Annotated in this window: 53 protein-coding genes and 1 riboswitch (1 of these 54 cut by a window edge); of the genes, 20 read left to right on the top strand and 33 right to left on the bottom strand. The window is 72.1% G+C overall.

The features are described from left to right. Together mraZ and BIU91_RS10580 are read right to left on the bottom strand one after the other, a co-directional pair. Positions 1-254: the 5' portion of a division/cell wall cluster transcriptional repressor MraZ gene (gene mraZ, locus BIU91_RS10585; protein ID WP_017886616.1), read on the bottom strand. Its footprint begins 178 nt before the window's first position; only the first 254 of its 432 coding nucleotides appear in the window; it begins with the start codon at positions 252-254; its stop codon lies off the left edge, out of view. Positions 255-1,676: 1,422 nt separating this feature from the next. Further along, on the bottom strand, positions 1,677-2,072 hold the full coding sequence (locus BIU91_RS10580) for a DUF3040 domain-containing protein (RefSeq protein WP_071405411.1): 396 nt from the start codon (positions 2,070-2,072) through the stop codon (positions 1,677-1,679). A gap of 117 nt (positions 2,073-2,189) precedes the next feature. Between BIU91_RS10580 and BIU91_RS10575 the strand changes: the two genes are divergently transcribed. Next, entirely contained in the window at positions 2,190-3,287 is a 1,098-nt protein-coding gene (locus BIU91_RS10575) for a polyprenyl synthetase family protein (RefSeq protein WP_239001502.1), read from the top strand. A gap of 70 nt (positions 3,288-3,357) precedes the next feature. On the opposite strand, the gene BIU91_RS10570 is transcribed toward BIU91_RS10575, so the two are convergent. Then, positions 3,358-3,714 carry an Rv2175c family DNA-binding protein gene (locus BIU91_RS10570; protein ID WP_171907813.1) on the bottom strand — a complete coding sequence of 119 codons (357 nt, stop codon included), beginning with the start codon at positions 3,712-3,714 and terminating at the stop codon, positions 3,358-3,360. Positions 3,715-3,886: 172 nt separating this feature from the next. On the opposite strand from BIU91_RS10570, the gene BIU91_RS10565 reads away from it, so the two are divergent. Next, positions 3,887-5,158: a LysM peptidoglycan-binding domain-containing protein gene (locus BIU91_RS10565; protein ID WP_253183733.1), complete on the top strand. Its 1,272-nt coding sequence runs from the start codon at positions 3,887-3,889 to the stop codon at positions 5,156-5,158. Between the two features lie 82 nt (positions 5,159-5,240). Continuing rightward, entirely contained in the window at positions 5,241-7,316 is a 2,076-nt protein-coding gene (pknB, locus tag BIU91_RS18170; RefSeq protein ID WP_084741085.1) for a Stk1 family PASTA domain-containing Ser/Thr kinase, read from the top strand. A gap of 155 nt (positions 7,317-7,471) precedes the next feature. On the opposite strand, the gene BIU91_RS10555 is transcribed toward pknB, so the two are convergent. The 3 genes from BIU91_RS10555 to BIU91_RS10545 all read right to left on the bottom strand — a co-directional run bounded on the left by BIU91_RS10555 (position 7,472) and on the right by BIU91_RS10545 (position 10,740). After that, positions 7,472-8,857 carry a class II 3-deoxy-7-phosphoheptulonate synthase gene (locus tag BIU91_RS10555; RefSeq protein WP_071405409.1) on the bottom strand — a complete coding sequence of 462 codons (1,386 nt, stop codon included), beginning with the start codon at positions 8,855-8,857 and terminating at the stop codon, positions 7,472-7,474. Positions 8,858-8,962: 105 nt separating this feature from the next. Continuing rightward, positions 8,963-9,688 (bottom strand): lysophospholipid acyltransferase family protein, encoded by a 726-nt coding sequence (locus BIU91_RS10550; RefSeq protein ID WP_071405408.1) that lies wholly within the window; start codon positions 9,686-9,688, stop codon positions 8,963-8,965. A gap of 98 nt (positions 9,689-9,786) precedes the next feature. Next, entirely contained in the window at positions 9,787-10,740 is a 954-nt protein-coding gene (locus BIU91_RS10545) for an ROK family glucokinase (RefSeq protein WP_017886608.1), read from the bottom strand. Between the two features lie 121 nt (positions 10,741-10,861). Between BIU91_RS10545 and BIU91_RS10540 the strand changes: the two genes are divergently transcribed. Then, entirely contained in the window at positions 10,862-12,799 is a 1,938-nt protein-coding gene (locus BIU91_RS10540) for a long-chain fatty acid--CoA ligase (RefSeq protein ID WP_071405407.1), read from the top strand. A 782-nt stretch (positions 12,800-13,581) separates the two neighbouring features. Here BIU91_RS10540 and BIU91_RS19465 read toward each other — a convergent pair. The 3 genes from BIU91_RS19465 to BIU91_RS10530 form a co-directional block, all read right to left on the bottom strand. After that, entirely contained in the window at positions 13,582-13,713 is a 132-nt protein-coding gene (locus BIU91_RS19465) for a hypothetical protein (RefSeq protein ID WP_258366694.1), read from the bottom strand. Positions 13,714-13,855: 142 nt separating this feature from the next. After that, positions 13,856-14,359 carry a peptide deformylase gene (locus tag BIU91_RS10535; protein ID WP_071405406.1) on the bottom strand — a complete coding sequence of 168 codons (504 nt, stop codon included), beginning with the start codon at positions 14,357-14,359 and terminating at the stop codon, positions 13,856-13,858. Position 14,360: 1 nt separating this feature from the next. Continuing rightward, positions 14,361-17,771: a pyruvate carboxylase gene (locus tag BIU91_RS10530; RefSeq protein WP_071405405.1), complete on the bottom strand. Its 3,411-nt coding sequence runs from the start codon at positions 17,769-17,771 to the stop codon at positions 14,361-14,363. Between the two features lie 60 nt (positions 17,772-17,831). Between BIU91_RS10530 and BIU91_RS10525 the strand changes: the two genes are divergently transcribed. Further along, positions 17,832-18,644, top strand: a complete 813-nt coding sequence (locus BIU91_RS10525) for a ParA family protein (RefSeq protein WP_027465232.1) — start codon at positions 17,832-17,834, stop codon at positions 18,642-18,644. A 672-nt stretch (positions 18,645-19,316) separates the two neighbouring features. Here BIU91_RS10525 and BIU91_RS10520 read toward each other — a convergent pair. The 5 genes from BIU91_RS10520 to BIU91_RS10500 form a co-directional block, all read right to left on the bottom strand. Then, complete coding sequence (locus tag BIU91_RS10520; protein ID WP_027465231.1) at positions 19,317-19,877, bottom strand: MerR family transcriptional regulator; 561 nt, start codon at positions 19,875-19,877, stop codon at positions 19,317-19,319. Positions 19,878-20,061: 184 nt separating this feature from the next. Beyond that, complete coding sequence (locus BIU91_RS10515) at positions 20,062-20,766, bottom strand: MerR family transcriptional regulator (RefSeq protein WP_027465230.1); 705 nt, start codon at positions 20,764-20,766, stop codon at positions 20,062-20,064. Further along, complete coding sequence (locus tag BIU91_RS10510; protein ID WP_051596676.1) at positions 20,766-21,245, bottom strand: FHA domain-containing protein; 480 nt, start codon at positions 21,243-21,245, stop codon at positions 20,766-20,768. Before BIU91_RS10510 ends, BIU91_RS10515 begins: the two co-directional genes overlap by 1 nt. Before the next feature lie 158 nt (positions 21,246-21,403). Beyond that, positions 21,404-22,453 carry an iron chelate uptake ABC transporter family permease subunit gene (locus tag BIU91_RS10505; RefSeq protein WP_253183732.1) on the bottom strand — a complete coding sequence of 350 codons (1,050 nt, stop codon included), beginning with the start codon at positions 22,451-22,453 and terminating at the stop codon, positions 21,404-21,406. Then, on the bottom strand, positions 22,450-23,472 hold the full coding sequence (locus BIU91_RS10500) for an iron chelate uptake ABC transporter family permease subunit (protein WP_071405404.1): 1,023 nt from the start codon (positions 23,470-23,472) through the stop codon (positions 22,450-22,452). Before BIU91_RS10500 ends, BIU91_RS10505 begins: the two co-directional genes overlap by 4 nt. Before the next feature lie 171 nt (positions 23,473-23,643). On the opposite strand from BIU91_RS10500, the gene BIU91_RS10495 reads away from it, so the two are divergent. Then, the gene (locus BIU91_RS10495) at positions 23,644-25,140 is read left to right on the top strand and encodes a trypsin-like peptidase domain-containing protein (RefSeq protein WP_253183731.1); all 1,497 of its coding nucleotides are present in this window, start codon (positions 23,644-23,646) and stop codon (positions 25,138-25,140) included. A gap of 19 nt (positions 25,141-25,159) precedes the next feature. Here BIU91_RS10495 and BIU91_RS10490 read toward each other — a convergent pair whose 3' ends face one another. Continuing rightward, positions 25,160-26,317, bottom strand: coding sequence for a hypothetical protein (locus BIU91_RS10490; RefSeq protein ID WP_071405403.1), 1,158 nt, complete (start codon positions 26,315-26,317; stop codon positions 25,160-25,162). 162 nt (positions 26,318-26,479) lie between these two features. Further along, positions 26,480-26,737: a hypothetical protein gene (locus BIU91_RS10485; RefSeq protein ID WP_253183730.1), complete on the bottom strand. Its 258-nt coding sequence runs from the start codon at positions 26,735-26,737 to the stop codon at positions 26,480-26,482. A 33-nt stretch (positions 26,738-26,770) separates the two neighbouring features. Here BIU91_RS10485 and BIU91_RS10480 point away from each other — a divergent pair, with 33 nt between their 5' ends. After that, the gene (locus BIU91_RS10480; RefSeq protein WP_071405402.1) at positions 26,771-27,133 is read left to right on the top strand and encodes an RNA-binding S4 domain-containing protein; all 363 of its coding nucleotides are present in this window, start codon (positions 26,771-26,773) and stop codon (positions 27,131-27,133) included. On the opposite strand, the gene BIU91_RS10475 is transcribed toward BIU91_RS10480, so the two are convergent. The 5 genes from BIU91_RS10475 to BIU91_RS10455 all read right to left on the bottom strand — a co-directional run bounded on the left by BIU91_RS10475 (position 27,127) and on the right by BIU91_RS10455 (position 31,417). Further along, positions 27,127-27,501, bottom strand: coding sequence for a hypothetical protein (locus tag BIU91_RS10475; RefSeq protein WP_071405401.1), 375 nt, complete (start codon positions 27,499-27,501; stop codon positions 27,127-27,129). The genes BIU91_RS10480 and BIU91_RS10475 overlap by 7 nt on opposite strands. Beyond that, complete coding sequence (locus tag BIU91_RS10470; protein WP_071405400.1) at positions 27,501-28,430, bottom strand: DnaJ domain-containing protein; 930 nt, start codon at positions 28,428-28,430, stop codon at positions 27,501-27,503. Before BIU91_RS10470 ends, BIU91_RS10475 begins: the two co-directional genes overlap by 1 nt. A 113-nt stretch (positions 28,431-28,543) precedes the next feature. Further along, entirely contained in the window at positions 28,544-29,620 is a 1,077-nt protein-coding gene (locus BIU91_RS10465; protein WP_071405399.1) for a winged helix DNA-binding domain-containing protein, read from the bottom strand. Beyond that, entirely contained in the window at positions 29,617-30,363 is a 747-nt protein-coding gene (locus BIU91_RS10460) for a phosphotransferase (protein WP_027465222.1), read from the bottom strand. Before BIU91_RS10460 ends, BIU91_RS10465 begins: the two co-directional genes overlap by 4 nt. A gap of 103 nt (positions 30,364-30,466) precedes the next feature. After that, complete coding sequence (locus tag BIU91_RS10455; protein WP_071405398.1) at positions 30,467-31,417, bottom strand: NUDIX domain-containing protein; 951 nt, start codon at positions 31,415-31,417, stop codon at positions 30,467-30,469. Positions 31,418-31,485: 68 nt separating this feature from the next. Beyond that, a riboswitch (TPP riboswitch) is annotated at positions 31,486-31,581 on the top strand. Between BIU91_RS10455 and thiM the strand changes: the two genes are divergently transcribed. The 3 genes from thiM to thiD all read left to right on the top strand — a co-directional run bounded on the left by thiM (position 31,570) and on the right by thiD (position 34,678). Next, entirely contained in the window at positions 31,570-32,433 is an 864-nt protein-coding gene (gene thiM / locus BIU91_RS10450; RefSeq protein WP_071405397.1) for a hydroxyethylthiazole kinase, read from the top strand. It overlaps the preceding riboswitch by 12 nt. Further along, on the top strand, positions 32,430-33,179 hold the full coding sequence (gene thiE, locus BIU91_RS18530; RefSeq protein WP_139196489.1) for a thiamine phosphate synthase: 750 nt from the start codon (positions 32,430-32,432) through the stop codon (positions 33,177-33,179). The genes thiM and thiE overlap by 4 nt, the downstream gene beginning before the upstream one ends. Next, positions 33,176-34,678 (top strand): bifunctional hydroxymethylpyrimidine kinase/phosphomethylpyrimidine kinase, encoded by a 1,503-nt coding sequence (gene thiD / locus BIU91_RS10440; RefSeq protein WP_071405396.1) that lies wholly within the window; start codon positions 33,176-33,178, stop codon positions 34,676-34,678. The genes thiE and thiD overlap by 4 nt, the downstream gene beginning before the upstream one ends. Here the strand turns inward: thiD and BIU91_RS10435 are convergent. From BIU91_RS10435 to BIU91_RS10420, 4 genes are all read right to left on the bottom strand, one after another. Beyond that, complete coding sequence (locus BIU91_RS10435; protein WP_071405395.1) at positions 34,675-35,184, bottom strand: metallophosphoesterase; 510 nt, start codon at positions 35,182-35,184, stop codon at positions 34,675-34,677. The two genes, thiD and BIU91_RS10435, sit on opposite strands and share 4 nt — an antisense overlap. After that, a complete protein-coding gene (locus BIU91_RS10430; protein ID WP_051596672.1) occupies positions 35,181-35,651 on the bottom strand; it encodes a MarR family transcriptional regulator in 471 nt (156 codons plus the stop codon). The genes BIU91_RS10435 and BIU91_RS10430 overlap by 4 nt, the downstream gene beginning before the upstream one ends. Before the next feature lie 83 nt (positions 35,652-35,734). Then, positions 35,735-36,196, bottom strand: coding sequence for a VOC family protein (locus BIU91_RS10425; protein ID WP_071405394.1), 462 nt, complete (start codon positions 36,194-36,196; stop codon positions 35,735-35,737). A gap of 21 nt (positions 36,197-36,217) precedes the next feature. Then, entirely contained in the window at positions 36,218-36,592 is a 375-nt protein-coding gene (locus BIU91_RS10420) for a GNAT family N-acetyltransferase (protein ID WP_349775358.1), read from the bottom strand. On the opposite strand from BIU91_RS10420, the gene BIU91_RS10415 reads away from it, so the two are divergent. After that, positions 36,591-37,226 carry an NAD(P)-binding domain-containing protein gene (locus BIU91_RS10415; protein ID WP_071405392.1) on the top strand — a complete coding sequence of 212 codons (636 nt, stop codon included), beginning with the start codon at positions 36,591-36,593 and terminating at the stop codon, positions 37,224-37,226. The genes BIU91_RS10420 and BIU91_RS10415 overlap by 2 nt on opposite strands. 135 nt (positions 37,227-37,361) lie before the next feature. Here the strand turns inward: BIU91_RS10415 and BIU91_RS10410 are convergent, their stop codons facing one another. After that, complete coding sequence (locus BIU91_RS10410) at positions 37,362-38,330, bottom strand: aldo/keto reductase (protein WP_071405391.1); 969 nt, start codon at positions 38,328-38,330, stop codon at positions 37,362-37,364. Between the two features lie 97 nt (positions 38,331-38,427). On the opposite strand from BIU91_RS10410, the gene BIU91_RS10405 reads away from it, so the two are divergent. After that, positions 38,428-39,663 (top strand): hypothetical protein, encoded by a 1,236-nt coding sequence (locus tag BIU91_RS10405; protein ID WP_139196488.1) that lies wholly within the window; start codon positions 38,428-38,430, stop codon positions 39,661-39,663. A gap of 168 nt (positions 39,664-39,831) precedes the next feature. On the opposite strand, the gene BIU91_RS10400 is transcribed toward BIU91_RS10405, so the two are convergent. Then, on the bottom strand, positions 39,832-40,689 hold the full coding sequence (locus BIU91_RS10400) for a LysR substrate-binding domain-containing protein (RefSeq protein ID WP_071405389.1): 858 nt from the start codon (positions 40,687-40,689) through the stop codon (positions 39,832-39,834). Positions 40,690-40,825: 136 nt separating this feature from the next. Between BIU91_RS10400 and BIU91_RS10395 the strand changes: the two genes are divergently transcribed. After that, positions 40,826-42,148 (top strand): MFS transporter, encoded by a 1,323-nt coding sequence (locus BIU91_RS10395; protein WP_071405388.1) that lies wholly within the window; start codon positions 40,826-40,828, stop codon positions 42,146-42,148. Positions 42,149-42,326: 178 nt separating this feature from the next. Here the strand turns inward: BIU91_RS10395 and BIU91_RS10390 are convergent, their stop codons facing one another. Beyond that, positions 42,327-42,974, bottom strand: coding sequence for an NAD(P)H-binding protein (locus tag BIU91_RS10390; RefSeq protein WP_071405430.1), 648 nt, complete (start codon positions 42,972-42,974; stop codon positions 42,327-42,329). A 108-nt stretch (positions 42,975-43,082) separates the two neighbouring features. On the opposite strand from BIU91_RS10390, the gene BIU91_RS10385 reads away from it, so the two are divergent. Then, on the top strand, positions 43,083-43,445 hold the full coding sequence (locus BIU91_RS10385; protein ID WP_071405387.1) for a helix-turn-helix domain-containing protein: 363 nt from the start codon (positions 43,083-43,085) through the stop codon (positions 43,443-43,445). 50 nt (positions 43,446-43,495) lie between these two features. Further along, the gene (locus BIU91_RS10380) at positions 43,496-44,527 is read left to right on the top strand and encodes an NADPH:quinone reductase (RefSeq protein ID WP_071405386.1); all 1,032 of its coding nucleotides are present in this window, start codon (positions 43,496-43,498) and stop codon (positions 44,525-44,527) included. 115 nt (positions 44,528-44,642) lie between these two features. On the opposite strand, the gene BIU91_RS10375 is transcribed toward BIU91_RS10380, so the two are convergent. Together BIU91_RS10375 and BIU91_RS10370 are read right to left on the bottom strand one after the other, a co-directional pair. Beyond that, positions 44,643-44,828, bottom strand: coding sequence for a hypothetical protein (locus tag BIU91_RS10375; RefSeq protein WP_027465208.1), 186 nt, complete (start codon positions 44,826-44,828; stop codon positions 44,643-44,645). Positions 44,829-44,869: 41 nt separating this feature from the next. Further along, positions 44,870-45,679 carry a hypothetical protein gene (locus BIU91_RS10370; RefSeq protein WP_139196487.1) on the bottom strand — a complete coding sequence of 270 codons (810 nt, stop codon included), beginning with the start codon at positions 45,677-45,679 and terminating at the stop codon, positions 44,870-44,872. 113 nt (positions 45,680-45,792) lie between these two features. Between BIU91_RS10370 and BIU91_RS10365 the strand changes: the two genes are divergently transcribed. Together BIU91_RS10365 and BIU91_RS10360 are read left to right on the top strand one after the other, a co-directional pair. Continuing rightward, a complete protein-coding gene (locus BIU91_RS10365; RefSeq protein WP_071405384.1) occupies positions 45,793-46,689 on the top strand; it encodes a patatin-like phospholipase family protein in 897 nt (298 codons plus the stop codon). After that, positions 46,686-48,761, top strand: coding sequence for an alpha/beta fold hydrolase (locus BIU91_RS10360; RefSeq protein WP_071405383.1), 2,076 nt, complete (start codon positions 46,686-46,688; stop codon positions 48,759-48,761). The genes BIU91_RS10365 and BIU91_RS10360 overlap by 4 nt, the downstream gene beginning before the upstream one ends. A gap of 39 nt (positions 48,762-48,800) precedes the next feature. Here the strand turns inward: BIU91_RS10360 and BIU91_RS10355 are convergent, their stop codons facing one another. Further along, entirely contained in the window at positions 48,801-49,982 is a 1,182-nt protein-coding gene (locus BIU91_RS10355; RefSeq protein WP_071405382.1) for an acyl-CoA dehydrogenase family protein, read from the bottom strand. A gap of 59 nt (positions 49,983-50,041) precedes the next feature. Between BIU91_RS10355 and BIU91_RS10350 the strand changes: the two genes are divergently transcribed. Both BIU91_RS10350 and BIU91_RS10345 read left to right on the top strand, forming a co-directional pair. Continuing rightward, positions 50,042-50,650 carry a QsdR family transcriptional regulator gene (locus BIU91_RS10350; protein ID WP_071247243.1) on the top strand — a complete coding sequence of 203 codons (609 nt, stop codon included), beginning with the start codon at positions 50,042-50,044 and terminating at the stop codon, positions 50,648-50,650. Then, positions 50,647-51,090, top strand: a complete 444-nt coding sequence (locus tag BIU91_RS10345; RefSeq protein WP_071405381.1) for a thioesterase family protein — start codon at positions 50,647-50,649, stop codon at positions 51,088-51,090. The genes BIU91_RS10350 and BIU91_RS10345 overlap by 4 nt, the downstream gene beginning before the upstream one ends. Positions 51,091-51,095: 5 nt before the next feature. Here the strand turns inward: BIU91_RS10345 and BIU91_RS10340 are convergent, their stop codons facing one another. Continuing rightward, positions 51,096-51,536 carry a VOC family protein gene (locus BIU91_RS10340; protein ID WP_071405380.1) on the bottom strand — a complete coding sequence of 147 codons (441 nt, stop codon included), beginning with the start codon at positions 51,534-51,536 and terminating at the stop codon, positions 51,096-51,098. Positions 51,537-51,677: 141 nt separating this feature from the next. After that, positions 51,678-55,160: a bifunctional proline dehydrogenase/L-glutamate gamma-semialdehyde dehydrogenase gene (locus tag BIU91_RS10335; RefSeq protein ID WP_071405379.1), complete on the bottom strand. Its 3,483-nt coding sequence runs from the start codon at positions 55,158-55,160 to the stop codon at positions 51,678-51,680. Positions 55,161-55,265: 105 nt separating this feature from the next. Between BIU91_RS10335 and BIU91_RS10330 the strand changes: the two genes are divergently transcribed. After that, the gene (locus tag BIU91_RS10330; protein ID WP_071405378.1) at positions 55,266-56,168 is read left to right on the top strand and encodes a LysR substrate-binding domain-containing protein; all 903 of its coding nucleotides are present in this window, start codon (positions 55,266-55,268) and stop codon (positions 56,166-56,168) included. Positions 56,169-56,500 lie beyond the last annotated feature (332 nt).

The raw sequence follows: 56,500 nt of genomic DNA, 5'->3' as shown, positions 1-56,500 counted from the left end.
TTCTGCTTGTCGGGCTGTTCGGCGCTGGCCCCCGAGAGGAACAGACGCATGTAGTCCCTGGTGCGCTTCGACGTCATCGGGGCGGTCCGGATGCGCTCGTGGAGTTCCTCGAACGTCCGGGCACTGAAGACCACGACGCAGCGTTCCTGGCCGCGGGTCATCACGAGCCCGCCGGACAGTTCGTCCCGGAACTTGGCGGGGAGGATCACGCGACCCTTCTCGTCGAGCTTCGGGGCATGAGTACCGAGCAGCACGTCGGGCCTCCCCTCCGCTCCACCGGACCGTTGCGAGCCCCACTTTACTCCACTCCCCTCCCCTCAACCAGGAATCCGCTCCCTTTTCCGCCCGCGACACCCCTACTGGGGGCATCGAAGCCGGAATGCACCACCCGGGGATGACCGCGGATGCCCGGATCCATGCGGTTCGCGCGGGCCGGAGCAGGCGTGGAGGAAAGTGGAGGACTTTCGCAGCCGGTGGAGCACCCCGGGGCGCGCCGCGGGCTCACAACGGCGAATGGTCACGAACTGTCGCTCGCGCAGCCCCCTGCCGACAGTTCCTGCACCCTCGGCATCCACCGCGCGGCATGTCGTGACCACTCGCGCACGCACCGGCGGCGGTCCACCTCGGCCTCCCCGGCCTCCCCGGCCTCCCCGGCCTGGAGGCCCGTGCCACCTCCGCCGCGGCGCTCACGCGGGCGCACGGTCGGCTCCACCACGCCCGGCCGCCGGTCAGCGCACCGTCACGACGTGCCGCCGCCGCGACACCGAGCGGGCACGAACTGTCGCTCGCGCGGCCCCCAGTCGACAGTTCCTGCACCCTCGGCGTCCACCGCGCGGCATGTCGTGACCACTCGCGCACGCGCCCGCGGCGGTCCACCCCGGCCTCCCCGGCCTGGAGGCCCGCCCCACCACCACCGCGAAGCTCACGCGGGCGCACGGTCGGCTCCACCACGCCCGGCCGCCGGTCAGCGCGTGGTCAGGACGTGCCGCCGCCACGACGCCGAGTGGTCACGAACTGTCGCTCGCGCAGCCCCCAGCCGACAGTTCGTGCGACCTCGGCGGCCACCGCGCAGCATGTCGTGACCACTCGCGCACGCACCGGCGGCGATCCACCCCGGCCTCCCCGGCCTGGAGGCCCGCCCCACCACCACCGCGAAGCTCACGCGGGCGCACGGTCGGCTCCACCACGCCCGGCCGCCGGTCAGCGCGTGGTCAGGACGTGCCGCCGCCACGACGCCGAGCGGGCACGAACCGTCGCTCGCGCGGCCCCCAGCCGACAGTTCCTGCACCCTCGGCATCCACCGCGCGGCTTGTCGTGACCACACGCACGCAGACCGGCGGCGGTCCACCCCGGCCTCCCCGGCCTGGAGGCCCGCCCCACCACCGCCTCGGCGCTCACGCGGGCGCACGGTCGGCTCCACCACGCCCGGCCGCCGGTCAGCGCGTGGTCACGACGTGCCGCCGCCACGACGCCGAGTGGTCACGAACTGTCGCTCGCGCTGCCCCCAGCCGACAGTTCCTGCGACCTCGGCGGCCACCGCGCGGCATGTCGTGACCACTCGCGCACGCGCCCGCGGCGGTCCACCCCACCCACAGGCCCCCGGAAACACGAAACGGGGCCGACCCGACGGCCGACCCCGTGGAGGAGTGTGGAGAGAGTCCTGGCGACCCCGTCAGCTACTGACTCTGGTCGTTGCGCTTGTCCCAGCGCTCGTTCATCCGGTCCATGAAGGACCCGCCACCACCGGCGGACGGACGCGCCGACCCACCGGACGCGGGCTTGCCCGGCCGAGCGGTCTTCGCCTTCGGGGCACGCATGCCCGGGCGCAGCGCGAACAGGACACCGGCGAGCATCACGACGAAGCCGAGGATGCCGAGCAGCGGCGCCTTGATCACCAGGCCGACGATGACGATGGCGACCCCGGCGAGTGCACCGAGGACACCGAGCGTGATGGCTGTGTACGTCGGACGACCCTGTCGACGTGTGACACGAGCCACGAAATCGGAATCGTTCTGGTAGAGGCTGCGCTCCATCTCTTCGAGAAGGCGCTGCTCCTGTTCCGAGAGCGGCATCTTGGTTCCCTCTGTTCCTGGGATCGACGCGGGGTTGAAAAACGCGGGTTGAGTGGACCGATTCTATGCCTCGACCACTCCACTAGGGTAGGGATCGTGGCTGAGAGTACGCGATTAGTGGACCTCGTATCGGCGCGTATCGACCGGGCACTCGACGAGCAGCGTGAACGGCTCCTCGCGATCAGCCCCGACCTCGCGCCGTTCGACCGGTACGCCCGGGACCTGTTGTCCGGCGGCAAGCGCTTCCGGGCGCTGTTCTGCTACTGGGGATGGCAGTCGGTGGCGGGCCGTTCGGGCTCGTTCGACCCGCTGGCCGAGGGGTCCCGGCAGACCACCGCCGAGGCCGTCGTCACGGTCGCCGCAGCGCTCGAGGTCTTCCACGCCGCAGCCCTGGTGCACGACGACATCATGGACCGCTCGGACACCCGTCGTGGGCGTCCGGCCGCGCACCGCCGCTTCGAGTCCCTGCACGAGGAGTCCGGCTTCGTCGGCGACCGCGGGCAGTACGGCACCAACTCCGCGCTGCTCCTCGGCGACCTGCTGCTCTCGCTGAGCGACTCGGTCTTCGACGAGGGCCTCGCGCTCCTCGACCCGGTGCGGGCGCGCATCGTCCGCCAGGAGTTCCACGCGATGCGCCTCGACGTCACGGCGGGGCAGTACCTCGACGTGCACGAGGAGACCGCCTGGCCCGTCATCGACGAGTCCGAACACCTGCTCCGCGCCCAGCGCGTCATCGTCTTCAAGTCGGCGAAGTACTCGATCGAAGCCCCGCTGGTCATCGGCGCCCTGGTCGCCGGCGCGAGCGACTCCCAGCTCGAGGGCCTCCGCGCCTTCGGACTCCCCCTCGGCGTGGCGTACCAGCTCCGCGACGACATGCTCGGGGTCTTCGGTGACCCCGAGGTCACCGGCAAGCCGGCCGGCGACGACCTGCGCGAGGGCAAGCGCACCGTCCTCATCGCCTCGGCGCGCAAGACGCTGGCGAGCGGCCCGCGGCAGCTCCTGGACGAGCTCCTCGGCGACCCCGACCTCGACGAGGAGCAGGTGCAGATGCTCCGCGCGACGCTCACCGAGTCCGGTGCCGTGGCCGCCGTGGAGCGGTCGATCGAGCGGCACGTCCAGCGCGCCAAGGCGGCACTGGATGCCTCGCCGCTGACACCGTCGGCACGCGAGCAGCTCGCGTCGCTGGCCGACACGGTCAGCCGCCGGTCGTCCTAGACGCACCCCCAAGACAGACGGGAGGCCCGGTGCCAGCTGGCACCGGGCCTCCTGTCTGTCCGGAACGCGTCTAGAGCAGCGACTGGGCGATGCGACGCACCTCGGCCTTGCGACCGGCGCGCAGCGCCGCGATCGGCGTGGTGCCCATCGCGTCGTCGACGGTGAGCATCCAGCGCACCGCCTCGTCGTCGGTGAAGCCGTTGTCGCCGAGCACGATCAGCGTGCCGCGGAGTTCGGGCATGGGCTCGCCGTCCTCCAGGAACTCGACGGGCACGCGCAGCACACCGCCGACGCGGGCTGCGAGCAGGGTCTTCTGCTCGAAGAGTCGGTGGATCCGTCCGGGGCTGGTGCTGAACATGTCCACCAGCTCGGGGACGGTCAGCCAGCGTTCGGAGAGGGACAGGTCGTCGACGGGTGCGGCACTCACACGCCCATGGTGCCAGAGTGACCGCCGGAGTGAATGCGCCTCGTTCGTCACATTCGTCACATCCACCCCATCTGACTCTCTGGTTGACTTGGGAATCAGGCCATGCCAGCGTTGTGGCACCTGTGAGTGCGCGCATGCGTGCGCACGGCTCAGTCGAGATCAGGAGAAACCCGTGGACCACGCTGCAGACGAAGTCGCCCGGCGCGCACGATCCGCCCGCTTCGCCACCATGCCCATCGTCCTCGCGGGCACCATCGCCGTGACCGCAGGCCTCACCGGCCCGGTCGCGCACGCCGAGCCCCGGCACGACGACGCCGACGCGAACCACAAGCGCCACGTCGACCAGGACCGCGCCGTGACCGACCGCCCGGTGTTCGGCACCGCCGTCGCCCGGCCGTCGCAGACCGTCGTGCGGACCGTCGCCGCGACCACGAAGGCCCCCACCACATACACCGTCCACCACGGCGACACGGTCTCGGGCATCGCCGCCCGCTTCGGCCTGTCGGCGCAGGAGATCCTCGTGCGCAACGGCCTCGGCTGGAACACGATCATCCACCCCGGGCAGACCCTCCACCTGGCGTCGACGCCCGCCGTCACCACCGCCGCGGTGCGGACCTCCGGGTCGACCGGCGGGTCCGGCTCGGACACCTCGAGCTACCACGTGAAGCACGGCGACACCGCCTCCGGCATCGCGTCCCGCGTCGGCGTGTCGACCACGGCGCTCCTCAGCGCGAACAATCTGTCGCAGCGCAGCGTCATCTACCCCGGCCAGACGCTGCGGGTGCCGCACGGCACGTCGTCGACGCCGTCGGTCTCCACCGCCTCGGCCCCGTCGACCAAGTCGAGCGTGCAGATCAGCGCCGGCGACACCGTGGCCTCGATCGCCGCCGCGCACCACGTCTCGGTCAAGTCGCTCCTGTCGGCGAACGGCCTGTCGTACACGAGCACGATCTACGCCGGCAAGACGCTCGTCATCCCGTCGTCGAACGCCACCGCCGCGCCCGCGGTCGCCGCGAGTGCAGCGGTCAGCGGCGCCGTCGGCCTGAGCGCCGAGCAGCGCCAGAACGCGGCGACCATCGTCGCCGTGGGTCGATCGCTCGGAGTCCCGGACCGCGGCATCGTCGTGGCCCTCGCCGCCGCGATGCAGGAGTCGAGTCTCCGGAACCTGCCGCACGGCGACCGCGACTCGGTCGGCCTGTTCCAGCAGCGGCCGAGCCAGGGTTGGGGCAGCGCGCTGACGCTGCAGGACCCGGCGCACGCCACCGCGCTGTTCTTCGGCGGGCGGGACAACCCGAACGCCGGCAAGACCCGCGGGCTGCTCGACGTGCCCGGCTGGTCCTCGATGAGCATCACCGACGCGGCCCAGGCCGTGCAGCTCTCCGCCTACCCGAAGGCCTACGCCACCTGGGCGAGCGCCGCCGAGGGCTGGCTGGCGACCCTCTGAGCCTCATCCGGAAGATCGAGATTGGGTCACGGCCGGTGCGCCGGTGCGTCCGAGTGCGGTCACGATTCGTAGAATGCCGCCGATGACCACCAACGCCGCCACGGACCCGATGATCGGTCGCATGATCGATCAGCGGTACCGCGTCCGCTCCCGCATCGCGCGCGGGGGCATGGCGACCGTCTACCTCGCGACCGACGTGCGCCTCGAGCGACGCGTCGCGATCAAGATCATGCACGGGCACCTGGCCGACGACCAGGCCTTCCGTGAGCGCTTCATCCAGGAGGCCCGTTCGGCCGCCCGGCTGTCGCACCCGAACCTGGTGGGCGTCTACGACCAGGGCGCCGAGGGCGAGATCGCCTACATCGTCATGGAGTACATCCCCGGCATCACGCTGCGGGACCTGCTGCAGGAGCACCACGCCCTGACGCCCGAGCAGGCGACGGACATCTTGCGCGCCGTGCTGGCCGGCCTCGCCTCGGCCCACCGCGCCGGGATCGTGCACCGCGACCTGAAGCCCGAGAACGTCCTGCTCGCCGACGACGGCCGCATCAAGCTCGGCGACTTCGGCCTGGCCCGCGCCACGACCGCGAACACGGCGACGGGCGCGGCACTGCTCGGCACGATCGCCTACCTGTCCCCCGAGCTCGTGACCCGCGGTGCCGCCGACTCGCGCAGCGACATCTACGCGCTCGGCATCATGCTCTACGAGATGCTCACCGGCGAGCAGCCCTACAAGGGCGAGCAGCCGATGCAGATCGCCTACCAGCACGCCAACGACTCCGTGCCGGCACCGAGTGCCGCCGTGTCCGGGGTGCCGCCGGAGCTCGACGAGCTGGTCGCCTGGTCGACCGCACGCGACCCCGAGGACCGCCCCCGCGACGCCCGCGAGATGCTCGACCACATGTCGGGCAACCAGCAGCGTGCGACCGGCCAGTACCGCACGGCCGTGCTCCGCCCCGAGAACGGGACCGCGATCCTGCCCTCCGGTGGCGCCGGCACGCTCGGTGCCGCAGCGGCCGCCGCCTCGGTGGGGGCTGCAGGAGCCGCAGGAGCGGACGAGACCGCCATCATCGACCGGTCCGGCGACCGGGACACCGGCGACCGCGGTCGAGCGCCCGCCCGTGCCCGCGGCAACGCTCCGGGTCCCCGTCGCACTGGGGCACAGCCGGGCGTGCTCTCCCCCGCCGGACAGCGGCTCGCCGACCAGTCGGCGAAGCGTCGGAAGCGCGGCTGGATCCTGCTGTCCGTGGTCGTCGTGCTCGCGCTGATCGGAGCCGGCTTCGGCTGGTACTTCGGCCCGGGGCCGGGTGGCAACGTGCGGATCCCGGAAGTCACGGGCAAGTCGGTCTCGCAGGCCCGGCAGCTGCTCGAAGCACAGGGCCTGCAGGCGGCGTCGAAGACCGGGACACGGTTCGACGCCGTCGTCGCGAAGGGGCGGGTCTCCACGACGAAGCCGGCCGCGGAGCGCGAGGTGCAGAAGGGCACGGCGGTGCAGATCGTCGTGTCGAACGGCCCCCGGATGATCCCGCTGCCGGCGATCGTCGGGCAGCCGCTCTCCACCGTGACGGCCGCGCTCGACGACGACTTCGAGCTGCAGGACGACCGGTACGAGTTCTCCGCCGATGCCCCGAAGGACACCGTGGTCGCGGCGACCGGTCGGGCGTCCGGCGGCAAGGCCCTCGACCTCACGACGGTGCAGGCCTACGGCGAGACCGGGCCGGTCACCCTGACCGTCTCGCTCGGGCCGGTTCCCGACGTGGTCGGCAAGACGGTCGACGAGGCCTCCGCCGCACTCGACGAGGTCGGCCTGATCCTCGGCGCCCGCACCGAGGAGTACAGCGACACCGTGCCCTCGGGCCAGATCGTCTCCGCCGCCGTGCAGGACTCCCCCGCCGTGCGCGGGTCGGCGGTGGACGTCGTCGTGTCGAAGGGGCCGACGCCGATCACCGTGCCGGACCTCGGAGCGGAGCGGCCCACGATCAACGAGGCGACGAAGACCCTCGAGGACCTCGGCCTCAAGGTGTCCGTGCCCGACTGCACGAACATCCTCTGCGGCTTCTACGACTGGAAGTCGAAGTTGCCCGTCACCGGCACCGATCCGGGCGCCGGCGCCACCGTCTACCGCGGCGACACGATCACCCTGTCCTACGACCAGTAGGTGCGGACACCGCACCCTCGGCCCTGGACGCGACCCCAGGACGGACGGGAGGCCCGTGGCGGCGCAGTCACGGGCCTCCCGTCCGACACGCGAAAGCGACAGAACCCCGCGAACATGCCGCGGGGTTCTGTCGCTTCGGCGAAACGGTTCGTGCGTTACGAGCGGTCGGGCTGGTGCGCGCCGAGTTCCTCGGCCACCAGGAAGGCGAGCTCGAGGGACTGCATGTGGTTGAGGCGCGGGTCGCACAGCGACTCGTAGCGGGTCGCGAGGGTGGCCTCGTCGATGTGCTCCGAGCCGCCGAGGCACTCGGTGACGTCGTCACCGGTGAGCTCGACGTGCATGCCACCCGGGTACGTGCCGACCTGGCGGTGCGCCTCGAAGAAGCCGAGGACCTCGTCCACGACGTCGTCGAACCGGCGGGTCTTGTAGCCCGTCGGCGTGGTCAGGCCGTTGCCGTGCATCGGGTCGGTGACCCACAGCGGGTTGGCGTCCATGCCCTTGATCGCCTCGAGCAGCTTGGGCAGCTCGTCGCGGATCTTGCCCGCGCCCATCCGCGTGATGAAGGTCAGGCGACCCGGCTCACGGTTCGGGTCGAGCTTGTCGACGAGCGCCTTCATGTCGTCGACGCTCGTCGTCGGGCCGAGCTTCACGCCGATCGGGTTGCGCACCCGCGACAGGAAGTCCACGTGGGCGCCGTCGAGGTCGCGCGTGCGCTCACCGATCCAGATGAAGTGCCCGGACGTGTCGTACGCCAGGCCGGAGCGCGAGTCGATGCGGGTCATCGGGCGCTCGTAGTCCATCAGCAGCCCCTCGTGCGAGGCGTAGAACTCGACGTGCTTGAGCGCCTCGAAGTCGGCACCGCAGGCGTCCATGAAGCGGATCGCGCGGTCGATCTCCTTGGCCAGGTGCTCGTAGCGGGCGTTCGCGGGGTTCGAGGCGAAGCCCTTGTTCCACGAGTGCACCTGGCGCAGGTCGGCGAAGCCCCCCTGGGTGAAGGCACGGACGAGGTTCAGCGTCGAAGCGGCGGTGTGGTACCCCTGCACCAGGCGGCGCGGGTCGGCCGTCCGGCTCTCCGGCGTGAAGTCGTAGCCGTTCACGATGTCGCCGCGGTAGGCGGGCAGCGTGACGTCACCGCGGGTCTCGAAGTCGCTCGAGCGGGGCTTGGCGAACTGCCCGGCCATGCGCCCCATCTTGATGACGGGCATCGAGGCGCCGTAGGTCAGCACGACGGCCATCTGCAGGATCGTCTTGACCCGGTCGCGGATGGAGTCGGCGGTGGCACCGGCGAAGGTCTCGGCGCAGTCACCGCCCTGCAGCAGGAACGCCTTGCCCTGGGCGGCGGCGGCGAGCCGCTCACGCAGCTTGTCGACCTCGCCCGCGAACACGAGCGGCGGGAGCGTGGCGATCTCGGCCGAGGCGGCCTCGGCCGCGGCTGCGTCCGGCCAGGTCGGCTGCTGCTTGATCGGGAGCGTCCGCCAATAGTCGAGCCCCTCGATGACGTCCGGATCCTGCAGGGCGACGAAGTCGGTCGACTCGGGCAAGGGCGTTACCTCGGTGTTCTGTGCGGGCGGCCCGACGACGCGCTACCGGCACCGGGCCGCGCGTCGTCGATGGGCGTCCTGGCGGGGTGCCGGGACCATCAGAGCCTAACGTGCAGGCGTCGACTTCCGTTCCCGCATGACGGCCTCGCGCGCGGAGCTCGCCCGCTCCTTCACGCTGGTCGCGTAGACGTCCACGTACTCCTGACGGCTCAGGCCGGCGAGCTCGTGCATGACCTCGTCCGTGACGCTGCGCAGGATGAAGCGGTCGGTCTCGAACCCCTGGAACCGCGAGAAGTCGAGCGGCTTGCCGAACACGACCCCGACGCGCTTGATCTTCGGGAAGCGCTGCCCGATCTGCTGCACCTCGCGCGTGCCGACCATGGCCACGGGGACGACGAGCACGCGCCCCTCGAGGATCATCCGGGCGATGCCGGTGCGGCCGCGGTAGAGCTTGCCGTCGGGACTGCGGGTGCCCTCGGGGTAGATGCCGAGCTGCTCACCGCGCGCCAGGACCTGCAGGCCGGTGCGGAGCGATGCCTCGGACGCCTTGCCGCCGGAGCGGTCGATCGGCAGCTGGCCGATGGCGTTGAAGAACGTCTTCGTCGCCCAGCCCTTCAGGCCACGGCCGGTGAAGTAGTCGCTCTTCGCCAGGAACGAGAGCCGACGATCGAGCACCGCCGGCAAGATCACCGAGTCGATGAACGAGATGTGGTTCGACGCGAAGATGACCGGGCCCGAGGTCGGGACGTGCTCACGCCCGACCACCCACGGCCGGAACAGGGTGAGGATGAGCGGGCCGAGCACGAAGTTCTTCAGCAGCCAGTAGGTCATCGACGACTCCAGGTGGTGAGAAGGTCCGGGTGGTGCACGGCCCGGGGGTGGGCGGTCGTTCGTGTGTGCGCGCGTGTGTGCGTGTGTGCGCGCCGACCCTACGCCGTGCGGGCGTGGATGCGGGCGAGGTCGGCGGCACCGACGACGCCGGCGTCGTTGACGAGTTCGGCGATCACGAAGTCCGGCTCAGGGTGGTACCCGCGGGCCGGCAGGTTGTTGAGGTACGCCTGCTTGATCGGGTCGAGCAGCCGGTCCCCCGCGCTGGCGACGCCGCCGCCGAACACGAAGAGCTGCGGGTCGAGCACCGCGGACAGCGACGCGCACGCCTCGCCGAGGTGCCGACCGAGCCGACGGAGGGCCGCGAGGGCACCCGGGTCGTCGGCCAGGATCAGGTCGCCGACGATCTTGCCGTCGAGCTGGCCACCGTTGTCGGCGCGGGCGTCGGCCAGGGCCGAACCGATGCCACCGGCGTCGGCGACGTCGTTCGCCATGCGCTGCAGGGCGCGACCCGAGCCGTACTGCTCGATGCAGCCTCGGGCACCGCAGCCGCAGGGCAGCCCGTTCGGGACGATGCGCAGGTGACCGATCTCGCCGCCGGTGCCGAAGCCCCCGCGGAACAGGCGGTCCTCGGTCACGATGGCCCCACCGACGCCCGTGCCGATGGTCAGCATGGTCATGTCGGACACGAGTCGACCGGCGCCGAACCGGAACTCGGCCCAGCCGGCGGCGTTCGCGTCGTTGTCCACCGTGATGTGCAGGTCGCCGAGGCGCTGCTGCAGCTTCTGCCGGAGCGGTTCGTTCCGCCACCGGATGTTCGGCGTGTAGTAGACGATCGACTGCGAGGCGTCGATGAACCCGGGGGCAGCGACCCCCACGGCGCCGACCTGGTGGAGCGAGCTGAGTCGCTCGACCATCGAGACGACGTCGTCGAGCATGGCGTTCGGGTCCGCAGCGTTGGTGGCCACGCGGTCCTCGGCGACGATCTCGCCCAGTTCCGTCACGACCGCACCCGCGATCTTGGTGCCCCCGATGTCGATTCCGATGGCGTGCACGAGCAACGAGCCTACCGGTTCGCCGCGAAGTCACGGAACGCCCGGTGACGCGTCCTATGCTGGCGGTGTCGCCTCGGTGTTGAGGCGCACTCGAGTCGAACCGGCAGACAAGGGAGTCACCGTGAACGATCAGCGTCCTGCACGCAGCAGCGCCTCCACCGACACGTCCACCGCTGGCAGCGCCGCCACCGGGACCACGCGGTCGGCCGGGAGGCACGCCACACCGCCCAGCGCCGGTCCGCTCGCCCCGGACCACGGCTCGGCAGCGCGGCTCCTCGGCGACCGCGTCCGCCTGACGCCCGACCGTCCGATCCTCGCCCAGCGCCACGGCGACACCTGGACCACCTTCACCGCTGCGGAGACGCTCGCCCGGGTGCGCGGCATCGCGAAGGGCTTCGTCGCCGCCGGGCTCGAACCGGGCGCGCACGTCGCGATCCTGTCCCGCACCCGTCTGGAGTGGACCCTGGTCGACTTCGCCGTGTGGACAGCCGGCCTGGTGTCCGTGCCCGTGTACGAGACGAGTTCCCCCGACCAGGTGCGCTGGATCCTGTCCGACTCGGAGTCGGTCGCGATCATCGTGGAGCAAGAGGAACACGCGCGCCGCGTCGCCTCCATCGCACCCGACCTGCCGTCCCTGGGCCAGCACTGGACGATCGACGGCGGCGGCCTCGACGACCTGACCCGGCTCGGCGAGGACGTCACCGACGACGAACTCGACGCCCGGACCGCGAACGTGCACGGCCACGACGACGCCACGATCATCTACACCTCGGGCAGCACCGGTCGACCGAAGGGCTGCGTCCTGCGGCACGACAACTTCACCGCCACGGTGGAGGGCGCGAGCGAAGCCATGCCCGAGGTCGTCGCCGACGGCGCCTCGACGCTCCTGTTCATCCCGCTCGCCCACGTCTTCGCCCGGTTCATCGCCGCGATGTCGGTGTCCGCCGGCGTCCTCGTCGGCCACGAGCCGGACACCAAGGACCTGATGCGGGCGGTGTCGACCTTCAAGCCGACGTTCCTGCTCGCGGTCCCCCGGGTGTTCGAGAAGATCTACAACTCAGCCGAGCAGAAGGCCGACCTCGGCGGCAAGGGCAGGATCTTCCGCGCGGCGGCCGACACCGCGGTCGCCCACTCCGAGGCCCTCGCAGCCGGCAGGGTGCCGTTCCTGCTCGGGCTGAAGTTCAAGCTGTTCGACCGGCTCGTGTACGCCAAGCTCCGCGACGCCCTCGGCGGCCGGGTCGAGTACGCCGTCAGCGGTTCGGCACCCCTCTCGCCGCGGCTCTCGCACTTCTTCCGCTCGATCGGGGTGCTCATCCTCGAGGGCTACGGCCTGACGGAGACCACCGCCCCCGCCACCGTCAACCGTGCCCGGGAACTCCGCATCGGGACGGTCGGGCGCGCGCTGCCCGGCATCGAGGTCCGGATCGCCGACGACGGCGAGATCCTGATCCGCGGCGTCGACGTCTTCGACCGGTACTGGCGGAACGACGAGGCGACCGAGCACGCCTTCGCCGACGGCTGGTTCCGCACCGGCGACCTCGGCCGGATCGACACCGACGGAGTCCTCACGGTCACCGGACGCGCCAAGGAGCTCATCGTCACCGCGAGCGGCAAGAACGTCGCGCCGGCGCCGCTCGAGGACGGCATCCGCGAGCACCCGCTCATCGGCCAGGTCGTGGTCGTCGGCGAGGGCAAGCCGTTCGTCGCAGCACTCGTGACGCTCGACCGCGAGATGCTCCCCGGCTGGTGCGAGTCCCGCGGGATCACCCCGGCGCTGAGCGGGCACGAGGCCGCCTACGACGAGCGTGTGCTCTCCGCCGTCCAGGAGGCCATCGACGCCGCCAACGGCCGGGTCTCCCGCGCCGAGTCGGTCCGGTCGTTCACGATCCTCGACACGGACCTGACCGAGGCCTCCGGGCACCTCACGCCGAAGCTCACGATCAAGCGGTCGGTGATCCTCAAGGACTTCGCCGCGGACATCGACCACATCTACTCCGGGTCGAAGGTGCAGACGACGGCGACCCCGGTGATCGAGGGCCGGCGCCGCAACCGCGCGTAGCGCCGGCCGGGCGTACCGGGTCGAATCGGGCCGGCTCTTTCGACCAGGTACGCCCGATTGCGTCAGGTGCGCATGGTCGTGGACGCGACGACCTGGAGGCCCGGCGCCGGGCCGCCGGACTGGCACCGGGCCTCCAGGCGGTCGCCGCTCGTGCGGGCTGGCAGCTTTCGGGCGTACCTGGTCGTTTCGGGCGTACCGGGTCGTTTCTCCCGACCAGGTACACCCGATTCCGCCAGGTACACGCGCGGCCGCCCCGCTGAGCGACCAGCCCCGGGCGTACCAGGTCGATTCGGGCGTACCAGGTCGATTCGGGCGTACCAGGTCGTTCCGGGCGTACCAGGTCGTTCCGGGCGTACCGGGTCGGTTCTTCCGACCAGGTACGCCCGATTCCGCCAGGTACGCGCGCGGCCGCCCCACTGAGCGACCAGCCCCGGGCGTACCAGGTCGATTCGGGCGTACCGGTCGATTCGGGCGTACCAGCTCGTTCCGGGCGTACCAGGTCGTTCCGGGCGTACCGGGTCGATTCTTCTCACCAGGTGCGCCCGATTCCGCCAGGTACGCGCGCGGCCGCCCCGCTGAGCGACCAGCTTCGGGCGTACCTGGTCGTTTCGGGCGTACCTGGTCGATTCGGGCGTACCGGGTCGATTCTTTCGACCAGGTACGCCCGATTCCGCCAGGTACGCGCGGGTGTGGACGCAACGGCCTGGAGGCCCGGATCACGTCTGTCGGACGTGATCCGGGCCTCCAGGCCGTTCAGCGGGCGCCGGGGGCGCCTGCGGGGCTCAGGCCTCCTGCGACTGCTCCGTCGCGGGGGCGTCGAGGACGGCGGTCGAACCGGTCGTGACGGTGGTCTCGGCTGGTCGACGGTTGGTGCGGGTGCGGTGCGAGCTGAGCTCGTCGTTCTGACTGGTCATGCGGGAGTCCTGGGGGGATGGGATGGTCGTCGGTGGGAGGCCGACAGCAGCACGGTACCCCCTCGTCAGGACAAAGCGACAATCCCCCGTGGGGGTGTCACACCACTGTTCACAGCCGGCGAACGCGGGACTGTGCAAGCGCTCAGTGGAACCAGTCCTGCGCACGGATGTCGCGCAGCGCCTGACGGCGGACCTCGGGGTCGAGGGTCATCACGTAGACGGTGCCGTCGAGGTGGTCGCACTCGTGCTGGAGCGCCTCGGCCATCAGGCCGGTGCCCTCGAGGACGACCTCGTCGCCGTCGACGTCGACGCCGCGCACCTTCGCGTACGGGGAGCGACGCGTCGGGTAGCCGAGCCCCGGGACGGAGAGGCAGCCTTCTTCCATGAGCTCGGGCTCGCCGGAGACCTCGACGATCTCGGGGTTGAGGACGTAGCCGACCTCACCGTCCACGTTGTACGAGAACGCACGGAGTCCGACGCCGATCTGGGGCGCGGCCACCCCGGCACGTCCGGGTTCCTTGACGGTGTCGATGAGGTCCTGCACGAGGTCACGGACCCCGGCGCTCCCGAGCAGTTCGGGGCGGATCGGGTCGGCCGGCGAGCGGAGGACGGGGTCGCCGAACAGGCGGATGGGACGAACGGTCAATTTACTGCAGCACCACCAGGAGGTCGCCGGCGTCCACCTGCTGGGTCACCGGGATCGCGAGTCGGCCGACGGTGCCCGACACGGGCGCCGTGATGGCCGCTTCCATCTTCATCGCCTCGATGCTCGCCACCGGCGTACCGGCCTCGACGACGTCACCGACGGCGACCTTGAGCGTCACCACGCCGGAGAACGGCGCGGCCACGTGCTTGGGGTCGGACGCATCGGCCTTCTCGGCCGCCTTCGTCTCGACCTCGACCGAACGGTCGCGGACGGCGACCGGGCGGAGCTGCCCGTTCATCGTCGCCATGACCGTGCGGATGCCCTTGGCGTCCACCTCGCCGATCGCCTCGAGCCCGACGAACAGGTCGACGCCCTTGCCGAGCGGGACGCTGTGCTCCTGCCCGGGGCGCAGCCCGTACAGGTAGTCGACGGTCGGCACGACGGACAGGTCGCCGTACTGCTCCCGCACGCGCTGGAACTGCTGCGTCGGCTGCGGGAAGAGCAGGCGGTTGAGCGCCTGCTGGCGCTCCGGCCCGGGGGTCTCGAGGTGCGCGCGTTCGTCAGCGGGCACCGGGGTGATCTCGAGTCGGACGTCGCGCCCGGCCAGGACCTTCGAGCGGAACGGCTCGGGCCAGCCGCCGGGCAGGTCGCCCAGTTCGCCGGCCATGAACCCGACCACGGAGTCCGGGATGTCGTACTTGTCGGGGTTCTGCTCGAAGTCGACCGGGTCGGCACCGACCGCGGCGAGCTGCAGCGCGAGGTCGCCGACGACCTTCGACGACGGCGTGACCTTCGTGGGGCGTCCGAGGATCCGGTTCGCCTCGGCGTACCAGTCCTCGACCTGCTCGAACCGGTCACCGAGGCCGAGGGCGATCGCCTGCTGCCGGAGGTTCGACAGCTGACCGCCGGGGATCTCGTGCTTGTAGACACGCCCGGTCGGACCGGCGAGCCCGGACTCGAACGGGGCGTACACGCGACGGACCGACTCCCAGTACGGCTCGAGGTCACCGACGGCGTCGAGAGACAGACCGGTGTCGCGCTCGGTGTGGGCCAGCGCGGCGACCAGGGCGGACATGCTCGGCTGGCTGGTCGTGCCGGCCATGGGTGCTGCGGCCACGTCGACGGCGTCCGCCCCGGCGCGCGAGGCGGCGAGCAGGGTCGCGAGCTGGCCGCCAGCGGTGTCGTGGGTGTGCACGTGCACGGGCTGGTCGAAGCGCTCGCGCAGCGCGGAGACGAGCTTCTCGGCCGCACCGGCGCGGAGGAGCCCGGCCATGTCCTTGATGCCGATGACGTGCGCGCCGGCGTCGACCATCTGCTCCGCCAGGCGGAGGTAGTAGTCGAGCGTGTAGAGGTCCTCCGCGGGGTCAAGGAGGTCGGCGGTGTAGCAGAGCGCCGCCTCGGCGACGGCCGTGCCGGTCGCGAGCACGGCCTCCAGGGCGGGACGCAGCTGGCTGACGTCGTTCAGCGCGTCGAACACGCGGAAGACGTCGACGCCGGACCGAGCGGCCTCGTCGACGAAGGCGTCGGTGACCTCGGTCGGGTACGGCGTGTACCCGACCGTGTTGCGGCCGCGCAGCAGCATCTGGATCGGGATGTTCGGCATCGCTTCGCGCAGCGAGGACAGGCGCTCCCAGGGGTCTTCACCGAGGAACCGGAGTGCCACGTCGTACGTGGCACCTCCCCAGGCCTCGACGCTGAGCAGCTGCGGGGTGAGCCGCGCGACGTGCGGCGCGACGGCGACGAGGTCCTTCGTGCGGACCCGTGTGGCGAGGAGCGACTGGTGGGCGTCGCGCATCGTCGTCTCGGTCACCGCGAGGGCCGTCTGGGCGCGCAGGGCCTTCGACCACTCGGCCGGCCCCATGGCCAGCAGGCGGTCGCGCTGTCCCTCGGGCACCGGCGCCGTCAGGTCGGTGGCCGGGAGCTTGTCGGCCGGGTCGGTGACGAGCGGCGACCGCTCCCCGTTCGGCTTGTTCACCGTGACGTCGGCGAGCCAGGTGAGCACCTTCGTGCCGCGATCCTTCGAGACGTGGCCGCCGAAGAGCTGCGGGCGTTCCTCGATGAACTTCGTCGAGACGTCGCCGCGGGCGAAGTCCGGGTCCTCGAGCACGGCCTGCAGGAACGGGATGTTCGTGCTGACGCCGCGGATGCGGAACTCGGCGAGGGCGCGCTTGGCACGGGACACCGCCGCCGGGAAGTCCCGACCGCGGCACGTCATCTTCGCGAGCATCGAGTCGAAGTGCGGACTGATCTGCGCGCCGGTGGCGACCGTGCCGCCGTCGAGCCGGACGCCGGCGCCGCCGGGGCTGCGGTAGGTGCTGATCCGGCCGGTGTCCGGACGGAAGCCCTGCGTCGGGTCCTCGGTCGTGATGCGGGTCTGCAGCGCGGCGCCGTGCACGGCGACGGTGTCCTGCGACAGGCCGAGGTCGGCGAGGGTTCCCCCCGCCGCGATGCGCATCTGCGACTGCACCAGGTCGACGTCGGTGACCTCTTCGGTGACCGTGTGCTCGACCTGGATGCGCGGGTTCATCTCGATGAAGACGTGCTGCCCCTCGCGCTCGCCCTCGGTGTCGAGCAGGAACTCCACGGTGCCGGCGTTCACGTACCCGATCGACCGGGCGAAGGCCACGGCGTCACGGTGCAGTGCCTGCGCGATCGCGGGGTCGAGGTTCGGCGCCGGCGCGATCTCGACGACCTTCTGGTTGCGCCGCTGCACCGAGCAGTCCCGTTCGAACAGGTGGATCGTGCCCGCGTCGGTGCCGGTCGCGTCGGCGAGGATCTGCACCTCGATGTGGCGCGGACGGATGACGGCCTGCTCGAGGAACATCGTCGGGTCGCCGAACGCACTGTCGGCCTCGCGCATGGCGGCTTCGAGGGCGTCGCGCAGCTCGGGCTTCGTCTCCACCCGGCGCATGCCACGTCCACCACCACCGGCGACGGCCTTGGCGAAGACCGGGAACCCGATCGCGTCGGCGCCGGCGATCAGTTCGTCGATGTCGCGGCTCGCCGGGGTGCTCGCGAGGACCGGGACGCCGGCCGCGATCGCGTGCTCCTTCGCGGTGACCTTGTTGCCGGCCATCTCGAGCACGTGCTCGCCCGGACCGATGAAGGTGATGCCGTTCGCGGCTGCTGCCGCGGCGAGCTCGGGGTTCTCGGACAGGAACCCGTACCCCGGGTAGATCGCGTCGGCCCCCGACTCGCGGGCGACGCGGATGATCTCGGAGACGTCCAGGTACGCCCGGACCGGGTGGCCCCGCTCCCCGATCAGGTAGGCCTCGTCGGCCTTGAGACGGTGCAGGGAGTTCCGGTCTTCGTACGGGTAGACGGCCACCGTACGGGCCCCCAACTCGTAGGCGGCACGGAACGCGCGGATGGCGATCTCGCCACGGTTCGCAACGAGGATCTTCGTGAACACGACGTCCCTTTCAGCCCGGGTTGAGGTGAGACAACCCTAGTGGCGGTAACGTTGCTCAACGTGCATGTACTCAGCGTGAGCTCCCTCAAGGGTGGTGTCGGCAAGACGACGGTGACGCTCGGCCTGACCTCGGCCGCGTTCGCCAAGGGACTGCGCACGCTGGTGGTGGATCTGGACCCGCAGTCCGACGTCTCCACGGGCCTCGACATCAACCTCGCCGGCCACCTCAACGTCGCCGACGTCCTCGAGAACCCGAAGGAGAAGATCGTCCGTCAGGCGATCGCCCCCTCGGGCTGGACGAAGGGGTCGCAGGGCAAGATCGACGTCATGGTCGGGTCGCCCTCCGCCATCAACTTCGACGGGCCGCACCCGTCGATCCGCGACATCTGGAAGCTCGAAGAGGCCCTGGCCAACGTCGAGCAGGACTACGAGCTCGTCCTCATCGACTGTGCGCCGTCGCTGAACGCCCTGACCCGCACCGCGTGGGCCGCGTCCGACCGTGTCACCGTCGTCACCGAGCCCGGCCTGTTCTCCGTCGCCGCCGCCGACCGTGCGCTGCGCGCCATCGAGGAGATCCGCCGCGGACTCTCCCCGCGCCTGCAGCCCCTCGGCATCATCGTGAACCGTGCCCGGGTGCAGTCGCTCGAGCACCAGTTCCGCATCAAGGAACTCCGCGACATGTTCGGCCCGCTCGTGCTCTCCCCGCAACTGCCGGAGCGCACGTCGCTGCAGCAGGCGCAGGGTGCCGCGAAGCCGCTGCACGTCTGGCCCGGCGAGTCCGCGCAGGAGATGGCGAAGAACTTCGACCAGCTGCTCGAGCGCATCATGCGCACCGGCAAGATCGGTCCGTACGCCGAGGGTGGCGCCGCGTAGGTCGGTGCTCGCGCGGTCGCGTGACATGCCGCTCACGTCCGGCGAGGTGTCACGAACCGTCGGTCGGCAGCGTCGCAGCCGACAGTTCGTGACACCTCGGCGACGCGCACACGACGGTTCGTGACCGCGCGTCGACTGCCGGGAGGCCCACCCCGGCCCCGGCAGACACGCCCGGCCCCTGCTCGGCCAGCGGCTACAACACACCGCTCACGTCCGCCGAGCGGTCACCAACTGTCGGCAGGCAGCGTCGCAGCCGACACTTCGTGACCCCTCGGCGACGCGCACACGGCGGTTCGTGACCACGCGCCGACTGCCGGGAGGCCCGCCCCGGCCCCGACAGACACGCCCGACCCCGGCTCGCCCAGGGGCCACAACACACCGCTCACGTCCGGCGAGGGGTCACCAACTGTCGGCCGGCAGCGTCGCAGCCGACAGTTCGTGACCCCTCGGCGACGCGCACACGACGGTTCATGACCACGCGCCGACTGCCGGGAGGCCCACCCCGGCCCCGACAGACACACCCGACCCCGGCTCGCCCAGCGGTCACAACACACCGCTCACGTCCGACGAGCGGTCACCAACTGTCGGCAGGCAGCGTCGCAGCCGACAGTTCGTGACCCCTCGGCGACGCGCACACGACGGTTCGCGACCGCTCGCCCGGAACCCGAAAGGTCAGGAAGCGCGGGAAGCGCGACGAGCGGCGAGCTCGTCGGAGGGGTCGGCCGCCGCGGTGGCGTCGAGCTCGACCAGGGAGCTCTCGACCTCGCGCAGGACCTTGCCGACCGCGATGCCGAAGACACCCTGGCCGCGGGACACGAGGTCGATGACCTCGTCGTCGGAGGTGCACAGGTACACCGAGGCGCCGTCGGACATCAGCGTGGTCTGCGCCAGGTCGGAGACGCCGGACTCCCGGAGCTGGTTGACCGCGGTGCGGATCTGCTGCAGCGAGATGCCGGTGTCGAGCAGGCGCTTCACGAGCTTGAGCACGAGGATGTCGCGGAACCCGTACAGGCGCTGCGATCCGGAGCCGGCGGCCCCGCGGATCGTCGGCTGCACGAGTTCGGTGCGGGCCCAGTAGTCGAGCTGTCGGTACGAGATGCCGGCTGCCCGTGCGGCGACGGTGCCGCGGTAGCCGTTCTGCTCGTCGTGCTCGGGCAGACCATCGGTGAAGAGCAGCCCGAGGTCGTACCGGGTCACATCAGACTCGGTGCCAGGGGTGTCGTTCCCACTCATGAGCTTGCCTTCCACGACGATCGAGCTCCCACCCGAAGCTTCAACGACGGGTTGAGAGTTGTTCCGAGGTCCACGGTAGCGACTCCGACCGCTCCCGCGCGGGACATCCGACCCGGCGCGTCCGGCGTGTCGAGGATACGCCTCGGCCACTGACACACAAGCCCTGTCGGAGCACCGGACGGCGTCATGCGTCGAGACGACCGATGGCCTGGCGGATGAGGTTCGACCGGATGATCTCGAGGTGCCCGGCGATCTCACGCGCGAGCTCCGTGGCCTTCGCGCGAGAGGTCGCGTCGCCCCGGCGGGAGACCGGCATGAGGGCGGACTCGATGAGACCGACCTCGCGCTCGGCGGTGCTGCGCAGCGTGCGGAGGTGTCGCGGCTCGATACCCGTGCGCTGCAGTTCGACCAGGGCCTTCAGCACGGAGACGCCGTCGTCACCGTAGGTGTCGGTGGCCGGGAGCAGCGAAGCCGAGACCGCATCGGCGAGGAGCATCGGGGAGGCTCCGGCTGCCCGGACCGTCTCGTCGCGGGTGTATCGGCGTTCACGACCGAGGATCGACGGCTTCGGCGCGTCGCCTCCGCCAGGCAGGACGGGTTCGCGTCCGGCATCGAGGTCGGCGAGGTACTCCTTGATGACCTTGAGCGGCAGGTAGTGGTCACGCTGCAGTCCGAGGATCACCCGGAGCCGCTCGAGGTCGGCAGCGGAGAACTTGCGGTACCCACTGGCCGTGCGGATCGGGGTGACGAGCTCGCGCTCTTCGAGGAACCGCAGCTTGGAGCTCGACAGGTCCGGGAACTCGGGCTTGAGGCGAGCGAGGACCTGCCCGATGGTGAGCAGGTCCGGTGCCGCGGACCCCGCCCGGGCCGCAGCGGACCGTGCGGCCACTACGCGTTCGCCAGGCGCGCCAGGTCGACCCGAGATGCGTAGAACGTCAGGCGGAACTTGCCGACCTGGACCTCGGCCCCGTCGGTGAGCAGCGCTTCGTCGATGCGGACACCGTCGAAGTACGTGCCGTTCAGCGAACCGTTGTCCTTGACGCTGAAGCTCGTGCCGTGGCGCAGGAACTGCGCGTGCTTGCGCGACACGGTGACGTCGTCGAGGAAGATGTCGGCGTCGGGGTGTCGACCGGCCGTCGTGACGTCGGAGTCGAGGAGGAACCGCGCACCCACGTTGGGGCCGCGACGGACCACGAGCAACGCCGACCCGGAGGGCAGTGCGTTGACGGCTTCACGTTCTTCGGTCGAGACACCGGACTCGGCGGTGAGCGCCGCGCCCATGTCCATGCTGAAGGTCAGCGTGGTGTCGACCAGCCGCTGCTCCGGGGTCTTCTGACCGCCCGGCTGCGGGACCACTGGATCTGGCATCGGTGGACCTCCTCCTCTTGGCCCACCAGCGTATCGGAAACGACGGCCCGAGCGGCAGCCCCGATCTGGGACTGTGGAGGGACTTCCGCGATCCGCGAACGCACGAGCCGCGTCAGCGACCCGTGGGACCCGAAGCCATCGACTCGTGCGACCCGTCGTCACCGTCCCCGCGCGAGCAACCAGAGCAGGTACGGCGCCCCCACGACGCCCGTCACGACGCCCACCGGCAGCGCGGTGCCGGGGAAGGCGAACTGTGCCAGCAGGTCGCTGCCGAGTGTGATCGCGGCTCCGACGGCAGCGGCAGGCGCGAGCGCCACCCGTCCACCGCCGACCAGGCGTCGGGCGATCGGCGCAGACATCAGCGCCACGAACGAGACGGGCCCCGCGGTGGCGACGGCTGCGGCCGTCAGGCACACGGCGGTGAGGAGCAGGAGCACCTTCGCCCGGTCCGGCCGGAGTCCGAGTGCGGCGGCGACCTCGTCCCCGAGGCTCAGCACCTGCAGACGGGCGGACTGCAGCAGCGCGAGCACGCCGAGCACGACGAACGCGACGCCGAGCACCCCGACCAGGTCGCGGTCGACGGCGTTCAGGCTGCCCGAGAGCCAGAGCAGCGCGGTGCCGGCCTGGGTGACGGTGCCGCTCGTGAGCATCCAGCCGGTGATGCTCAGGCAGATGGCCGCGACGCCGATCCCGACGAGGATCACCCGGTTGCCGGTGATCCCCCGTCGCCAGGCAAGACCGGCGATGACGATCGAGACCACCACGGCGCCGACGAGCACGACCGAGAAGAGCGTGCCACCGCTGGCACCGAACAGCACGATGGCGGTGAGTCCGGCGGCGCTGGCCCCCGACGTGATCCCGATGACGTCGGGGCTCGCGATCGGGTTCCGCACGACGCTCTGCACGATCGCGCCCGCGACGCCGAGACTGGCGCCGACGAGGACGGCACCGAGCACCCGCGGCCCGCGGAGCTGCCCGATGACGAAGTCCGAGATCCGGTCCCCCTGGCCGAACAGGGCGGCGAGCACCTGGCCCGGGGTGAGCGGGATCGAACCGGCGCCGAGCCCGACCAGGACGAGCACCACGATGACCGCCACCACGGCGACGAGCACCGCGACCTCACGACGCAGGCCGGCCGAGCGACGCAGGCCGGCCGAGCGGCGCAGACCGCCGGACCGCGGGCGGCCGGAGCCGAACAACTGCCTCACAGTCCCCGCACCACCCTCGACCGCACGAGCGCGATGAACACCGGCGCCCCGATCAACGCCGTGACGATGCCGACCTGCAGCTCCCCCGGGTACGCCACGACTCGGCCGATGACGTCGGCGACGAGCAGCAGTGCGGGGGCGACGATCGCCGACAGCAGGATGGTCCAGCGGTGGTCGGGGCCACTCAGCCGGCGGACGGCGTGCGGCACGGCGAGACCGACGAAGGCGATCGGCCCGGCGGCGGCCACCGCGGACCCGGCCAGCAGCACCGCGACCAGACCGCCCACGGCGCGGACGAGCACGACCCGCTGCCCGAGCGACGCCGCGAGTTCGTCCCCGAGCGCGAGGGTGTTCAGCGACCGACCGAGACCGAACGCGATCACCAGCCCGACGAGCACCGGCACTGTGATGATCCCCGCCGTGCCGAGGTCCTTGCCGGCGAGGGCACCGACCTGCCAGAACCGCAGCTGGTCGAGCAGGCTCTGGTCGGTCACGAGCACCGCAGTGGTGACGGACGACAGCGCCGCGGCGACCACGGCTCCGGCGAGGGCGAGCCCGACGGGAGAGAGGCCGCGTCGGGCGACGGTCGCGATCCCGTACACGAGCACGGCGGCGAGGGCGGCCCCGACGAACGCGAACGGCAGGTAGGCGGCCGTGCCGCTCACGCCGAAGACCGCGATCCCGGCCACCACGGCCAGGGTCGCACCGGAGTTGATGCCGAGGACGCTCGGGTCGGCGAGCGGGTTCCGCGTCACGCCCTGCATGACCGCTCCGGCCACCCCGAGCGCGGTTCCGGCGAGCAGTCCGACGACGGTGCGGGGCACGCGGTTGCCGAGCACGATGAGCCCGACCTCGTCGCTCCGCCCGGGGTGCATCACCGTGTCGAGGACGGTGCCGAGCGGGATCGGCCGCGAGCCGTACGCGATCGACAGCGCACACGCCACGGCGAGGACGACGACCGCCAGCACGGTCGCACCGACGAGTCGGGGGACGGAGCTGGGAGCCGGGGGCGTGGACATCGACGGAGGCATGGAAGTAAGGCCACCCTAACGCCGGAGCCCCACTCGGCGTCCCCCGAGCAAGCCCGGAGCGTGCGCAGGGTTCGTTCATAGGCTCGTCATGGGGAAGCGCCCTGTACTGGTCTCCATCGACGCCCGACCGGGCCGTCGAGGGACGACCGGAGAGCACCGATGAACGAGACCCCGAACCCCGCAGCCGCCGACCACGACGAGGACGGCACCCCCGCCGCGCAGCAGCAGGCTCCCGGGATGCACTGGGAGGCGCCGCACGCAGACCCGGCCTCCCTGCGCCCGGCGTACGCGTTCGACGGCTCGGGTCCCTACCTCTACGGTCCGGACGGCTCCGGCCCCTACGCCTACACGCCGGACGGCCGCGGCCCGTACCTGATCGGCAGCCCCGCCCTCGCCGGCGCGAACCACGCCTGGGCGTACTCGGCGGCGACCGCGAACCACCCCGGTACGACGAAGCGCCCGCGTCGCCTGGGACTGATGATCGGCTCCGGCATCGCTGCACTCGCCATCGTCGGTGCGGCCGGCGGCACCACCCTCGGCCTCTCCTCGCAGGGGACGACCACGACGTCGAGCCAGTCGCAGGGCACCACCACGCTGCCCGGCACCGGATCCGGCACCGACGGGACCGGCGGCACCGGCAGCAGCGACGGCACGAACGGCTTCACCGTGCCCGGCGACGGCAGCGGCAGCGGCACCAGCGGCGACGGCAGCACCGGCACCGGCACGACACAGTCCCCCGCCACCGCGGCGACGGCCGCCGACAAGAAGGGCGTCGTGACCATCAACACCGTCCTGAACTACGACGAGTCGTCACAGGCGGCCGGCACCGGCATGGTCCTGACCTCCGACGGCACGATCCTGACGAACAACCACGTGATCCAGGGCGCGACGAGCATCACCGTCACCGACGAGACCACCGGCAAGGAGTACAAGGCCGACGTGGTCGGGGCCGACGCCACGAACGACGTCGCCGTGCTGAAGCTCGAGAACGCCTCGGGGCTGTCCACGGTCACGCTCGACGACGACGGCGAGCCGAGCACCGGTGACACCGTCAAGGACGTCGGCAACGCGGAGGGCACCGGCAACCTCGTCGCCGCCGAGGGCACCGTCACCGCGACCGACCAGGACATCCAGGTGCAGAGCGAGTCCGGCACCGGCACCGAGTCCCTGACCGGCCTGATCGAGATCTCGGCGGACATCGTCTCCGGCGACTCCGGCGGACCGGTGCTCGACAGCGAGGGCGAGGTCGTCGGCATGGCCACGGCAGCGTCCTCCGGCACGGCCGACGTCACCGGCTACGCCATCCCGATCACCACCGCGAAGACGATCGCCGAGAAGATCCTCGCCGGGGAGTCCTCGAGCACGATCACCATCGGGCTGCCCGCGTTCCTCGGGGTCGAGGTCAGCAACACCTCCGGCACCACGGGCGGCGTCGCCGTCGCCGGCACGGTCGAGGGCTCCGGCGCCGCGAGCGCCGGCCTGACCGCCGGGGACACGATCACGAGCATCGACGGCACCGCGGTCACGAGCTCGGATCAGCTGACCAAGGTCGTCCAGTCGCACTCGGTCGGCGACAAGGTGAGCGTCCGGTACACCGACAGCACCGGTGCCGCGAAGACGGTCACGATCACCCTGACCGCCGGCCCCGCCGCGTAGCGGGAGAACCCGGGCGCGCTCAGCCCAGCAGCGCCCGCACCACCGACCGGTAGACATTGGCCGGGGAGTCCGTCCGGAAGGCGGTCTCCCCGGCCTTCGTCGCGCCCACGCGCGCGAACCCGTGCCCCTCGGCCCGCACGATCGTGATCGGCTTCGGCTTGCCGGGTCGACGCAGGTACGAGACGGTCCACGGCGCGGCCCAGAACCGCGCGAGGCGCGGGTCCGCCTCGACGAGGGCCTCCGGCAGGTCCGGTGCGTCCGGACCGCCGGCCAGCCTGCGGCCGAGCAGGTGCCCTGGGAGCGACCCCGTGCGGAACGGGAAGGTCCACGTCGGACCGATGCCGAGCCTCCCGGCCAGCAGCGCGACGGCCCGGTCCGGCGTGACGGACGCGACCACGGCGCCCGCCGCGTCGGTCCCGTCGACGACGGTCTGCGACCAGGCCTGGAGGCGCGACTCGCCCCCGTCGGGCAGGTGCTGTTCCAGCGTGACCGGCTGGGCATCGCCCTGCCAGGGTTCGAGGAGGGTCTGGGTCGACTCCGGCAGCGTGCCGAGTCGGCCGACGAGGCCCGCCTCGATGAGTTCGCGGCCCGCCGCGGTGCGGAGGAGCGTGGGGTTCCACCGGCGTCCGGCGAGGCTCCGAAGGGTGCCGATCGCGTCCGTGCTGAGGCGGGGGCCGTCGAGCGGTACCGACGGAGCGGGGGCCGGCAGGGGTTCGAGGTCGCGCTCGGGGCGGACCGGGACCGTCTCGGTGGCGCGGACGCTCTCGAGGACGGCGAGCACGAGGTCGTCGGTCTCGAGCAGCCGGGCGAGCGGGCGTTCGATCGTCAGGTCGACGCGGTGCCGACCGGTGACGAAGAGCAGGTGGGTGCCGGCGACGTCGCCGTGCTCGTCGGGCCGGACGTACTCGACCAGCCGGGCCGGGGCGCCGGCGGTGGTCCACGGGTCGCAGCCGACGAGCAGCAGGCCCTCGACGGAGCCGGGCAGCCGTTCGAGCAGCCCGGTGTTCTCGTCGCCGATCGCGCGGTCGCTGGGGCGGGATCGGACGGTGAGGACGACGTCGTCGCCGGTGACGCGCAGGTCCGCCTGGGCTGAGTCCTCGCGGCGCCAGGAGTCCGGGCGGCGGAGGGTGAGGCGGGCGGTGCGGTCCTCGGTGCCGAGCGGGACGAGGACTGCCATGGGATGAGCGTATGTCGGGAGCGAGGCGCGGGGGCCTGCGGCTCGCCGGGGTGGGCTCGCACCGTGCGAGGTGCAGGGCGAGTGGTGCGAGGTTCCGTGCTCCGTGCGCCCCACGAGCGGTCGCACGGAGGACGGAACCTCGCACCAGACGAGCCGAGCGCGTCAGCGCCGCGCAGGCCGCACGGGCGGGGGCGGCGGGACGGGCTTCGCGGCGATGACGTCGGCGAGCTGGACCTCGACCGGGCCGCGGCGGGTGGCGATCGTCACGGCGTCGGGCGTCCGGGCGACCAGGTCGCCGAGCGCGTCCTGCGCACCCTCCCCGTGGTGCGCCCGGACCACCAGGCGGTCCCCGATCGCGGCGTCGTGCAGCACCCCGAGGGCACGGGCCCGGGCGATCGCCGCCTGTTCGTCCGCATGCACCACCCCAGGGTACGGGCCGCCTAGAGTATCGGCATGGAGAAGGCCCGGGTCGACAGCTGGATCTGGGCCGTCCGGATCACCAAGACCCGGTCGGCCGCCACCGCCGCGTGCAAGGCCGGTCACGTCCGGGTGAACGGGGAGCGCGCGAAGCCGGCCCAGCCGATCGGCCCCGGTGACGAGGTGCGGGTGCGCCAGAACGGCTTCGACCGGATCGTCATGGTCACCGGCATCATCCTGAAGCGGACGAGCGCCCCCGAGGCGGCGAAGCACTTCGAGGACAAGACCCCGCCGCGGCTGTCGAAGGAAGAGGCCGGCTTCGTCCCGATGCGTGATCGCGGCGCCGGACGGCCGAGCAAGCGGGAGCGCCGCGACCTCGAGAAGCTCCGCGGCTACTGACGCTTCGGCTTGCCGTACGGGTCGATGACGACCTCGAACTCCTCGTCGGCGGCCCACTCGACCGCGATCGGCTGGCCGGTCCAGCGCGCTTCGAGGTGCCCGTCGTCGTCCTCGTCGGACCCGCAGAGCGCTGAGCCGCTCGGCACCCGCTCGACGGCGACCCGACCGTCGATCCCGACGGCGTACAACTCCACCACCCGACCGCGGATGGTCTGCGTCCGCACCGTGTCGTGTCGGACCTCCTCGAACCGACGCGCGCCGTCGGCGGGCACAACGCCGTACTCGACGACGTCACCGATCTCGACGGCCGGCCCGCAGCACTGGTGCTCCCAGCCGCCGATCTCGACCACGACGTGCGACGCGGACATCAGACGAAGCGGACGGTCTGCTGCAGGCGGTCGCGAATCTCGAACACGTCGACGGAACCGGCCGGCGACCAGACGCCGTTCAGCACCTGGGCGAGCGCACTCCGGCGGACGACGAGCGCGGTGGGCTTCTTCGGGGAGCCGACGAGCTGCACGTCCTCGGTGACGGCGGCGTCCGGCACGACGAGCAGCCGCCCGGAGAACCGCACCCGGGTCTGCTTCTGCACGGCACGGGCGGCACGGACGAGTTCCTTGACGGGTCGCTCCCCCGGCGCGAGCGTCTCGCCGACGATCTCGCCGTGCTCGACGCGGACCGGAGCGCCCCAGTCGATGGACTCGACGGCCCAGAGTCCGCTCGGGGTGAGGACGGCGTGGTCGAGCTTGCCCTCGGCTCCGGCGTCGAGGTCGTGCCACACCGTGACGCCGATCCCCATGTCGGAGACGATCAGCGCGGTCGCTTCTTCGGCCAGGGCCTCGGCGAGCAGGCGCCGGATGTGCCGGGGCGCGGAGCGGATGAGCGTGGGGTCGTACGGGTCCTCGATGGGGTCGCCGAGGCCGACCCACTCGCGTTCGGCCTGCAGGAAGACCTCGCGCGACCGACCGCCGGGGTGTCCGTGGGACCGGGCCCGGGGGCGGGTGTCGCGACGCGCTGCCGGGGGTGCGTAGGCGTCGCGACCGGTGTCACCCCTGCCTGCGGTCGCCCCGGACGCGCCGTACGCGCGGGACCCGACGTCGTACGCGCGCCGGGCTGCCGGCGTGCCGATGCGCTCCCATGCGAGCTGGACCTGGCGGAAGCGCTGGGCGTCGCCGCCGAGGTCGGGGTGCGTCTCGCGGGCGGCCCGCCGGTAGGCACGGCGGAGCGCTTCGTCGTCAGCCGTCGCGGGGACGCCGAGGACTTCGTAGGGGGTGGCGTCGGCCGGGCTGTCCGTCATGGCCCTGCGACATTACCGGAGGCAGTGTCGGAGTCCGCCGCATGGTTGCTGGGTGCGGTCTGGAGGAGCGGTGCGGCCAGGCAGCCTCGGCACACGGTCCGCAGGTGGTCGCGTCAGACCACCGTGGTCGCGACGGGCGCACCGAGGAACGCCGCGTACCGCGCGGCCGCCGCCTCGAGCGCGCGGACCGATGCCGCGTCGAGGGCACCGAAGGGTGTGACGGTGACGAGGTGCCCGGCCCGGCGCTCGGTGCGCTTCCAGGTGCCGACGACGCGACCGCGGACGACTGCCATCGGCAGGAACATGCCGTTGGCCCCGGGGACGACCCGGTCGGCGTGCGCGGGGTCGAGCTGCGCGGACCGGTCGGCGTACCCGAGCAGGTACTCGTCGAAGCCGGGGAGCAGGTGCCCGGTGGGGACGCGCGCGGCTGCCGGCCGGTCGGCGAGGTCGAGGACCCCGTCGCCGAGGTCCTCCACCGCGTTCCCCGCCGCGGCCCGCGCTCGGCGGAGGTCACCGAGCGGCAGCTTCGTCCAGCTCGCGGCGTCGGCCTCGGTCGCGGGGCCACGGCCACGCAGGTACCCGAGCAGGACCCGGCGGAGGGCTTCGTCGCGGTCCGGCGGGTCAGCGGTGGCGGGTGCCCACTCGTCGAGCAGGACGAGCCCCTGCCCGACGCGGGCGGTGGGCCCCCAGGCGACGAGGCATTCCTGCGCGAGCTGCAGGACCAGGTGGTAGCCGCGACCTCCGGACGGGTCGATGCCGGCAGCGCGGTACGCCGCGAACAGGTCGTCCCGGACCAGCGCGCGACCACCGCCCAGGGCCGCGATCGTCGCGTCCCGGGCCCGGCCGAGCAGGGCGTCGTCGATGCCGAGCTCGGCGGCGCGCCGGGCGATCGTGCGGAGCGTCCGTTCGGCGGTGAGCGAGAGCAGCAGTCGCAGGTCGTCGGGGCGCAAGGCGTGCAGGGTGCCGCGCATCGGCCACGAGCGGACGAGTTCCCCGCGGTCGAAGGCCTCGCGGACGTCGTCCCGCGACGATCCGGGAGCGCGGACCCCAATGGCCCAGAGCACCTGGCCGAGGTCCTGCCCCTGCACCGCCAGCATCCGCTCGACGACCTCGGTGGGGCGCAGCCCGGGCACCGCGATGCCCTGCGACGCGAAGCGCGCCGTGCGGAGCCGCGCGGGGCTGGTGGTCACGCGACGGCGGCGGTGACGGCGTCGGCGTGCTGCTCCAGGTAGGCGACGTCGGCGCGGTACAGGTCGGCGTGGCCGTGCTGCAGGTCGCTGACGAACTTCGGGTTGCCGGCGGCGGCCTCGTGCTCGATCGTCGTGACGAGGGCGACGAGGGACGCGATCATCGTCTCGGCCAGGACGCTGCGGGAGCGGTCGTCGAGGGCGTAGGCGCGGCAGAACTCGGCGGCCCGTGCGAGCCGCTCGTCGAGGTCGGGGGCCGTCGATCCCTCGACGGCACCGGTGGTGAACGGTGCGAACCGGTAGACGGCACTCGCGACGTCCCAGACGCGTGGCCCGGGGTGGGCGGTGTCGAAGTCGATCAGGCCGACGGCGGCGATGCCGTCGTACACGCAGTTGTAGGGGGCGAAGTCGCCGTGCACGATCGTCTCGACGGGGGCACGGTCGGCCTGGGACCAGAGGTCGTCGGTGGCGCTGCGCGGGAAGCTGGCGGCGGCGTCGTGGAACTGGCGGAGCAGTCGGGCGCTGGTGACGAGGGCGGCCTCGCTGGCGATGTCCTCGGTCCAGGGGTACTCGCCCGCGACACCGGGCACGAACGAGACCGTCTCGAGGGTGTCACCGAGGGCGATCGGTTCGGGGGCTGCGACGAACCCCTGCTCGTGCAGGTGGGCGAGCAGCCGGTGCACCGTGGGGGTCCACGGCCCGGCGGGGCGGTGGACTCGGTCGTCGGCCCTGGTGATGCGCTCCAAGGGGAACCTCCTGCGTGTTGCGTCTCCGTTGACGTCAGGGCCAGCGTACCGGCAGCGACCGACGGCCGCTCGGTCACCATCCGGAACACGGCGGTCCAGGCGGCTACAGCTGGTCGCGCAACCAGGACGGCCCGTGGACGACCGCGCCGAGGGCCTCGACGCGGTCGCGGAGCTCGCGGTCGGCCGTCACGACGACGACCGGCCCGTCGCCGGCCTGCACCGCGGCCTGCGCGGACTCGACGATGGCGTCGTCGCCGGAAGCCGGAGCACGGACGACGCCGACAGCGCCGGTGGCGGCGCCGCGGTCAGCGCCGACAGCGCGGTCCGCACCGCCGTCTCCACCAGCACCGCCCACGTCCGCAGCGGCCCGGGCCTCCCCCTCGAGCACCACGGTCCACCGCGGCCACCACCGCGCGAACGGCAGGTCCAGCAACGACGCGGACACCCCGCCCGCGGCGAGCGCCGACACCTGTGCGAGCAGGCGCGATGCGGCGCCGGCTCGGTCCTTCCACCAGCCGTCGGGCACGCTGCCCACGACGTTCGCCGCGTCGACGACGACGTGCGGGGTGGTCGCGATCGTGGCGCGGAGCGCCGGCCACGACCTGCCGAAGCCGGGGTGCAGGGGCAGGTCGTCGACCTGGTCGATCGGGATCCACGACAGGGCGAGGCTCTCGCGGTCGGCGATGACGGGTTCGAAGGGTCGGGAGGCGCGTGCCACGACGGTCGTGTAGGTCCAGAAGCCCAGGTCGAGCAGCGCCGTGTGGCGCAGGGCGATCGCGTCGTCGGGCACGCCGGCTTCCTCGGCGGACTCGCGGAGGGCGGCGGTCACGGCTGCTTCGCCCTGGTGCCGTGCGCCGCCGGGGATGCCCCAGGTGCCGCCGTGGTGGCTCCACTCGACGCGGTGCTGCAGGAGCACGCGGCCGGCGCCGTCGTCGACGAGCAGGCCGGCGGCGCCGAAGCGTCCCCACGCCTTGGTGCCGTCGGGGCCGACCGCCCACGCGTCGCCGGGGTCGCGGGGGCCGGGTGGGGGCCCGGGGGGCGTTGCATCTGGCACGGTCCAACCCTGGCACACGGTGCCCGGAGCGGGCCTCGAAGTGGTCACCGGGCGTCGTGTACGGTGTCGCTCGAGACACGGGGTGCCGCATCCAGCGGCTGAGATCACACCCGTCGAACCTGCTCGAGCTCGTACTCGCGAAGGGATCGTCCATGGAAACCGCTGCGCCCTCCCCTGCCTGGGCCCACCGAACCGCCGAACTGCTCGAGGCCGTGCGTGCCCGGGCGCCGCTGGTGCAGTGCATCACGAACACCGTCGTGCAGAACGTCACGGCGAACGCGCTGCTCGCACTCGGGGCCTCGCCCGCGATGGTCGACGTGCCGACCGAGGCGGGGCCGTTCGCCCGCGTCGCCGATGCCCTGCTGGTGAACACCGGTACCCCGCACGCCGAACCGCGGGTCGCCGCGCTCGAGGCCGTGCACGCCGCCCGTGCCGCGGGGACCCCGTGGGTCCTCGACCCGGTGGCGGTCGGCTCGCTGCCGGTGCGCACCGCCCTGGCGCGCGATCTGGTCGCGCTGCACCCGACGGTGCTGCGGGGCAACGCGTCCGAGGTGCTCGCCCTGCTCGGCGACTCGGCCGGTGGCCGCGGGGTCGACAGCACGGTGGGCACGGAGGACGCCCGGGTCGCGTCCGTCGCTGCTTCGGACGGGAGGCTCGTGGCCGCGGCGGCCGTGTCGGGTGCGGTCGACCTGCTGGTCGCGCCCGGCATCGGTGTGGTCCGGGTGGCGAACGGGACCGACCTGCTCACGCGGATCACCGGTGGCGGGTGTGCGCTCGGCGCGGTCGTCGCCGCGTTCACGTCGGTCGCGCCGGAGGACGCGGGTGCCGCTGCCGTCGCCGCCACCGCCGTGCACACGATCGCCGCGGAGCTCGCGGCGCGGGACGCTGGCGGACCGGGGACCTTCCAGCCGCTGTTCCTCGACCGGTTGGCGTCGCTGACCCCGGAGGACGTCGTCCGCGAGGCCCGCATCACGGTCGAGACCGCTCCCGTCGATGCCCGGGCGGTGTCGGCATGAGCGCCCTGCAGCCGGCCGGGTTCGGCGTCTACCTGGTGACCGACGGTGCCCTGGCCGACCGGCACGGCATCGGGGTGCTCGGGGTCGTCCGTGCCGCCGTGCACGCCGGGGTCCGGATCGTGCAGGTGCGGGACAAGGACGCCTCGGCGCGTGACCTGCTCGCCCTGACCGCCGCGGTCGCCGACGCCGTCGGGGACCGTGCGACGGTGGTGGTCGACGACCGGCTCGACGTCGCCCTCGCCGCACGGCACGCGGGACACCGGGTCGCGGGCGTGCACCTCGGCCAGTCCGACGTCCCCGTCACCGCCGCCCGTGCCCTGCTCGGAGCGGACGCCCACGTGGGCCTCACCGCGAACACGCTCGCGCACCTGGCTGCCGTCGAGCGACTGCCCCGCGGCACCGTGGACCTGCTCGGCGTCGGGGTCGTGCACCCCACCGCGACGAAGGCCGACCACCCGCCGGCTCTGGGCCACGACGGGTTCGCCCGGCTTGCCGCCGCGACCGACGTGCCGTGCGTGGCGATCGGCGGGGTGACCCTCGACGACGTCGCGCCGCTCCGGGCTGCCGGTGCCGCGGGGGTCGCGATCGTCTCGGGCATCTGCGCCGCGGCCGACCCCGGATCCGCCGCGGCGGCGTACGTGGCCGCGTGGGGCCCTGGACCCGACCACGGGACGGAGGCGAGGCCGTCAGGTGCTGGCGATCCGTCCCTCCAGGCCGACGCCACGCACCACGGGGCGGACGCATGAGCGTCCCGCGGGTGCTGACCATCGCCGGGACCGACCCGACGGGCGGGGCCGGGATGCAGGCGGACCTCAAGGCGATCGCCGCGCACGACGGGTACGGGATGGGGGTCGTGACGGCGCTCGTCGCGCAGAACACGCACGGGGTGCGGTCGGTGCACGTGCCGGACGTCGGGTTCCTGCGGGAGCAGCTCGACGCGGTGTCGGACGACGTCGTGGTCGACGCGGTGAAGATCGGGATGCTCGGCACCGCCGACGTCGTGCGGGTCGTGACGGACTGGCTGCGGGAGCACCGGCCGCCGGTGGTCGTCGTCGACCCGGTGATGGTGGCGACGAGCGGGGACCGGCTGCTCGACGAGGACGCGGCAGCGGCCATGGGGGCGCTGTTCGCGCTCGCCGACCTGGTGACGCCGAACCGGGCCGAGCTCGTGGTGCTGGCGGAGCTGGCCGGGGTGTCGTCGTCGGCGTCGTCGTTGGATGCCGCGCGTGCCGTGGCGGGGCGGTGGGACGTCCTGGTGCTGGCGAAGGGCGGCCACGACGAGGGACCCACCTCGGACGACGTGCTCGTGGCACCGGACGGCACCGTGCGGGTGTTCACGGGTCCCCGGGTCGCGACGACGAACACGCACGGCACCGGGTGCTCGCTCTCCAGTGCGATCGCGACGCTCGCCGCGCGGCACGGCGACTGGGAGCTCGCGGTCGGGGTGGCGAAGGAGTGGCTGACGGCGGCGCTCCGCGGAGCCGATGCTCTGTCGGTCGGGAGCGGCAACGGCCCGGTCGACCACGGGGCGCAGGCGCGGACAGCCCTGCCGGCGCTGTCGTACACGGACGTGTGGTGGGCGGATGCGGCATCGGTGCTGCAGGAGACGATCGACTGCGCGTTCCTGGTGGGACTCCGGGACGGGACCCTCGATCCGGAGGTGTTCGCGGGCTACCTGGCGCAGGACGTCCACTACCTGCGGGCGTACGAGCGGCACCTGGCGGCACTCGGGGTCGGTGCGCCCGGTGCTGGTTCGGGTGCTGGTTCGGGTGCTGGTGCTGGTGCTGGTGCTGGTGCTGGCGATGCTGCTGCGTTCTGGGCGGCTGCTGCGCAGGGGTGTGCCGACGAGGCCCGCGACCTGCACCACCGTCGGCTGGCCGGTTCGCACGCCGACGATCCCGTGCACCCCACGTGCGCCGGGTACCTCGCGCACCTGCAGCAGGCGGCGGACTCCGGCTCCCGTGCGGTGCTCGCCGCCGCGGTGCTGCCGTGCTTCCGTGTCTACGCCTGGGTCGGGTCGCAGCTCGGGGTCGCTCCGGACGGGCACGCTTTCGCGGACTGGATCACGGCGTACGGGGACCCGGGGTTCGCGGCGTCGAGTGCCGAGGCGACCCGGCTCGTCGAGGAGGCAGCCCGTGCGGCGACGCCCGACGAGCGAGGGCGGATGGCGCGGGCGTTCCGGCGTTCGGCGGAGTGGGAGCTCGCGTTCTTCCGGATGCCGACACAGGCCGACGACCGGGGCTAGCGGGCGACCGGGGGCAGCCGCACCAGTTCGACGGAGAGCTCGGCGCCGTTGACCGTGCCAAGCATCCACGTGTGGTCGGGCTGGCGACGGCGGTCGGTCGGCGAACCGGGGTTCAGCAGGCGCATCCCCGACGGTGCCACGGTGTCCCACGGGATGTGCGAGTGGCCGAAGACGAGCACGTCGGTGTCCGGGTACTCGGCGTCCATCCGCCGTTCCCGACCGGTCGACGCCCCGGTCTCGTGCACCAGGGCGAAGCGCAGGTCCTCGACACCGAACCGGGCGACGAGCGGCAGCCGGTCGTCGAACTCCGGACCGTCGTTGTTGCCCCGCACGCCCTCGAACCGGCTGGACCGCGCCTGCACGGCGTCGAGGGTGGCGAGGTCGACCCAGTCCCCCGCGTGCACCACGAGGTCGGCCGCGTCGACGTCGTGCCACAGTCCGGGCGGCAGGTCCTTCGCGCGCTTCGGCAGGTGTGTGTCGGACAGCAGGACGAACGACGTCGTCACGACTCGGTGGGTGCCGGCATCGGGAGCCCGGCCTCGTCCGAGGCGCCGAGGCGCTCCAGCAGCCCGGCGAGCAGTGCGATGTCGTCGTCCGACCAGTCGGCGAGCCGTTCGTCGAGCGCGTCCCGGTGCAGCTGCACCGACCGCTCGAGCGCTGCGCGGCCGGCGTCGGTCGCCTCGAGCGGCTTCGCGTTGCCGCTGCCGCCGTCGGTCGTCCGCACCAGTCCGGTCGCGAGGAGCCCGGACAGCTGCCGCGAGATCGTCGAACGGTTCAGGCGCAGGTAGCGGGCGATGTCGATGGCCATGCAGCCCGGGTGCTGGACGACGAAGTCGACGAGGGACTGGTCGACGACGCTCAACACCTGGTCGGAGCCGCGGGCACGGATGCTCGCCCGACGGGTGATGCGGGCGAGCTCCGTGTACGCCCGGCTGATGTCGCTGTTGCGGACCCTCGAACTCGGGTGGTCCATGGTGGCTCCAGCCTGTCTGTGCCGGCGCCTGCCGGCGGTCTTCTCGTCCGGTCACACTACCGGCGGGTCCGCGTGGAGTGGGGTCAGCGACCGGCCGCGGCAGCCTGCAGCGCGGGGATGTCCAGCTTGACCATCTGCATCATGGCCTCGAACACGCGGGCGTTGGCCTCCGGATCACCCGATCCGCTCATCAGCTCCCCCAGCATCGACGGGGTCACCTGCCACGCCAGACCCCAGCGGTCCGTCAACCAGCCGCACGCCGTCGGGCTCCCGCCGTCGGCGAGCAGGGCGTCCCACAGCCGGTCGAGCTCGTCCTGCGTGTCCACGTCGATCTGGAACGAGACCGCGTCGGTGTGCGGGTGCCCGGGGCCGCCGTTCATCGCGCGGTACGGGGCGCCGAGCAACGTGAACTCGACGACGAGGGCACGGCCGTCGGGCATCCGGCTGACGCTGTCGACGTGACTGTCGGGGAACAGTCCGACGTAGTACTCGGCCGCTTGTTCGGCCTGGTCGTCGTACCAGAGGAACGGGGTGATGGTGGGCACGGGAGCCCCTTCGTTCGGTGCTCAGTCCGCGGCGCTGCGGATGAGCAGGTCGGCTTTCTCGGGGTGTTCGTCGAACCACTTGCCGACGAACCAGCACATCGGGACGATGCGCTTCGTGGTCGACGACTCGACGTCGGCGACGGCGTACTCGACGAGTTGCGCCGCGTAGCCGTGGCCGCGGTGCTTCGGGACCGTGTACGTGTGCGGGAAGGCAACAGCGTCACCGTTCACCCGGTAGTCGAGCACGCTCACGAGCTCGCCACCGACGTACATCGCGTAGCGGTCCTGGTCGGTCTCGTCGCGGAACTCGTGGTCCATGCCGCCATCATGCTCCCGGCGGGGCGTTCGCGCCTCCCGGGGAATGCACGACGGCGGGCAGCGTTGCAGGGACACCATGACAACCATCGGAATCATCGGCGCTGGCAACATCGGATCCCAGCTCGCTCGGCTCGCGGTACGGAACGGCCACCAGGTCGTCATCGCGAACTCCCGCGGCCCGGAGACCCTGACCGACCTGGTCACGGAACTCGGCGACGGCGCACGCGCAGCGACCCGCGACGAGGCAGCCGCAGCGGGCGAGATCGTCGTCGTGACGGTGCCACTCGCCGCGATCGAGACCATCCCCGTCGAGCCCCTCGTCGGCAAGGTCGTCATCGACACGAACAACTACTACTGGGAGCGCGACGGCCACATCGCCGCCCTCGACGACCAGTCCACGACCACGGCCGAGATGCTGCAGGACCACCTGCCCGGTGCCCGTGTCGTGAAGGCGTTCAACCACATCGGCGCCGACGACCTGACCGGCCACGCGACGCCCGCCGGCACCCCCGACCGTCGTGCCCTGGTCATCGCCGGCGACGACGACTCCGCCAAGCAGACCGTCGCCGAGCTCATCGACGCGTTCGGCTTCGACGTCGTCGACGCCGGACCGCTCGCCGAGGGCTGGCGCATCCAGCGGGACACCCCCGGCTACGGCCCGCGGATGACCGCCGCCGAGCTGCGCGACGCCCTGGCCGCCGCGACGCGCTAGTCCGCCGCACCGCCGCCGCGCGCCCCCGACGCCGTTTCGCGCTGAGCGACACCCCACGGGCTCCGCAGCCCGTGACCTGTCGCTCAGCGCGAAACAACCGGGCGCGCAACGAGCCGACCGGGCGCGCAAGCCCGCTCAGGCTCGGTCGAAGATCGTCGTCATGTCGGCGATGTCGTCCTCGGTCGGCGTCCACGTCGTGCCCGCCTCGACGTTCTGCGAGATCTGCTCCGGCTTCGTCGCCCCCGCGATGACGCTCGACAGCCCCGGCTGCGCCAGGAGCCACGCGAACGTCGCCTGCAGCATCGTCACACCCCGGTCGTCGCAGAACCGCTGGTAGTCGCCGAGCACGTCCCACGGGGCATCCTCGAGCACCTGCGGCTTCGAGGTCGTCAGCCGCCCGTCGGCCGGGCCGCCCGCCTTCGTGTACTTGCCGGTGAGCAGCCCGTTGTACAGCGGGAAGAACGGCAGGAAGCCGAGCGCGTACGCCCGCACCGCCGGCAGGACCTCGGCCTCGGCGTCCCGGGCGAGCGGGCTGTACTCGTTCTGCGCGGACACGAACGCGGTGGTCCCGGCGATCGACGCCGTGAGTTCGGCCTCGGCGATCTGCCACCCCGCGAAGTTCGAGTGACCGACGTACCGGATCTTGCCCTCGCGGACCAGGTCGTCGAGGACCGACAGGGTCTCCTCGATCGGCGTCACCTCGTCGGGCCGGTGCATCTGGTACAGGTCGATCCAGTCCGTGCCGAGGCGGCGGAGCGACGACTCGACCGCGAGCCGCACGTACCGGCGGGACCCGCGGACCCCCCAGTCCGGCCCGTTCGCGCCCTGCATGTCCATGCCGAACTTCGTGGCGAGGACGATCTCGTCGCGGCGGCCACGGATCGAGCGTCCGAGCATCTCCTCGGACATGCCCGGCACGCCGCCGTAGATGTCCGCGGTGTCGAAGAGCGTCACCCCGGCGTCCAGGGCCGCGGCGACGACGGCGTCGGTGCCCTCCTGCGACTCGGACGCGGTTCCCCGCCGCCCGAAGTTGTTGCAGCCGAGGCCGACGGTGGAGACGACGAGCCCCGAGGGGCCCAGGGGACGGTGTTCGATTCCGGTCATCACCCGAACGTACCGGCGACCCCGAACTGGGGCTGCGATCCACACAGCGGTTGCCGCTACAACTGAGCATGGATCAGTCGACGGAAGGAGCGCCGCAGTGGCAGCGCATCGCATGCCCGAATCGGACCGGCCCCGTCGGCCCGTCCCGGCCTGGGTGACCGCGCCGCCCGTCGACGAGGTCGCGCCCGAGCGGGTCGCCGCCGCCGGTCACGTGAACTCCTCCGGCCGGGAGGCCCGCCCCACCCCCGCCTCGTCACGCGCTGCCCACGCGGCGCCGGTCCCACCGACCACGGTCGCCCCGGCGGGGAACGCCGCGGCTGAGCAGGCACCCGCCGCGCACGCACCGACGTCCGAGCCCGCGTCGATCGCCGCACTGGTCGAGGCCGACGCCCCCGTGCCCGACTTCCCGCCGCAGCAGGAACTGCTGCCCCCGGCCCCGACGTCACCGAACGTGCACACCGTGCCGTTCGAGACCCCCGCGGTGCCGCCGTCGTCGGTCGTCCCCGCCTCCGGGCTCGTGGTGCCGGTCTCCCCGGTCGCCGCCGCACCCGCCTCAGCGGACGCCGCACCACTCGTCGCACCGCTCACCACCCCCTCGCCGGAGGCACCGCCGACCGCCGCACCCGCGGTGCCCGTCGCCGGACAGCCCCGGTTCTCGGTGCCCGGCCTCGAACACGTGGTCGTCGAGGGCACCGAACCCGAGCCCGTCGGCCCGATCGGCTACCGGACGCCCCGACGCTTCGCCCACCAGCAGGCCGCCGCACGGTCGGCCGCACCAGCACCAGCACCCGCTCCCGCAGCCGCGGGGTCGTTCGACGCCGTGCTGCACGCGGCGCCGACCACCGCCGCTTCCGGCGGCACCGCCGTCGCGACCCCGAAAGCCCGGGCGACCACGGCCCTGGTCGCACCCACCCCGGTGCCGCAGGGTGCCGGCGGGGGCGAGGCGGGCCTCCCGACCGAACTGCTCGACCAGCCCGTGGCCGCAGCCGCCCTGCCGGAGCCACGCCGTGCGCTCGGTGCGACCGCCGGCGCAGTGCTCGGCGCCGTCGCCGGGATCGCGACGATCGGTCTGGCGGCCTGGTGGTTCACCGCTCCCGCGACCGTGCACGGCGTCGGCGTGGTGCTCGGACTGCTCGCGCTGGTCCTCTCGATCGTGACGCTCCGCGACCGGACGGCCACGTGGCAGCGGCCGGTCGCGCTGCTCGGCGCCGTGCTCGGTGGCGTCGGCACGATCGTGCTGCTGTGGGCGGTCGCGGCGGCGCTGCTGCCGCTCGCGGGCGTGACGCTGCCGGACGTCACCGGCACCGGCACGACCCCGACGCTCGCCCCGTAGCGCGGCGAGCGCTCAGACGCCGTCGTCTCGGCAGGACGCCGCGTCGACGTCGAGACGCCTCCGAAAGTCGCGGCGTCTCGACGGCTCGGCGGTGTCGAGACAACACGCCGGCGTCTTGCTGCGGACACCAGCCCGAACACGCCGGCGTCTCGCCGCCGATGCACGCGCTCAGACGGCGCGGACGACTCCGCGGGACAGGATCGCGTTCGTCAGTGCGTCGATCGGCTCCCGCTGCACCGTCGGGTTCGCGATGAGGACGTAGTCCACCGCCGGCAGGTCCGGCAGCCCGAGCCGCTGCGACACCTTCACCAGGTCGGCCGGGATCAGCGAGTGCGGGAACACCGCGACGCCGATGCCCGCGCGCACCGCGGCGAGCACGCCGTTGACGTCACGGGTGTTGCAGGTGATCCGCCAGGTGCGGCCGGCGGCCTCCAGGGCGTCGATCGCCATCTGCCGGCTGATGCTCGGCGCCTGGTACGCGATGAGCGGGACGGGTTCGCCGGGTTCCAGGGCGATGCCGTCCTGCGCCATCCACACCATCTGGTCGGTCGCGACCCGGGTGCCCTCGGCGGACTCCCCCGCCGTCTGCTTGATGAACACCAGGTCAAGCTGGCCGGCGTGCACCCGGCGGAGCAGCGGGGCCGACTGGTTCACCGTGAGCTCGAGGTTCACCTGCGGGTGCAGCCGTCGGAAGTCCCGCAGGATCCGCGGCAGCTGGGTGATGGCGAGGTCGTCCGCCGCCCCGAAGCGCAGCCGCCCACGGGTGGCCGCGCCGGAGAAGTAGGCGTCGGCGGTGGCGTGCGCGGCGAGGATCGTCCGTGCGAACCCGGCCATCGCGTCCCCGTTGTCGGTCAGGGCGACGCCGCGGGTGTCCCGGGCGACCAGGGTGCGCGCCACCGCGGTCTCCAGGCGCCGGACGTGCTGCGACACCGTCGGCTGGCTGATGCCGAGCCGGGTCCCGGCCTGCGTGAAGCTACCGGTCTCCGCCACGGCCAGGAACGTCTGCAACAGGACCGGATCGAGCACGTCGCGCCTTCCGTCGGTGCGACCTCATTCGACATCGCAATGGAGTGATAGCCACCATAGGGGTATCGAATGAGCCGGCGCCACGTAGTTTCGTTGAGGTACCAGATCCACACCGACGTCCGGAGAACCCCGCACCGTGAGCGCGTCACCGACGACCCTCCCCCCGCCCACCGAACCGCTCCCGATCCAGGCCACGCGACCACCGTGGCGCCACACGCTCATCGCCCTGTCCGTGCCGAACTTCCGGCTGTTCACGGCGACCAACCTGGTGGCGATGACCGCCGGCTGGATGCAGCGCATCGCGCAGGACTGGCTCGTGCTGCAGCTGACCGGGTCGGTCGCGCAGGTCGGCATCACGGTCGCCTGTCAGTTCGCGCCGATGCTGCTGTTCGGGCTGCTCGGCGGCGTCCTGGTCGACCGGTTCTCGAAGCGCGCGCTCATGATGATCACGCAGGGCGCCTTCGCGGTGCTGTCCGCGCTGCTCGCCGTCCTGACACTCGCCGGCGTCGTCGAGGCGTGGCACATCTGGGTGATCGCGTTCCTGGTCGGCATGGTCACCGTGATCGACAACCCGGCACGCCAGGTGTTCGTCACCGAGATCGTCGGGCACAAGCACCTGCGGAACGCCATCAGCGTGAACTCGTCGGTGTTCCAGCTGGGCGGCATGATCGGTCCGGCGCTGTCCGGGGCCCTGCTCGTGGCGGTCGGCGCGGGGTGGTCGTTCGGTGTGAACGCGATCGCCTGCGTCGCCGTCGTCGTGACGCTCGGGTTCCTGAAGGTCTCCGAACTGCACCGCACACCACCGGCACCCCGCGGCAAGGGGCAGCTCGTGGAGGGCCTCCGCTACGCCGTGCACAAGCCGACGATCATCGTGCCGGTGATCCTCGTCGCGTTCTTCTCGGTGTTCGCGCTGACGATGCCCGTGCTGCTGTCCGCCTTCGCGTCACAGGTGTACGACGTCGGCGCCGGCGGCTACGGGGTGTTCAACTCCGCCGTGGCGATCGGCGCCCTGGTCGGTGCGCTGCTCTCCACCCGGAGGGCCGTCGTCCGGCTCCGCACCATCGTCGGCGGGGTGTTCTGGACGGGCGTGCTGCTCGTCGTCTCGGGGTCGATCCCGGCGATCGCACCGTTCACCGTCGCGCTGGTTGCTGTCGGGATGTCGCAGCTGCTGTTCCAGACCGCGTCGAACTCGCTCGTGCAGCTGTCGTCGAACGTGGCGATCCGCGGCCGGGTGATGTCGCTCTACGTCCTCGTGCTGCTCGGTGGACAGGCGATCGGCGGGCCCCTGATGGGGCAGATCGTCGACCACTTCGGTGCGCACGTGGGGATGATGGTCGCCGGAGGCGTGCCGGCTGCGGCCGCCGCCGTGATCGCGCTCGTGCTCGCCCGCCGGGGCGGCCTGCACCTGGCGGTGCGGATGCGCCACCATCTGCCGGTGCCGGCGATCGTCGCGCACTGACGCGGGGCCCTGGCGGTGACCGCCCGCCGGCCTGGAGGCCCGTGGCGGCCCCGTCCCACGCCTCCCGTCCGCCCCTTGGTCACGCCGGGCGGTGCGCAAAACACTGGTGTTCACGCTCGACGCCGCGGGATCCCGCGGTGTGTTGCGTGAACACCGGTGTCCCGCGAGGGGCAGCGCCTCAGTAGGCGACGCCGAAACGCGTCTGGTGGTGCGCCGGGGTGACGATCTCGTCTACGAACGCGATCGCGTAGTCGGCACCGGAGATGTCCGAGTTGCCCTCGGCGTCGGCGAGCAGGACCTCGTCCGAGGCGCGGTAGGTGCCGCGACGCTCGCCCGGGTTGTAGCCGCCGAAGGCCGCGGCGGGGCTCACGTAGAACCAGTCGACGTCGGTGTCCGACGCACGGAGGGCGTCGAGGATCTGCGCGTGGCTCTTCGCCTCGCCCTTGAAGGCGTCCGGGAAGCCGTCGGTGTCGAAGAGGCGGGGGCCGTCCTCGGACACGCGCATCGAGCCGGCACCGCCGACGATGCCGAGCCGCGCACCGGCCGCAGCGGCGGCGTCGACGAAGTGCTGGAACTTGTCCTTCAGCTCGCTGCCGTCGGCCTGCACGGCGTGGAGCGAGACGATGACGACGTCGGCACCCTTCGTGACCTCGGACACGAAGTCGGCGTCGAACGCGTCACCCTGCGCCAGGGTGAGGCCCTCGGCCGGCTCGAGCTTGCTCGTGTCGCGGGCGACCGCGGTGACGGTGATGCCGCGGGAGAGTGCCTCGTGGGTGATGGCGGAGCCGGCGTAGCCGGTGCCTCCGAAGACGACGATGTTGGTCATGGTGTTCCCTTCGTGGACGTGCTGGGCGTCGGTGACGTTGACAGTCACCGTACAAGAGTTACTCTCTTTGAGTAAGTAGGCACCTGGCGGTGCGTGACGGAGGACTCCATGTCAGCACTCGAGTACAGCCCCTACGCGGCGGACTGCCCCAGCCGGCAGCTGCTCGACCGCATCGGCGACCGGTGGAGCGTGCTGACGATCGGCGCCCTCGCCGACGGTCCCGCACGGTACTCGGCGGTGGCGGCCCGGGTGCAGGGGGTCTCGCAGAAGATGCTCACCCAGACGCTGCGGGCCCTCGAGCGCGACGGCATGGTGACACGGACGGTCTTCCCCGAGATCCCGCCGCACGTGGAGTACGAACTGACCGACCTCGGGCGATCGCTGCGCACGGTGCTCGTGCCGCTGGAGGACTGGGCCACCTCGCACATGCCCGACGTCGCCGAGGCGCGCGAGGGGTACGACGCGCGCTGAGCGACCCCGCACTCGGAATCCCCGACGGCGACGAGTGGTTGCCTGGGGACATGCGATCGATCGTCTACACGAAGCCCGGTGCCAGCAGCGTCCTCGAACTCGTCGAGCGGGAGATCCCGGAGCCCGGTGCCGGTGAGGTCCGCGTCCGCGTCGTCGTCTCCGGCGTCAACCCGACCGACTGGAAGGCCCGTGCCGGCGGCACGTACGGCGACGGACTGCCCTTCCCCGAGATCACGCCGAACCAGGACGGCGCCGGTGTCGTCGACGCCGTCGGCCCCGGAGTCGAAGGGCTGACCGTCGGTGACCGCGTGTGGCTCTTCATGGCGGCGGCGTCACGGCCGACCGGCACGGCACAGGAGTACACGGTCGCGCCCGAGTCGCGTGTGGTCCCGCTGCCCGACGGTGCCTCGTTCGACGTCGGCGCCTCGCTCGGCGTCCCCGCGATGACGGCGCACCGGGCCCTCACCACCCACGAGGACGGCCCCGCACGCCTAGGGCCCGGAGCCCTCGACGGCTTCACCGTGCTCGTCGCCGGTGGCGCCGGTGCCGTGGGGCACGCCGCGATCCAGCTCGCCCGCTGGGCCGGAGCGACCGTCATCACGACGATCAGCTCGGACGCGAAGGCAGCCCTCGCCACGGCGGCCGGCGCCCACCACGTCGTGAACTACCGCGAGGAGGACGCCGCCGAGCGCATCCGGGCGATCGCGCCCGACGGTGTCGACATCGTCGTCGAGGTGTCGATCCCGCAGAACGCCGCGCTGGTCGCCGACGTCCTGGCGAACCACGGTGTCGTGTCGATCTACGCGAACAACGGCGGCGACGAGGCGAGCCTGCCGATCCGCCCGAACATGAGCGTGAACGCCCGCTACCAGTTCCTGCTGCTCTACACGATCGGCGACGAGGCGCTGTCCGCGGCGGCCGAGGACGTCACCGAGGCGCTGCACGACGGTGTGCTGCCGGTCGGCGAGGACGCCGGGCTCCCGCTCACCCGCTTCACGCTCGAGCAGACCGCCCAGGCGCACGACGCGGTCGAGCAGGACACGGTCGGCAAGGTGCTCATCGACGTGACCGAGGCGCCGTAGCTGCGACACCGGGTCCGGCTCGGGCTCCGGCTCCGGCTCCGGCTCCGGCTCCGGCTAAAACGAACGGCTCCCACGCATGCGTGGGAGCCGTTCGTCGTGGACGATGCGGGAGGGGTCAGCGACCCAGACGCGCGGCGATGGCTGCGGTGACCCGGAGCCGGGCTGCAACGCGCTCGCGTTCGATGTTGGCGGCGATGACGTCGAGGTCTTCGTAGTCGGCGTCGGTGGTGGTGTCGTTCCAGTTCGGCGAGGAGATCCGGGCACGCCCGAACGACGGCGGAGCAGGGTTCACGGTCGTCATGGGGGCATCGTACGTCGAGCGTCCGACAGAGCGTGTGAGCATCACGGGCCTTTCCTTGGATTGCGGTCGCGCTCGGGGAACGAGTAGGTCAGCGAGAACGCGACGGCCATGAACGACGCCATCATCGCGATGTTCTTGGCGTCGAGTTCGGTGAAGGCGTCGGGGACCGGGGAGTCGACGGTGAGCATGCCGAACGAGTACTGGTCGGACCGGATCACCACCGAGACGTACGAGGTGTACCGCGGCTCGAAGCCCGGCAGGTCCTGGTCGACGTCGACGTCGGCCGAGCGGTCACCGACGATCCGGGGTGATCCCCCGCCCAACACCCACTCGAGGTTGCGGTCACCGTAGGGCGTGCCGGCGCGGAAGACCCCGGCGGTGTCGCCGGCCCCACCGTGACCGATCGGCTCGAGCGCACGCAGATCGGTGGACAGCTGGTACACGTTGGCGCGGACGTCGGGCACCTTCGGCAGCAGGTAGAACGCCAGGGCCACGGCGACGCGGTCGGCGACGACCGAGAGTTCGCCGTGGCGATCGGACCGGGGCAGCTCGGTGAACCGGACGAGCCGGGTGGCGATCTGGCCGAACGCGTACCGGACCGCCGTCGACTGCTCGAGCTCCGCCGCGGTGGCGTTGTCCTCGGCCACCGACCGGGCGGCGTCGCTGCGCCGGGTCCGGACCACCTGCACGGTCACGGCGCCGACGAGCACGACGAGCCCGAACGCGACGAGCGACAGTCGGACCGCCGGCGTGACGAACAGGTTCGGCAGCTGGAACGCCGCGGTGGGCGCAGCAGCCACCACGATCGGCCACACGACCGTGCCGACCCGTCCTGAACGCTGTTGCCCCATGACCACGACGCTAGGTCACGCCACCGACGCGGACGGAGTTGTCCACAGGCGGGTTCTCCACAGGACGCACCGGCCTCCACCGGCCCGTCGCACGCAGCTGGTAAGCAGGACCCATGACCGACGTCAGCACGCCCGTTCCCGGATCCAGAGCCCTCGTCCTCGGTGGCGGAGGTGTCGCCGGCATCGCGTGGGAAGTCGGCGTCCTCGTCGCCCTGCAGGAAGCCGGCGTCGACCTCGACGCCGCCGACCTCGTCGTCGGCACCAGCGCCGGCAGCGTCGTCGGCGCGTTCGTCCGGAACGGTGCCGTCCAGCAGGCCTACGACCAGCAGCACACCCCGGCGCCGACCACCTACGAAGAGCCGGCGCCCATCGACGTCGAGGCCGTGCAGCAGCACATCGGCGCGGCACTGCAGGGCGCGACCGGCGAGCAGGACGCCCGGGCTCGACTCGGTCAGGCCGCCCAGCAGGTCGTCGGCGGGCAGAGCGACGACGAGCGGACGGCGACCTTCGGCGAGACGCTCCCGTCCACCGAGTGGCCGGAGAAGCCGCTCGCCGTCACCGCGGTCGACGCCACCGACGGCACCTTCCGCCTGCTGACGGCGGCCGACGGCGTGCCGCTCCCCCGTGCGGTCGCGGCCAGCTGCTCGGTGCCCTTCGTCTGGACGCCGGTCGCCATCGACGGCCGCCCGTACGTCGACGGTGGTGTCCGCTCGGGCACCAACGCCGACGCCGCCGCCGGGTACGAGCGCGTGCTCGTCATCGCCTGCGGCCCCGAGGGCCCGTCCCCGTGCGGGCCGTGGCTCGACGTCGCCGTCGAGGCCCTGCGCGCCGGTGGTTCGTCGGTCGAGGTCGTCGTAGCGGACAGCGCGTCCCAGCAGGCCTTCGGCACGAACTCGCTCTCGCTCGCCACGCAGGCACCGTCGGCCGAGGCCGGCCACGCCCAGGGCACCGCGGTCGCCGAGCAGGTCGCCGCCTTCTGGGCCGAGGACCTGGCGAGCGTGCACGCATGAGCACCCCGTTCTCCGACCTCGACCAGTACGTCGCGCTCCCCCGCGTCGACGGCATCGACATCAGCCCCGACGGCACCCGCGTCGCGCTGACGGTCAGTGCGCTCGACCCGGACGGCACCGGGTACAGCCGATCGATCTGGCAGGTACCAGCAGCCCCGGCCGAGGACACGGACGACGCCGGCACACCCGCCGCACGCCCGGTCCGCCTCACGCGCTCCGCCAAGGGCGAGGGCGGCATCGCCTTCACCCGCACCGGCGACCTGCTCTTCGTCTCCGCCCGGCCCGATGCCGACGCCACCGACCTCGAGACAGCCCAGCTCTGGGTGCTGCCCGCGAACGGTGGCGAGGCCCGTCCGCTCACCCGCCTGGCCGGCGGCGTCGGTGGGGTCCTGGCCACCGCGGCCTCGTCGGACGTCGTGGCGCTGACCGCCGACCTGCTGCCGGGGGCCGGTTCCGACCCCGCGACCGTGCTCGAGGCCGACGCGGAGCTCCGGAAGAGCCGGAAGGACAAGCAGGTCCGCGCGATCCTGCACGAGACCTACCCGGTCCGGTACTGGGACCACGACCTCGGGCCGGCCCAGACGCACGTGCTGACGCTCGACACGGTCGACAGCGACAGCGACACCGGCAGCGACGCCGTCGGCGCCAGCGCCGAGCCCGTCCAGCCCGTCGACCGCACACCGGCCCCCGGACGCTCGCTCGACCACGTCAGCGGGGCGCTCACGCCCGACGGCTCGGTCCTGCTGGTCTCCGTCGGCGTCCGGGAGTCTCGTGGGGACCGCTCGACGCTCGTCACCATCGACCTGTCCAGCGGCCACCGCACGGTGCTGTTCGACGACGTCGACGTCGACCACGAGATGCCGGCGCTCAGCCACGACGGCAGGACGATCGCCTGGTTCCGCACCGTCCGCTCCACCCCGGCCGGCGCGAACCAGCAGGAGGTCTGGGTCGCCGGCATCGACGGCTCCGACGCCCGCCGCATCGCGACCGACTGGGACCGCTGGCCGAGCGAGCTCGTGTTCGAGCACGGCGACCGAGCGCTCCTGGCGGTCGCCGACCAGGACGGCCGCGCGCCGATCTTCCGCATCCCCCTCGACGGCGGCGCCGTCGAGCAGCTGACGCACGACGACTGGGCGTACTCGAACCTGCGCGTGGCGGCGGCGGGCGTGGTCGTGGCGCTCCGGGCCTCCTGGGCGGCCCCGCTGCACCCGGTGCGGATCGCGACGGACGGCACGGTGACCCCGTTGGCGACGCCGGCGCCCCTGCCGGACGTGCCCGCCCACCTGGAAGAGGTCGAGACGACCGCAGCCGACGGCGCCCGCGTGCGCGGCTGGCTGGTCGTGCCCGAGGGCGACGGGCCGCACCCGCTCGTCCTGTGGATCCACGGCGGACCGCTCAACTCGTGGAACCAGTGGTCCTGGCGCTGGAACCCGATGCTGCTCGCAGCCCGGGGCTACGCCGTGCTGCTGCCGGACCCCGCGCTGTCCACCGGCTACGGGCTCGACTTCGTGAACCGCGGCTGGAACGCCTGGGGGCAGGCGCCGTACACCGACCTGATGGCGATCACCGACGTGGTCGAGGCGCGGGCGGACATCGACGCGACCCGGACCGCAGCGATGGGCGGGTCGTTCGGCGGGTACATGGCGAACTGGGTCGCCGGGCACACCGACCGGTTCCGCGCGATCGTCACCCACGCGAGCCTGTGGGCGCTCGACCAGTTCAACGGCACGACGGACTCGTCGCAGTACTGGTCGTCGATCTTCGACGCCGACGGGATCGCGGCGAACGACCCGCACCGGTTCGTGGGTGGCATCACGTCACCGATGCTCGTCATCCACGGCGACAAGGACTACCGGGTGCCGATCGGCGAGGGGCTGCGGCTCTGGTCCGAGCTCGCGGAGCACCACGCGGCACCGGACGGCTCGATGCCGCACCGGTTCCTGTACTTCCCGGACGAGAACCACTGGGTGCTCGCTCCGCAGCACGCCGTGGTCTGGTACGAGACGGTGTTCGCGTTCCTGGGGCAGCACGTGCTCGACCAGGAGTGGGAGCGGCCGGCGCTGCTCGGGTAGCGCACGCGCCCGGCGAGCCGGCGCAAGCCGGGCGGGCCACTAGACGAACGCGGCCTGCCCGGTGATCGCCCGTCCGACGATCAGGGTGTTGACCTCGCGCGTGCCCTCGTACGAGTAGATCGCCTCGGCGTCGGCGAAGAACCGGGCCACGCCCTTGTCGAGCACGATGCCGTTGCCGCCCTGTACTTCGCGGCACCAGGCGACGGTCTCCCGCATCTTCGCGGTGGCGAACGCCTTGGCCATCGCGGAGTGCTCGTCGCCACCGACCCCGGCGTCCTGCATGGCCGAGGCCTGCGTGCAGAGTGCGATCGAGGCCGTGATGTTCGACAGCGACTTGACGAGCAGGTCCTGCACGAGCTGGTGTGCGGCGATCGGCTTGCCGAACTGGATCCGCTCGCGGGCGTAGGCGAGCGCGGCCTCGTACGCCCCGACCGCGATGCCGACGGCCTGCCAGGCGACCTCGGTGCGGGTCAGTCGGAGCACCTCGGCGGTCGAGCGGAACGACGTCGCGTTCTGCAGCCGGCGCGACTCGGGCACCCGGACGTCCTGCATGACGATGTCGGCGTTCTGCACGCCGCGCAGCGCGATCTTGTCCTCGATCTTCGTCGCGGTGAAGCCCGCGGTGTCGGTGGTGACGAGGAAGCCCTTGACCTGACCGTCGGCGACGTCCTTCGCCCAGATCACGACGACGTCGGCGAAGGTGGCGTTGCCGATCCAGCGCTTCTCGCCGTCGAGCACCCACTCGTCGCCCTCGCGCCGGGCGGTGGTGCGTAGTCCCTTCGCCGAGTCGCTGCCCGAGTACGGCTCGGTGAGCCCGAACGCCCCGACGATCTCACCCGCAGCCATGCGGGGCAGCCACTCGCGCTGCTGTTCGTCACTGCCGGCGACCGCGATCGAGTTCATCGCCAGGCCGGACTGCACGCCGATGAAGGTGGCGACGCTCGCGTCCACGCGTCCGAGTTCGAGGGCCGCCCAGCCGCGGTACACGGCCGAGTTCTCGAACTGCCGCACGAGCGGGACGCCCGGCCCGTACATGCCGAGCTCGGCGAGGGGCGCGATGACCTGCATCGGGAACTCGGCGCGCGCCCAGTACGCGTCGGCGATGGGCGCGACCTCGCGCTCGAGGTACTGCCGGAGCTGCCCGAGCGACGCGCGCTCCTGCTCGGTGAGCTGTTGCTGGAAGCCGTAGAAGTCCGATTCGAGCAGGGGCGTCGCGGGCATCGTCGTTGACATGGGAACCACGATGCATCATTCTCGAAAACGTTGCAAGAGAGGATCGCGTGTACACATCAGACTCTGCGCTGCGCGCCTTCCGGGAGGCCCGTCACACCTTCATCGCCGGCTCGCGGATCGACATGGGGGCGTTGGCTGCCGCACTCGGCGTCGACCGCACGTCGCTGTTCCGCTGGGTCGGCAACCGTGACCGGTTGCTGTCCGAGATCCTGTGGTCCCTCGCAGTCCCGACCCTCGACGGGGCCACCCACGCCGCCGACGAGATCGGGGCGACCGGAGCAGCCCGGCTCGTCGTCGTGCTCGACCGGTTCACCGCCGACCTGATCGACGCCCCGTACTTCCGGGCGTTCCTGACGCGCGAACCCGCTCGGGCGATGCGTCTGCTCACCACCTCGGACAGCGACGTGCAGAGCCGCTTCGTCGCCCGGGTGACCGCTCTCATCGAGCAGCAGGAGTCGTCGGGTACGTTCGATCCGGCACCGTTGTCGGCTGAGGAGCTCGCACGGCTGCTCGTCCGGATCTCCGAGTCGTTCACCTACGCCGAGTTCATCTCCGGTGAGACCCCTGATCCCGACCGGGCACGTGCGGCGTTCGAGTACGTCCTGCGGCCCGACGCGGTGCACGCCACACCCGCACCACCGATCGGAGACCGATGACCATCGACGAGTACCCGTTCCGCCGCTCCTACCCCACCAGGTGGAACGACAACGACATGTTCGGGCACGTCAACAACACGATCTACTACTCGGCGATGGACAACGCGTCGACGTACTGGTTCCGCGAGGCCGCCGGGCTCGACCCGTTCTCGTCGGAGTGGATCGCCGTGCTGGTGTCGTCGAGCTGCCGGTTCGTCGAGTCCGCCGTCTGGCCGGACGTCATCGAGGTCGGGATGCGCTCGAAGCACCTCGGCACCACGAGCCTGTCGTGGGAGTTCGGCCTGTTCCGCCAGTCCGACGGCGCCCTGCTCGCCACCGGTGAGTTCGTGCACGTCATCATCGACCGCGAGGGCGCCCGCCGACCGATCCCGCTGCCCACCGAGCTCCGCGCGCTCGTGACCGGCTCGATGGTCGCGCAGCAGGCCGCCGTCGCCGACTGACGACCTCAGCCCTTCAGTGCAGCCAGCTCGAGGTTGATGTCGTCGGGGTCCTGCACGGACAGGATCACCATGCCGGCGTCGCCGAGGTCGGTGACCTCGCCGTGCTCGACACCCGCGGCATCGAGTCGGGCGGCCGCTTCGTGCAGCTCGTCGACCGAACCCACGACGAAGCTCACGTGGTCGAGGCCGACGGTGTCCGGATCGAACGTCTGCCCTGCGGGAGCGACCGGACGGAGTCCGAACACCTGGTCACCGAGCCGGAACACCGATCCGCCGTAGAAACGCTCGCGGTCCTCGCGGACACCCGGCTCGTCGACCTGGTCGCTGAAGTCGATCGCCGGATCCGTGCCGAGCAGCAGCTGGTAGAAGGCCTTGCTCCGGTGGATGTCGGTCACGGTGACACGGACGTGGGCCAGGGCGGTCGGGCGTGCGAACGGCTCGGTCATGGTGGAGCTCCTCAGGGGTTGCGCGCCGTGGTTGCGACGCGCACCCGAGGCAACGCTCGGTCCCTCCGAAGCACCCGAGGGCGTGCGGCGACCGGACAGCCCCGTACACAACGCTCCGAACGCCAGCGCCGCAGTCCGGGGTCAGATCAGGTCGTCGGTCAGGTGGTTCGGCGTGCCGAAGCGGTGCGCCGTGATCGACACCGCCTGCTCGCGGACGAACGGCAGGATCTCGAGCCGCCCGGCCTCGGTCACGGGGCCGCCGTAGACCGCGACGTCCGGGCGACCACCGACGGCCGAGTACAGCGCCGAGGTGTCACCACCGATGAGCCGCACCCGGGTCGACGGCCCTGAGGCGACCGAGCTGGCGAAGGCCTCGTCGGACACCGTCTGCGACAGCGAGCGGACGATCGGCAGCGAACGGATCGCCGCGGCGACGGAGGACGGCAGCGTCGCGGCCGTGGAGACCTCGATCGTCGTGCCGGCACGGAGCGCTGCGGCGACGACGCGGACGAGCTCGACCACCGAGGCCTCAGCGTCCGTGTCCGAGTCGGCAACCGCGGCCAGCCGCACCTGCACCGACGGGAACGGCAGGTACCGGGCGATGTTCCGCTCGGCGGAGAGCGCCGAGACGTCGGTCGCGGTGCCGAACAGCGTCGACCACGCCTGCTCGTCGGAGGCCAGCGCACGGTCGAGCATCGGCGAAGCGACCTCGGCAGCCCGGGCGAACGCCGAGACCGGACCCGACACGGCGACACCGGACGCAGCGACCGCCGGTGCCGGCGTCCAGGACCCGAGCCCGAGCAGGTAGTTCAGCCCACCCGCCTTCGTGCCGGCGCCCACGGCCGACTTCTTCCACCCGCCGAACGGCTGGCGGCGGACGATGGCGCCCGTGATGCCGCGGTTGACGTAGAGGTTGCCCGCCTGGATCCGCGACAGCCACGTGCCGATCTCGGCCGGGTCGAGCGAGTGCAGGCCCGAGGTCAGGCCGTAGTCGACCTCGTTCACGATGTCGATCGCCTCGTCGAGCGAGTTCGCGGTCATCATGCCGAGGATCGGGCCGAAGTACTCGGTGCGGTGGAACTCCGAGCCGCGGCGGACGCCCTGTCGGACACCCGGGCTCCAGAGCTTGCCGGTCTCGTCGAGCTGCTTCGGCTCGACGGCCCAGGACTCCCCCGCGCCGAGCTTCGTCAGCCCGTCGAGCAGCTTGCCCGAGGCCGGCTCGATGACGGGACCCATCTGCGTTGCGGCGTCGGTCGGGTAGCCCACCGTGAGCGAGGCCACCGCGTCGAGCAGCTGGTTCCGGAAGCGCTTCGACTTCGCGACCGAGCCCACCATGACGACGAGGGACGCGGCCGAGCACTTCTGGCCGGCGTGCCCGAACGCGGACGCGACGACGTCCTTCACGGCGAGGTCGAGGTCGGACGACGGCGTGACGATCACGGCGTTCTTGCCCGAGGTCTCGGCGAGCAGCGGCAGGTCGGGGCGGAACGAGCGGAACAGCTCGGCCGTCTCGTAGGCACCGGTGAGGATGACCTGGTCGACCATCGGGGACGCGATGAGCTGCTGCCCGAGGTCGTTCTCGGACACCTGCAGGAACGCGAGCACGTCGGCCGGTGCCCCGTGGGCGTCGAGCGCGGTCTCGATGATCGAGGCGAGCACGGCGCCGGAGCGCTCGGCGGGCGGCGCGGGCTTCAGCACGACGGCAGACCCGGCCGCCAGCGCGGCGAGGGTCGATCCGGCGGGGATCGCGACCGGGAAGTTCCACGGCGGCGCGACCAGGGTCAGTGCCGCAGGCGTGAAGGTCGCACCGTCGACGTCGTCGAGCGAGGACGCCAGGGTGCCGTAGAAGTGCGCGAAGTCGATCGCCTCGGACACCTCGGGGTCGGCCTGGTCGATGGTCTTGCCGGTCTCCGACGCCATGACCTCGATGAGGGCGGCGCGGTTCGCCTCGAGTGCGTCGCCGACGGCGTGCAGCACGGCACCACGCGCACCACCGGACCAGGTCCCCCAGACCGCACCGGCGGCCTTGGCGCGACCGAGCGCGGTGTCGAGCGCCGTGGCGGAGTCGACCCGGGCCTCCTGGACGGCGCGGACGCCGAGCGTCGACGAGGCGACCCGTGCGGTGATGGCGTCGCCCCAGGCGCGGACGGCGCCGACCGACGGGTCGCTGTCCGGGGTGTTCTCGAAGTGGCCGGGGCCGGGGCGGCCGACGGCGGCGTAGCGGTCGGCGACACGGTGGGAGGCCGGTGCTTCGAGACCCTCGGGCGTCGCGAGCGGCACCAGGGAGGCGCGGAAGCGCTCCTCTTCGCGGGCGAACAACGGCGGCGAGGACACCAGGGAGAAGACCGCGGACATGAAGTTGTCCTGCGACGCACCCTCTTCGAGGCGACGGATCAGGTAGGCGATCGCGACGTCGAACTCGCCCGGGTGGACGACCGGCGTGTAGAGCAGGAGCGAACCGACGGTGTTCTTCACGGCCGATGCCTGACCCTGCGCCATGCCGAGCAGCATCTCGAACTCGATGCCGTCCCGCACGCCGCGTTCACCGGCGAGCAGCCAGGCGTGCGCGACGTCGAACAGGTTGTGCCCGGCGACACCGACGCGGACGTTCTCGACGCGCGACGGGGTGAGCGCCCAGTCGAGCACGCGCTTGTAGTTGGTGTCCGAGTCCTGCTTGGTGTGCCAGGTGGCGAGCGGCCAGCCGTGCACCGAGGCCTCGACCTGCTCCATCGGCAGGTTCGCGCCCTTGACCAGACGGACCTTGATGCCGGCACCACCGCGGGCACGGCGGGCGGCGGACCACTCCTGCAGCTCCTGCATCGCGGCGAGCGCGTCGGGCAGGTACGCCTGCAGCACGATGCCGGCTTCGAGGTTGAGGAACTCGGGCTCGTCGAGGAGCTTCGTGAAGACCGCGATGGTGAGGTCGAGGTCCTTGTACTCCTCCATGTCGAGGTTGATGAACTTGGCCGGGGTGGCGGCTGCGGCACGCTGGAAGAGCGGTCGGAGCTGCTCGACGATGTCGTCCACCGCGTGGCCGAACGCCCACGGCGAGTGCGGGTGCACGGTCGAGGACACCTTGATGGAGACGTAGTCGACGTCGTCGCGGGCCAGGAGCTTGTGCGTGCCCTCGAGTCGGCGGGCGGCTTCGCGCTCCCCCAGGACGGCCTCGCCGAGCAGGTTGACGTTGAGGCGGACGCCGTCGCGCTTGATGCCGGCGATGGCCGGGCCGAGCTTGGAGTCGGTGGCGTCGACGATCAGGTGGCCGACCATGTTCCGGAGGACCCGTCGGGCGATGGGGACGACGACGTTCGGCAGCACCGGGGCCATGCCGCCGCCGAGCCGGACGAGTCCGCGGAGCGCGGCGGGCAGGAACCCGGGGGCGTCCGGGGCGATCTGGCGGAGCTTGCGTGCGGCGACGGCGAGGTCTTCCGGTCGCACGACCCCGTCGACGAACCCGACGGCGAAGTCGAGTCCGGCGGGATCGGCGAGCACGCCGGCGAGCTGCTTCGCCGAGCCGTCGACCGGGTAGGTCTCGGCCTCGGCGAGCCACTGTCGGACGAGCGCGACGGACTGGTCCGCCAGGGCGTCGTGGTCGATGGCGGAGTCCTCGTGCAGCGTCGTCATGGGTTCAGTGTGGAGGTCGGGGATGCGGTAGCGGAAGTGAGCGTTCCTGATGGATACCGTTCAGTTCCGCTACCGTTCCGGTCCTGATCCGGCTAGCGTCGGACCATGCTCGACGTCCGCCGTCTCGTGCTCCTCCGTGAGCTGTCCATTCGCGGCACGATCGCGGCCGTCGCCGAGGCCGTGAACTTCACCCCGTCGGCGGTCTCGCAGCAGCTGAGCGCCCTGGAGCGGGAGGCCGGCGTGCAGCTCCTCCGCAAGGCCGGGCGACGGCTGCAGCTCACCCCGCAGGCCGAGGTGCTGGTGGCCGCGGCGGGCCAGGTGCTCGACGTCCTCGAGCACGCGCAGTCCCAGGTGGAGGAGACCCTGTCGTCCGTGCAGGGGCGTGTGCGGGTCGCGGTGTTCCAGTCCGCGGCCCTCGCCTTGATGCCGAGCGCCCTGCACGAGATGGCCACGGAACACCCCGACGTCCGGGTCGAGATGGTCCAGCGGGAACCGGAGACCGCACTGAACGAGACGTGGGCTCGTGACTTCGACATGGTCATCGCGGAGCAGTACCCGGCCCACGCCGCTCCGCACCTGCCCGGGCTCGACCGCTCCGACCTGACGACCGACGCCGTCCGGCTCGCCCTGCCCCCGCTCGACACGGCTCTGCGCCCGGTGTCGTCGCTCGAGGACGCCCGCACCATGCCCTGGGTGATGGAGCCCCGCGGCACCGCGTCGCGGCACTTCGCGGAGCAGGTCTGTCGGCGCTGGGGCTTCGAGCCCGACGTCCGGTACGAGACCGCGGACCTGCAGACGCAGATCCGTCTGGTCGAGTCGGGCAACGCGGTGAGCCTGATGCCGGACCTGATGTGGACCGGTCGGACGACGACCTGTCGGCTGCTCGAGCTGCCGGAGGGCCCCCGACGCACGATCTTCACCGTGGTGCGGTCCGCGGGGTCGTCGTCCCCGGCGGTCCGCGCACTCCGTGACGCGCTCGAGCGCGCGGCGGCGGCCGTCGGCGACTGATCCGCCGGCACGCACGCCATCCGGCGCACTCCAGCCGACGCGCACGCCAGCCAGCGCGCACGTGAGACGACGCCGTGACCGGATCGAGACCTGTGCATCCGTCAGGATCTCGTCGGTGCAGACATCTCCTGGATGAGGGCACCTCCCGGTGCCCCGACCGGCATCCGAGGGGGATCCCATGAACCAGCCCTGCACCTCCACCACGCGACGGGTCGCTGCCATCGGCGCAGCCGTCGCCATCGTCACCGCGTCGTCGGCATTCGGCATCGGCGCCGCGACCGCCGTCGCGGCCGAGCCCACGACCGCCACGAGCACGGCGACACCCGGTACGC

Source organism: Curtobacterium sp. MMLR14_002 (genome assembly GCF_001864975.1).
Classification (GTDB): Bacteria; Actinomycetota; Actinomycetes; order Actinomycetales; family Microbacteriaceae; genus Curtobacterium; species Curtobacterium flaccumfaciens.
The sequence above is the reverse complement of the archived record's forward strand: the minus strand, read 5'-3'. Positions and strand labels throughout refer to the sequence as shown.

What these genes read in the sequence shown, in the direction of transcription:
- BIU91_RS10580 (WP_071405411.1), bottom strand. Translation starts at nt 2,072, where the DNA reads ATGCCGCTCTCGGAACAGGAGCAGCGCCTTCTCGAAGAGATGGAGCGC.
- pknB (WP_084741085.1), top strand. Translation starts at nt 5,241, where the DNA reads ATGACCACCAACGCCGCCACGGACCCGATGATCGGTCGCATGATCGAT.
- BIU91_RS10550 (WP_071405408.1), bottom strand. Translation starts at nt 9,688, where the DNA reads ATGACCTACTGGCTGCTGAAGAACTTCGTGCTCGGCCCGCTCATCCTC.
- BIU91_RS19465 (WP_258366694.1), bottom strand. Translation starts at nt 13,713, where the DNA reads ATGACCAGTCAGAACGACGAGCTCAGCTCGCACCGCACCCGCACCAAC.
- BIU91_RS10520 (WP_027465231.1), bottom strand. Translation starts at nt 19,877, where the DNA reads ATGAGTGGGAACGACACCCCTGGCACCGAGTCTGATGTGACCCGGTAC.
- BIU91_RS10510 (WP_051596676.1), bottom strand. Translation starts at nt 21,245, where the DNA reads ATGCCAGATCCAGTGGTCCCGCAGCCGGGCGGTCAGAAGACCCCGGAG.
- BIU91_RS10500 (WP_071405404.1), bottom strand. Translation starts at nt 23,472, where the DNA reads ATGTCCACGCCCCCGGCTCCCAGCTCCGTCCCCCGACTCGTCGGTGCG.
- BIU91_RS10495 (WP_253183731.1), top strand. Translation starts at nt 23,644, where the DNA reads ATGAACGAGACCCCGAACCCCGCAGCCGCCGACCACGACGAGGACGGC.
- BIU91_RS10490 (WP_071405403.1), bottom strand. Translation starts at nt 26,317, where the DNA reads ATGGCAGTCCTCGTCCCGCTCGGCACCGAGGACCGCACCGCCCGCCTC.
- BIU91_RS10480 (WP_071405402.1), top strand. Translation starts at nt 26,771, where the DNA reads ATGGAGAAGGCCCGGGTCGACAGCTGGATCTGGGCCGTCCGGATCACC.
- BIU91_RS10475 (WP_071405401.1), bottom strand. Translation starts at nt 27,501, where the DNA reads ATGTCCGCGTCGCACGTCGTGGTCGAGATCGGCGGCTGGGAGCACCAG.
- BIU91_RS10470 (WP_071405400.1), bottom strand. Translation starts at nt 28,430, where the DNA reads ATGACGGACAGCCCGGCCGACGCCACCCCCTACGAAGTCCTCGGCGTC.
- thiM (WP_071405397.1), top strand. Translation starts at nt 31,570, where the DNA reads ATGGAAACCGCTGCGCCCTCCCCTGCCTGGGCCCACCGAACCGCCGAA.
- thiE (WP_139196489.1), top strand. Translation starts at nt 32,430, where the DNA reads ATGAGCGCCCTGCAGCCGGCCGGGTTCGGCGTCTACCTGGTGACCGAC.
- thiD (WP_071405396.1), top strand. Translation starts at nt 33,176, where the DNA reads ATGAGCGTCCCGCGGGTGCTGACCATCGCCGGGACCGACCCGACGGGC.
- BIU91_RS10430 (WP_051596672.1), bottom strand. Translation starts at nt 35,651, where the DNA reads ATGGACCACCCGAGTTCGAGGGTCCGCAACAGCGACATCAGCCGGGCG.
- BIU91_RS10415 (WP_071405392.1), top strand. Translation starts at nt 36,591, where the DNA reads ATGACAACCATCGGAATCATCGGCGCTGGCAACATCGGATCCCAGCTC.
- BIU91_RS10420 (WP_349775358.1), bottom strand. Translation starts at nt 36,592, where the DNA reads ATGGTGTCCCTGCAACGCTGCCCGCCGTCGTGCATTCCCCGGGAGGCG.
- BIU91_RS10410 (WP_071405391.1), bottom strand. Translation starts at nt 38,330, where the DNA reads ATGACCGGAATCGAACACCGTCCCCTGGGCCCCTCGGGGCTCGTCGTC.
- BIU91_RS10390 (WP_071405430.1), bottom strand. Translation starts at nt 42,974, where the DNA reads ATGACCAACATCGTCGTCTTCGGAGGCACCGGCTACGCCGGCTCCGCC.
- BIU91_RS10385 (WP_071405387.1), top strand. Translation starts at nt 43,083, where the DNA reads ATGTCAGCACTCGAGTACAGCCCCTACGCGGCGGACTGCCCCAGCCGG.
- BIU91_RS10380 (WP_071405386.1), top strand. Translation starts at nt 43,496, where the DNA reads ATGCGATCGATCGTCTACACGAAGCCCGGTGCCAGCAGCGTCCTCGAA.
- BIU91_RS10375 (WP_027465208.1), bottom strand. Translation starts at nt 44,828, where the DNA reads ATGACGACCGTGAACCCTGCTCCGCCGTCGTTCGGGCGTGCCCGGATC.
- BIU91_RS10370 (WP_139196487.1), bottom strand. Translation starts at nt 45,679, where the DNA reads ATGGGGCAACAGCGTTCAGGACGGGTCGGCACGGTCGTGTGGCCGATC.
- BIU91_RS10365 (WP_071405384.1), top strand. Translation starts at nt 45,793, where the DNA reads ATGACCGACGTCAGCACGCCCGTTCCCGGATCCAGAGCCCTCGTCCTC.
- BIU91_RS10360 (WP_071405383.1), top strand. Translation starts at nt 46,686, where the DNA reads ATGAGCACCCCGTTCTCCGACCTCGACCAGTACGTCGCGCTCCCCCGC.
- BIU91_RS10355 (WP_071405382.1), bottom strand. Translation starts at nt 49,982, where the DNA reads ATGCCCGCGACGCCCCTGCTCGAATCGGACTTCTACGGCTTCCAGCAA.
- BIU91_RS10345 (WP_071405381.1), top strand. Translation starts at nt 50,647, where the DNA reads ATGACCATCGACGAGTACCCGTTCCGCCGCTCCTACCCCACCAGGTGG.
- BIU91_RS10340 (WP_071405380.1), bottom strand. Translation starts at nt 51,536, where the DNA reads ATGACCGAGCCGTTCGCACGCCCGACCGCCCTGGCCCACGTCCGTGTC.
- BIU91_RS10335 (WP_071405379.1), bottom strand. Translation starts at nt 55,160, where the DNA reads ATGACGACGCTGCACGAGGACTCCGCCATCGACCACGACGCCCTGGCG.
- BIU91_RS10330 (WP_071405378.1), top strand. Translation starts at nt 55,266, where the DNA reads ATGCTCGACGTCCGCCGTCTCGTGCTCCTCCGTGAGCTGTCCATTCGC.